Origin of the sequence: Acetobacter lambici (assembly GCF_011516885.1) — a bacterium.
In the GTDB taxonomy this organism is placed as follows: domain Bacteria; phylum Pseudomonadota; class Alphaproteobacteria; order Acetobacterales; family Acetobacteraceae; genus Acetobacter; species Acetobacter lambici.
Genome location: NZ_WOTD01000020.1, coordinates 1 through 45,849, shown reverse-complemented (window position 1 = coordinate 45,849; position 45,849 = coordinate 1). Strand labels below are relative to the sequence as shown.

Annotated in this window: 44 protein-coding genes, 1 tRNA gene, 1 pseudogene and 1 riboswitch; of the genes and pseudogenes, 23 read left to right on the top strand and 23 right to left on the bottom strand. The window is 57.1% G+C overall.

Annotated features, from left to right (window positions below; genetic code table 11):
* Positions 1–144 precede the first annotated feature (144 nt).
* Positions 145–234, top strand: a pseudogene (locus GOB86_RS10010) (IS5/IS1182 family transposase); the annotation flags it as partial.
* Positions 235–500: 266 nt separating this feature from the next.
* Here the strand turns inward: GOB86_RS10010 and GOB86_RS10005 are convergent.
* Positions 501–713, bottom strand: coding sequence for a Flp family type IVb pilin (locus GOB86_RS10005; protein WP_165992189.1), 213 nt, complete (start codon positions 711–713; stop codon positions 501–503).
* A gap of 355 nt (positions 714–1,068) precedes the next feature.
* Positions 1,069–2,067, bottom strand: coding sequence for an ATP-binding protein (locus GOB86_RS10000; protein WP_165992188.1), 999 nt, complete (start codon positions 2,065–2,067; stop codon positions 1,069–1,071).
* Positions 2,068–2,493: 426 nt separating this feature from the next.
* Here GOB86_RS10000 and GOB86_RS09995 point away from each other — a divergent pair, with 426 nt between their 5' ends.
* Together GOB86_RS09995 and GOB86_RS09990 are read left to right on the top strand one after the other, a co-directional pair.
* Positions 2,494–3,111, top strand: a complete 618-nt coding sequence (locus tag GOB86_RS09995) for a recombinase family protein (protein ID WP_165992187.1) — start codon at positions 2,494–2,496, stop codon at positions 3,109–3,111.
* Between the two features lie 27 nt (positions 3,112–3,138).
* Entirely contained in the window at positions 3,139–3,441 is a 303-nt protein-coding gene (locus tag GOB86_RS09990; protein ID WP_165992186.1) for a hypothetical protein, read from the top strand.
* Here GOB86_RS09990 and GOB86_RS09985 read toward each other — a convergent pair.
* From GOB86_RS09985 to GOB86_RS16520, 4 genes are all read right to left on the bottom strand, one after another.
* On the bottom strand, positions 3,438–3,776 hold the full coding sequence (locus GOB86_RS09985) for a hypothetical protein (protein ID WP_165992185.1): 339 nt from the start codon (positions 3,774–3,776) through the stop codon (positions 3,438–3,440). The two genes, GOB86_RS09990 and GOB86_RS09985, sit on opposite strands and share 4 nt — an antisense overlap.
* 78 nt (positions 3,777–3,854) lie before the next feature.
* Positions 3,855–5,393: a DUF6538 domain-containing protein gene (locus tag GOB86_RS09980; RefSeq protein WP_165992184.1), complete on the bottom strand. Its 1,539-nt coding sequence runs from the start codon at positions 5,391–5,393 to the stop codon at positions 3,855–3,857.
* Positions 5,394–5,483: 90 nt separating this feature from the next.
* Positions 5,484–5,559: transfer RNA gene (locus GOB86_RS09975), tRNA-Glu, on the bottom strand.
* Between the two features lie 52 nt (positions 5,560–5,611).
* Positions 5,612–6,517 (bottom strand): TonB family protein, encoded by a 906-nt coding sequence (locus tag GOB86_RS16520; RefSeq protein ID WP_165992183.1) that lies wholly within the window; start codon positions 6,515–6,517, stop codon positions 5,612–5,614.
* Positions 6,518–6,649: 132 nt separating this feature from the next.
* Between GOB86_RS16520 and GOB86_RS09965 the strand changes: the two genes are divergently transcribed.
* Positions 6,650–7,129, top strand: coding sequence for a DUF2946 domain-containing protein (locus tag GOB86_RS09965; RefSeq protein ID WP_165992182.1), 480 nt, complete (start codon positions 6,650–6,652; stop codon positions 7,127–7,129).
* Between the two features lie 98 nt (positions 7,130–7,227).
* Positions 7,228–9,393, top strand: coding sequence for a TonB-dependent receptor (locus tag GOB86_RS09960; protein ID WP_165992181.1), 2,166 nt, complete (start codon positions 7,228–7,230; stop codon positions 9,391–9,393).
* Between the two features lie 87 nt (positions 9,394–9,480).
* Here the strand turns inward: GOB86_RS09960 and GOB86_RS09955 are convergent, their stop codons facing one another.
* A complete protein-coding gene (locus GOB86_RS09955; protein ID WP_165992180.1) occupies positions 9,481–10,935 on the bottom strand; it encodes an NAD-dependent succinate-semialdehyde dehydrogenase in 1,455 nt (484 codons plus the stop codon).
* 373 nt (positions 10,936–11,308) lie between these two features.
* The gene (gene cobU / locus GOB86_RS09950; protein ID WP_165992179.1) at positions 11,309–11,875 is read right to left on the bottom strand and encodes a bifunctional adenosylcobinamide kinase/adenosylcobinamide-phosphate guanylyltransferase; all 567 of its coding nucleotides are present in this window, start codon (positions 11,873–11,875) and stop codon (positions 11,309–11,311) included.
* Positions 11,876–11,935: 60 nt separating this feature from the next.
* Between cobU and cobT the strand changes: the two genes are divergently transcribed.
* Both cobT and cobS read left to right on the top strand, forming a co-directional pair.
* On the top strand, positions 11,936–12,985 hold the full coding sequence (cobT, locus tag GOB86_RS09945; protein WP_165992178.1) for a nicotinate-nucleotide--dimethylbenzimidazole phosphoribosyltransferase: 1,050 nt from the start codon (positions 11,936–11,938) through the stop codon (positions 12,983–12,985).
* Positions 12,982–13,812, top strand: coding sequence for an adenosylcobinamide-GDP ribazoletransferase (gene cobS / locus GOB86_RS09940; protein WP_165992177.1), 831 nt, complete (start codon positions 12,982–12,984; stop codon positions 13,810–13,812). The genes cobT and cobS overlap by 4 nt, the downstream gene beginning before the upstream one ends.
* Positions 13,813–13,891: 79 nt before the next feature.
* Here cobS and GOB86_RS09935 read toward each other — a convergent pair whose 3' ends face one another.
* A complete protein-coding gene (locus GOB86_RS09935; protein ID WP_165992176.1) occupies positions 13,892–14,152 on the bottom strand; it encodes a hypothetical protein in 261 nt (86 codons plus the stop codon).
* Between the two features lie 153 nt (positions 14,153–14,305).
* Positions 14,306–15,424: a threonine-phosphate decarboxylase CobD gene (gene cobD / locus GOB86_RS09930; RefSeq protein WP_242012590.1), complete on the bottom strand. Its 1,119-nt coding sequence runs from the start codon at positions 15,422–15,424 to the stop codon at positions 14,306–14,308.
* Positions 15,425–15,435: 11 nt separating this feature from the next.
* Between cobD and cbiB the strand changes: the two genes are divergently transcribed.
* Together cbiB and bluB are read left to right on the top strand one after the other, a co-directional pair.
* On the top strand, positions 15,436–16,425 hold the full coding sequence (gene cbiB, locus GOB86_RS09925) for an adenosylcobinamide-phosphate synthase CbiB (protein ID WP_165992175.1): 990 nt from the start codon (positions 15,436–15,438) through the stop codon (positions 16,423–16,425).
* On the top strand, positions 16,422–17,060 hold the full coding sequence (gene bluB / locus GOB86_RS09920) for a 5,6-dimethylbenzimidazole synthase (protein ID WP_165992174.1): 639 nt from the start codon (positions 16,422–16,424) through the stop codon (positions 17,058–17,060). The genes cbiB and bluB overlap by 4 nt, the downstream gene beginning before the upstream one ends.
* A 35-nt stretch (positions 17,061–17,095) precedes the next feature.
* Here the strand turns inward: bluB and GOB86_RS09915 are convergent, their stop codons facing one another.
* The 7 genes from GOB86_RS09915 to GOB86_RS09885 form a co-directional block, all read right to left on the bottom strand.
* A complete protein-coding gene (locus tag GOB86_RS09915; RefSeq protein ID WP_165992194.1) occupies positions 17,096–18,616 on the bottom strand; it encodes a cobyric acid synthase in 1,521 nt (506 codons plus the stop codon).
* A 14-nt stretch (positions 18,617–18,630) separates the two neighbouring features.
* The gene (gene cobO, locus GOB86_RS09910) at positions 18,631–19,257 is read right to left on the bottom strand and encodes a cob(I)yrinic acid a,c-diamide adenosyltransferase (RefSeq protein WP_165992173.1); all 627 of its coding nucleotides are present in this window, start codon (positions 19,255–19,257) and stop codon (positions 18,631–18,633) included.
* Between the two features lie 42 nt (positions 19,258–19,299).
* Positions 19,300–19,884: a histidine phosphatase family protein gene (locus GOB86_RS09905; protein WP_165992172.1), complete on the bottom strand. Its 585-nt coding sequence runs from the start codon at positions 19,882–19,884 to the stop codon at positions 19,300–19,302.
* A gap of 148 nt (positions 19,885–20,032) precedes the next feature.
* A complete protein-coding gene (locus GOB86_RS09900) occupies positions 20,033–21,358 on the bottom strand; it encodes a cobyrinate a,c-diamide synthase (RefSeq protein ID WP_194301160.1) in 1,326 nt (441 codons plus the stop codon).
* A 3-nt stretch (positions 21,359–21,361) separates the two neighbouring features.
* Positions 21,362–24,805 (bottom strand): cobaltochelatase subunit CobN, encoded by a 3,444-nt coding sequence (gene cobN, locus GOB86_RS09895; protein WP_165992171.1) that lies wholly within the window; start codon positions 24,803–24,805, stop codon positions 21,362–21,364.
* A gap of 11 nt (positions 24,806–24,816) precedes the next feature.
* Complete coding sequence (gene cobW / locus GOB86_RS09890; protein ID WP_165992170.1) at positions 24,817–25,869, bottom strand: cobalamin biosynthesis protein CobW; 1,053 nt, start codon at positions 25,867–25,869, stop codon at positions 24,817–24,819.
* On the bottom strand, positions 25,866–26,306 hold the full coding sequence (locus GOB86_RS09885; protein WP_165992169.1) for a DUF1636 family protein: 441 nt from the start codon (positions 26,304–26,306) through the stop codon (positions 25,866–25,868). The genes cobW and GOB86_RS09885 overlap by 4 nt, the downstream gene beginning before the upstream one ends.
* 176 nt (positions 26,307–26,482) lie before the next feature.
* Positions 26,483–26,718: riboswitch (cobalamin riboswitch) on the bottom strand.
* Between the two features lie 180 nt (positions 26,719–26,898).
* On the opposite strand from GOB86_RS09885, the gene GOB86_RS09880 reads away from it, so the two are divergent.
* The 3 genes from GOB86_RS09880 to GOB86_RS09870 all read left to right on the top strand — a co-directional run bounded on the left by GOB86_RS09880 (position 26,899) and on the right by GOB86_RS09870 (position 30,399).
* Positions 26,899–27,372: a MarR family winged helix-turn-helix transcriptional regulator gene (locus GOB86_RS09880; protein WP_194301159.1), complete on the top strand. Its 474-nt coding sequence runs from the start codon at positions 26,899–26,901 to the stop codon at positions 27,370–27,372.
* The gene (locus GOB86_RS09875) at positions 27,356–29,608 is read left to right on the top strand and encodes an FUSC family protein (RefSeq protein WP_165992167.1); all 2,253 of its coding nucleotides are present in this window, start codon (positions 27,356–27,358) and stop codon (positions 29,606–29,608) included. The genes GOB86_RS09880 and GOB86_RS09875 overlap by 17 nt, the downstream gene beginning before the upstream one ends.
* A gap of 191 nt (positions 29,609–29,799) precedes the next feature.
* Positions 29,800–30,399 (top strand): acetate uptake transporter, encoded by a 600-nt coding sequence (locus tag GOB86_RS09870; RefSeq protein ID WP_165992166.1) that lies wholly within the window; start codon positions 29,800–29,802, stop codon positions 30,397–30,399.
* Positions 30,400–30,496: 97 nt separating this feature from the next.
* Here GOB86_RS09870 and GOB86_RS09865 read toward each other — a convergent pair whose 3' ends face one another.
* The gene (locus tag GOB86_RS09865) at positions 30,497–31,516 is read right to left on the bottom strand and encodes an enoyl-CoA hydratase/isomerase family protein (protein ID WP_165992165.1); all 1,020 of its coding nucleotides are present in this window, start codon (positions 31,514–31,516) and stop codon (positions 30,497–30,499) included.
* Positions 31,517–31,578: 62 nt separating this feature from the next.
* Between GOB86_RS09865 and GOB86_RS09860 the strand changes: the two genes are divergently transcribed.
* Both GOB86_RS09860 and GOB86_RS16385 read left to right on the top strand, forming a co-directional pair.
* Positions 31,579–32,073, top strand: coding sequence for a flavin reductase (locus GOB86_RS09860; protein ID WP_165992164.1), 495 nt, complete (start codon positions 31,579–31,581; stop codon positions 32,071–32,073).
* Between the two features lie 49 nt (positions 32,074–32,122).
* Positions 32,123–32,254, top strand: a complete 132-nt coding sequence (locus GOB86_RS16385) for a hypothetical protein (RefSeq protein ID WP_277875470.1) — start codon at positions 32,123–32,125, stop codon at positions 32,252–32,254.
* 23 nt (positions 32,255–32,277) lie between these two features.
* Here the strand turns inward: GOB86_RS16385 and GOB86_RS09855 are convergent, their stop codons facing one another.
* The 3 genes from GOB86_RS09855 to GOB86_RS09845 are packed head-to-tail and all read right to left on the bottom strand — an operon-like array spanning position 32,278 to position 34,786.
* Complete coding sequence (locus GOB86_RS09855) at positions 32,278–33,072, bottom strand: metal ABC transporter permease (protein ID WP_165992163.1); 795 nt, start codon at positions 33,070–33,072, stop codon at positions 32,278–32,280.
* Positions 33,072–33,878, bottom strand: a complete 807-nt coding sequence (locus GOB86_RS09850) for an ATP-binding cassette domain-containing protein (protein ID WP_165992162.1) — start codon at positions 33,876–33,878, stop codon at positions 33,072–33,074. Before GOB86_RS09850 ends, GOB86_RS09855 begins: the two co-directional genes overlap by 1 nt.
* Positions 33,875–34,786 (bottom strand): metal ABC transporter solute-binding protein, Zn/Mn family, encoded by a 912-nt coding sequence (locus GOB86_RS09845; RefSeq protein WP_165992161.1) that lies wholly within the window; start codon positions 34,784–34,786, stop codon positions 33,875–33,877. Before GOB86_RS09845 ends, GOB86_RS09850 begins: the two co-directional genes overlap by 4 nt.
* A 123-nt stretch (positions 34,787–34,909) precedes the next feature.
* On the opposite strand from GOB86_RS09845, the gene GOB86_RS09840 reads away from it, so the two are divergent.
* From GOB86_RS09840 to GOB86_RS09830, 3 genes are read left to right on the top strand one after another with little or no spacing between them, the layout of a single operon-like run.
* A complete protein-coding gene (locus GOB86_RS09840) occupies positions 34,910–35,491 on the top strand; it encodes a Fur family transcriptional regulator (protein ID WP_165992160.1) in 582 nt (193 codons plus the stop codon).
* Positions 35,431–36,024, top strand: a complete 594-nt coding sequence (locus tag GOB86_RS16080; RefSeq protein WP_242012589.1) for a hypothetical protein — start codon at positions 35,431–35,433, stop codon at positions 36,022–36,024. The genes GOB86_RS09840 and GOB86_RS16080 overlap by 61 nt, the downstream gene beginning before the upstream one ends.
* A gap of 18 nt (positions 36,025–36,042) precedes the next feature.
* A complete protein-coding gene (locus tag GOB86_RS09830) occupies positions 36,043–37,080 on the top strand; it encodes an asparaginase (protein ID WP_165992159.1) in 1,038 nt (345 codons plus the stop codon).
* Positions 37,081–37,248: 168 nt separating this feature from the next.
* Here the strand turns inward: GOB86_RS09830 and GOB86_RS09825 are convergent, their stop codons facing one another.
* Positions 37,249–37,941 carry a histone gene (locus GOB86_RS09825; RefSeq protein ID WP_165992158.1) on the bottom strand — a complete coding sequence of 231 codons (693 nt, stop codon included), beginning with the start codon at positions 37,939–37,941 and terminating at the stop codon, positions 37,249–37,251.
* A 325-nt stretch (positions 37,942–38,266) separates the two neighbouring features.
* On the opposite strand from GOB86_RS09825, the gene mtnA reads away from it, so the two are divergent.
* From mtnA to GOB86_RS09795, 6 genes are all read left to right on the top strand, one after another.
* Positions 38,267–39,364 (top strand): S-methyl-5-thioribose-1-phosphate isomerase, encoded by a 1,098-nt coding sequence (mtnA, locus tag GOB86_RS09820; RefSeq protein ID WP_165992191.1) that lies wholly within the window; start codon positions 38,267–38,269, stop codon positions 39,362–39,364.
* Positions 39,365–39,396: 32 nt separating this feature from the next.
* A complete protein-coding gene (locus tag GOB86_RS09815; protein WP_194301158.1) occupies positions 39,397–39,894 on the top strand; it encodes an aminoacyl-tRNA deacylase in 498 nt (165 codons plus the stop codon).
* A gap of 155 nt (positions 39,895–40,049) precedes the next feature.
* The gene (locus GOB86_RS09810) at positions 40,050–40,940 is read left to right on the top strand and encodes a DUF2272 domain-containing protein (protein ID WP_165992157.1); all 891 of its coding nucleotides are present in this window, start codon (positions 40,050–40,052) and stop codon (positions 40,938–40,940) included.
* 65 nt (positions 40,941–41,005) lie between these two features.
* Positions 41,006–42,046, top strand: a complete 1,041-nt coding sequence (locus GOB86_RS09805; protein WP_165992156.1) for a cysteine synthase A — start codon at positions 41,006–41,008, stop codon at positions 42,044–42,046.
* A gap of 134 nt (positions 42,047–42,180) precedes the next feature.
* Positions 42,181–42,384, top strand: a complete 204-nt coding sequence (locus GOB86_RS09800; RefSeq protein ID WP_165992155.1) for a hypothetical protein — start codon at positions 42,181–42,183, stop codon at positions 42,382–42,384.
* 68 nt (positions 42,385–42,452) lie between these two features.
* A complete protein-coding gene (locus tag GOB86_RS09795; protein ID WP_165992154.1) occupies positions 42,453–43,202 on the top strand; it encodes a class I SAM-dependent methyltransferase in 750 nt (249 codons plus the stop codon).
* Positions 43,203–43,757: 555 nt separating this feature from the next.
* Here GOB86_RS09795 and GOB86_RS09790 read toward each other — a convergent pair.
* Positions 43,758–45,698, bottom strand: a complete 1,941-nt coding sequence (locus GOB86_RS09790; RefSeq protein ID WP_165992153.1) for a TnsA endonuclease N-terminal domain-containing protein — start codon at positions 45,696–45,698, stop codon at positions 43,758–43,760.
* Between the last annotated feature and the right edge of the window lie 151 nt (positions 45,699–45,849).

The window sequence follows — 45,849 nt, the reverse complement described above, 5'->3', positions numbered from 1 at the left end:
CTGCCTTCTCAGGCCGTGACACCCTCACTGCGTTCAGAACCCGCCGCCAGAAGCAGAATATCGTCAATATTCCAGATCGGGCTCCTGTGGGATGACTGAATTCTACAAAATAACCTGAAATAACCCCAAGTGTGAGAAATCCGCGTCGAGGCAACAATCTCGTCATCCCACGCGTGGTTGATGATTGCCCATATCCGCAGAGTTCTGCGAAAAAACAATCAAACCCCTTTCTGATTCAGGCTCTAAAATCGTAATAACAGCAATCAGAGCAGAAAGTATGCCATATTCAACAGCAGTTGCTCCAACATCCTGCTGTATTTTCTTTTTATAATAAATCATATTTGAAATCCTCCTTTGTATATATACATATTTATTGTAATATATATTCATGAATAACTTCAATTATATCGAACTATTTGAGAAAATTCTTTCAGATTGTAGACATAAAAAAAGGAACCCCGAAAGGTTCCCCGTTAAAGTCTTGTGATTGATTCTGTGGATTAATGACCAGCAGGAGTAGAAGCAGGAGCAGGAGAAGTAGTAGAAGAGTTAGATACCAAAGAATTATTGACTTTATCAAATGTGTCCTTTACGTTTGTTCCAACATTCTGAACAGAACTGATAATTACGACTGAAATCAAGGCAGCAATCAGACCATATTCGATAGCGGTTGCTCCAACCTTGTTTTTAAATGTTTTAACTAAAGTTTTCATATGAAAATCCTCCAAATATTAATATTGAACACCATGTAATTATGATGCCTTAAATATATAATAATAAATGTATTTGCTAATATGCAAGAAAATCGAACTTTTTTAAATTATTTTCTTGACATTATCTTTTTGTTGTTTAATAATAATTTTATGTTGTAGCGACATGTGACCATCAGACCCCCTCCTAAAACGGTCTGGTGGTTTTTTATTGCCTACTTACGTTTTTTGGCAACCTCATAAGTCATCAAGACTAATCCGGACTATCTGCGGGTTTTGCTTTCTTTCTCGGATGAGAAGCTAGGGGTTTTCCATGCAGGAACGCCACCCGGATAAAGTGGCATTCCATCACCTGCTATCAGGCTACCTTCCAGTGAGTCATCTGGTCTTTCATAATGACTTCAACATACTGACGCATGGAACGCAGGTCTTTGGTGCAGTAGCGTTGCACCAGTTCCTCTTCTTCCTGGCTCAGGATGAACCATTGCGGGAGCAGGTCACGTTCCCTCGCAATTTCAGCCATAATCCTACGTGCCAGAAGGATGACATCCTGACCCTGTGGCTGTTCAACATGCACAATCCGACATCTGGAACGAAGAGGTTCTGACACCTGTGCAAGGTCATTGGCTGTCAGCACCCAACGCACATAACCCGCATTGACTGGCAGGTTCAGATACACGTCATTGAATGACCCGGCTTCCATCCCTTCAAGGAACTGAAGCATGACATCCTGCACATTCCCATGCTGTCCACCCCTTGGGGCTTTGTCGATTTCATCCAGGATGATGCAGGGATTAGCCAGTTCCGTGCCTGCCATCCATTCCGTGACCAGAGAAGGCTTGGCTTCCCCAAAACTCTGATGCACCCCCATCAGGGACAGGGCATCTGTCATGCCGGATACATTGATGGTTTTGACAGGGTAGCCAGCCATTTCATGGTAAAGCCTTGCCACTGTGGACTTGCCACACCCCGGAGGCCCAAACAGAAGCACGGGACGCATGGGAACTACCTTTCCCCATTCAGCCCATTCCTCATCGCTGGAAGCCAGCACCTCGACAGCCTGTGGAGCATGTGGGCACGCTTCCATGACCCTTGCCTTCAGGGTGGAAAATTTGCGTGGGGTATGGAGTTTGACAGGGTTTTCCAGCCTTCTGACGCTGGCAAAACGGTCAGTCCGTCTTGAGGGAGAATGTTCAGGAAAACTATGGTCTTCGGGAAGAACCTTCAGGCTGGTAAAGCCAGACCGCTCCTCACCAACAGGGTTTTCCTTATCCGGGACAATGCCCAGGAGTTCTTCAAGAAACGCTTCGGAAGAAAGAGAGTCTGTCTGTGTATCGGGAGTATTGCTTTGGGTCATCTGCCTGTTCCTGTTGTTTGAGAAGGGAAGAAATGCAGAGTGACGGTCGTATGGTCATAGTCTACCTCCAGAAATTGAACGCACCTGTCCTGTCAGAATGAAAAACAGAACAGTTAATAAGGAAGGATGAAGAACAGACAGACAAAGCTGTCAGGGAATAATCTGGAAGGATATTCGCCGGTTCATCATAGAAAGGATTATACCACAAAAACCATGCGCTGAGAGCCGGGACTGGAAAATTTTCTTTCAGAAGTCCATTTTAGGTAATGGCAAAAATACTTAAATATAGACTGTTTCAAAAACTTGCCTTTAGGAACACAAACCCCTTACACTGTAAACATAAGGGTTAAATTGTATTCAATACTATGTATTCATAATTAATTTTAAAAATTAATACCTAATCGATAATTTAAGGAGGATATTTTAATGGCAATTTATGGTTACGCACGTGTCAGCACCAGAGACCAGTCCACTGATATGCAGGTCAATCGATTGCTGGAAAGCGGGATTCCAAAAGAAAGAATTTTTACTGAAAATATATCTGGTGCAACAGAAGACAGGCCGGAGTTAAACAAATTATTAAATCTGTTGCACAAGGGGGATGTTGTGACTGTCTGGAAAGTGGACAGGCTTGGGAGAAGAACAGCCCATCTTGCACGATTGCTGGAAGAATTTAACGAAAAAGGGATTACAGTCAGGAGTCTGACAGAAGGGGTTGATACGTCAGACAGGTCAAGCCGTGTCAGTTATCTGCTGATGTCTGTCATTGCTCAAAATGAGCGTGAAACCATTAATGAGCGCATCAGGTGTGGTATAGACCATGCCCAGAAATATGGGACAAAATCAGGTCGCCCCATAGGCAGACCCAAAGTTAGTTCTGTTAAAGTCCAACATGCTCTGGACCTTTTAGCCTCTGGAAAAAGCTACAGACATGCGTGTTCCATTGCTGGTGTGTCTTTAGCCACATTGGTCAGACGTGTTCAGGCCATGCAACAGAATAACCAGTTCACACGCCAGACCAGTATTTTTGAGGCATTGAAGTAATTTTAATATTTAATAAGGAGAATTTTTATGACAATAAATAAACAAAAATTTAAATGCTACACGCTTGGAGAAATACCAGAAGATATTATCAATGCAAAACTTCCAGATGATATTGTTAATTATCATTGTTCTATGAAATGTGTTGAAGGGCGTTCAATATTTGGAGGATTTTGTGGTGCATGGCTTGCACAAAATAGAGTACAAGCCTTGCAGGAAGGACTAACATCCATCGAAGATATACGTAAATTAATTGCTAATTTCACTAGACCAGATAGAGCGAAAAAAATAGAAAAAGAAATGGAAAGACGCAAAAAAGGTATATATGGTTAAAACCCGTTTTTAAGTCCTGGATTAAGGTGATATCTTGCCTCTTCAAGAGTATGGAATGTTGTACTAAAGCCTGAGCTATCTATGGCAACATACTTTATGTTGCCATTTTTGTTGTTTCTATACCCATAAATAATTCCATTTCCTGTTTTTTCTATATAGATACATACCCATTCAGGTTCAGGGTAAAAAGCCATAAAAAAATTGAGAATTTCAATTCTATTTTCGATATTGTTTGCTTCTATAGTATTCAAAAGTTCATCATATCCTTGAAAATTATATTCCTCTCCATCCACAATCAGAACAAAACCATTTCCGTTGGCTCTAATTGTCCACATGATCAAACCTTCTTTGACAGATTGATGATAATCCAGCCTATCCTATCAAGTCTGATTATCAAACCATCAGGCAGGATGCTATTTAAGGAAGACCCCATTCCTGTCTGCCAGATGGTCAAGGAAAATGGGGTATTTCACCTTATCCAGAAAAGCCTGTGCTTCCCCTCCGGAGAGGTTGGAACCATATCCAGCCCCAACAGAATCCGTTTCATGTCCAAAAATTTTATTGATGATTTCCATGTTCAGGTCAGAGGTTCTTAAAGCCTGTCTGAAGGTATGACGGAAGGAATAAGCCACAAGGCTTTTGTCTGTCAGTCCAATATCTTCAAGATAACGGTTGATACGCTTTGACCATGATTCAGGCTTGATAACCTCCCCTCTGCGTGACTGCATTAATCCCAGACCAGCCTGGGCCTGTTTCTGGACATAGTGAAGAAAGCCAATTTTTCGCAGTTCTGGCAGGATTGGAATCAGACGGGGGCTGTTTCCTGTTTTTGTTCCTGTCTGGCGTAAATCAAGGCAGGAAATCCCTTCCAGGTCATAGAGTTTGGCAGGAACGTCAGAGATTTCCCCAATTCTGGCACCCGTCAGGGCAAGAACACAGATAAACCAGAAATCAGTCAGACGTTTTTTCTGGTAGCCCGGTCTGCTTTTAAAATGTTCGCTATGGTAGCCAGAAAACAGAGGGCTGTTGAAAATCTGTTTCAGTTCGTCATTGGTGAAAGCCCTGCGAACTTCTTCCTGTCTGGTCAGTTTTTCTTTCTGGGTCTTGGCTCTGGCTTTGACATCTGCAAAGCCTTTATCCTCAATCAGACCTGATTGGACGCACCATTTCAGAAAAAATTTTACTTCCCCAAGATGTCTGACAATCGTGCCATGACCCAATGTTCCCCCACGTAAGGAAGGCTTGTTTTTCAGCCAGTCCGCATAGGCTTTAATGTCCTGTTTGGTCAGGAGGTTCAGGGCTTTATTGCCAACAATTTCCTGAAACTGTGTGAAGGTAATGCGGTAGCTGACACGTGTTTTTTCTGTCTGTCCCGGATTATCGTCATGGAAACGTTCAATCAGGTTTGTCCATGGTTCAGAGCATTCTGTGCTTGCTGATGGAGTAGGGAGGATAGAGGGAGCAGGAGGAGCCTGTGTTGCCAGTCCACCAAGGGAAATGGCTTTTTCCATCCCTTCCAGCATTCCCTGTTGTTTGGCCTGTTTCCACATATCTGCAAGGGTTGCTGTCATGTCAGCACTTTCGCGGACATCCTGCGCTTCCTGTGTCTTGCGTTGCATGACAACGTTGAGCCAGTCGGAGAAGTGTTTTTTGACGTTATCCGGCATGGCTTCGATTTCTGAAGCGTGCTCAAGCACAAAGGCTTTCATCTCTTCAACAGGGATTTCCCTGTTGAAATAGGCTTGAAGCTTTTCTGCCAGTCTTTGTCTGAGTTCCATCCAGATACCATTGAACGCTGAAGCAAGTCCGAGAGCTTTTGCCCTTGCAACTGTTCTATCACTGGTTTTGAGGGAACGAACAATATGCTGACCAGCAAAGGGTGTCAGATCAGCAGGAACCCGAAGCCTGAGATACCAGGTATGGTGTCGTCGAACCATGTAGGGTGTAGGCAAAACTGGCGTCCCTTATGTAACACAGACAGGTTACACAGTGAGGGAAGACAGATTGGATTTTTGCTGAAAAATCAATGCCTTATAGGTAAATGGTGTCCCGTACGGGATTCGAACCCGTGTTGCCGCCGTGAAAGGGCAGTGTCCTAGGCCTCTAGACGAACGGGACAAGAGGCGATGGACAGTCTCCTACTGTAAAATGTTCCCCGACACAAGCGTAATTACTGGATATGAAAGCCAACGGGTATACGGCCCGTTACCACAGCGGACTCAGGGGGTGTGCAATGAAGGTTTTTTACAGTTTGCAGCGCCTGATCATCCAGATCGTCATACCCTGTACTTTTGACCAGCCTTGCCGCAATCACCTGCCCTTTGCCGTTAATGCTGACCTCGGCCACGGCCTCGCCTTCCTCATGCAGGTGACGGGCCGATACGGGGTAGTGTGATTCGGGTGCCGAGCAGGATAGCTGGAAACCCCCTTTTTGCCCAGCAGCAGCGGCACTGGCTGGTGCGGCGGCCTGAGCGCCCGTTGCCGACCTATCTGTTTTTGCATGGGGGTGGGCTGTTGCGCCCTCTCCCACCGTATGGGCAGCGTCGGTCTGGGGTTCCTCTTTCATATGCGCTCCCTTGTCATGCTGCATGGCGGGGGGAGCCTTAACCAGCTTTTTGGGCATGGCGGACACAGGAGGCAGATGGTCAACCTCTGGCCGCACAGAGGGTGGAAGAACCACACCTTCGTCCTGCGTCAGCGATTGCGCATCCATATCCGGCATATCCTTCATGGGGAGAACTGGCTGAATTGGAGGTTTGATCGGTGTCTGGTCTGCCTGGGCCTGTGCTGCCTCGGGCAATGGCGCTTTGGGGGCCTCAAACAGCATGGAGACCGCAGCGGGCTGCTGCGTGCCTGTCTGGGGGGCAACACTCATCATCAACCACACGGTCATGGCCACGTGTGCGGCAATAGCCAGTGCAAAGGCCAGCAACCAGACAAGCCGGTTCTGCCGGGACAACCCCAACGCAAGCCCATGCTGGCGAACAATGCCTGCCAAACGTTCCACAGGCACACACAGGGCCTGCGCATGTTGCGCTCCCGCTGGTTCGGGTCTGTCTGTATGCCATATGCTCACGGTGGGCCTCCGCCCTGAATTATGGCATAGCCCTGTTTGATTTGACAGGGGGTCCAAAAAAGCGCAAACATGGCACAACTTTGGCAAAGTGCCTGTTGATACCTGATTGTTGAAAAGTTTCTGATCCGCCCCATGTCCCGTCGCAACCCCATTATTCGCGCGCTGCTTGTATGGCCGCTGGTCATGGTAACGTTGGCGGGCCTTCTGGGGCTGATGGCGCTCCAGTCGCTCTCCCTCCCCGAAGAACTGCCACGTGCAACGCTTATCCGGCTAACGGGCATAGACATTGCGCCACGCATGGTGCAGCCACACGGCACGAACACCCACTGCGCCGCCATGCCCGGCGGCATGCACCACATGCACTGCATGGCCAGTGCACAAAAAAACCAGCCCCCCCACCCCACCCATCACCATGATGAGGCAAGCTGCCCGCTTTGCCCGCTGCTGGCGTTTTTTGCTGCACTACCCGCTGTTTTTCTGCTTCTACCAGCGCCAGTCCTACGCTGGATCCGTCGTGGCAGTGCGGCCTCCGCCCCACGGGCACCCCCTATTTGCGTTCTGGGCCTCCCCCCTTCACGCGGACCACCTTTGACCCTGCTTCAGGCTTTCTGAAACCTCGTTCTCTGGCCTTGTCGCGCCCGTGCGTTTGCGCATGCGCGCCTTTGGTCGGAGACCCTCTCAGTATGCTTTGAACAGGGTTTTTCTGTTTTATGTCCTACCCATTTTTTGACCGCAGCCAGCATAACTGGCTGTGGCTTGCGGCTGTATGCGCGCTACCCTGCGCCGCCAGCCCCGGCTTTGCCGCAACTGTTGTGACCCTCCCGCGCGTGGATATTTCCACAGCACAGGAAGATGCTTCCATAGCGGACAGTCTTTTAAGCGGCTCCGTGGTCGACAAAAGCTCGGCCCGCATGTCCCGCCTTTCCAGCCCCGATGCGTCATCGCTCTTTCGGAACCAGCCGGGCTTTAGCAGTTATGGTGGCGGACGGCTGGCCAACCTGCCTGTGCTTAACGGTATGGCGGATGACCGTGTGGCAACTGTGGTGGATGGCATGCGCATCAACCCCGCATGCCCCAACCACATGAACCCCGCCCTGTCCTATATCGACCCGGACAGTGTGGAGACCGCAACCGCTGTTGCAGGGCTGACATCAGTCAGCAACGGGGGGGACAGCTTGGGCGGCACCATTGATGTGGAACGCGCGGACCCGCGCTTTGCCCGCCACGGCAAAATCCTGTTTACCGGACGCGCCCGTGGCACCTACCGCAGCAATGGCGGCGGATACTCCGCCGCAGGCAGCATGACTGTAGCGAACGATACATTCAGCCTGCGCTACAATGCCTCCTATGACCAGTCGGAGGATTACAGCGGGGGGGGCGGCATAGGTAAGGTCGGCTCGACCGAATACCTGCGCTACACGCATGACGTAACCTTTGGCGTGCATAAAAAAAACCACCTTCTGGTGCTGACCTTCGGGCAGCAGGACGCCCCGCGTGAAGGGTTTGCCAACCAGCACATGGACATGACCAACAACCGCTCCACCTATGTAAACGGCAAATATGTGGGGGACTTTGACTGGGGCACGCTGGAAGCCCGCGGCCACTGGCAGCGCGTAACCCACGCCATGAACATGCTGGATGACAAAGGTGGACACACCGCCACCAAAGGCATGCCCATGAATGATGACCAGCGCTCAGCCGGGTATTCGATCAAAGCCACAATTCCGCTGGGTCGGCAGCATTTGCTGCGTCTGGGCAGTTCCTTTGACCACGAAGGGCTGAAGGACTGGTGGCCCCCCCTTACTGGTGCTGGGATGATGGGGCCAAACACCTACAACAACATCAATAACGGTCACCGCGACCGGCTTGGTCACTTTGCGGAATGGGAGGCCCAGTGGACGCCCCGCGTATCCACCCTGCTAGGCCTGCGCAATGATCTGGTCATGATGAACACGGGCGATGTTGCGCCCTACAACATGATGAACGCCGCCAACGTTAATGCCGCCAACACCTTTAACGCCACCAAGCACGGACGTTCGGACATAAACTTTGACGTAACCGCCCTGACCCGGTGGAAAACTACAGACAGCCTGACCATAGAGGCAGGATACGCCCGCAAGTCCCGCGCACCCAACCTGTATGAGCGCTATTCGTGGGGCCAGAGCCAGATGGCTTCGACCATGATCGGCTGGTTTGGTGATGGTAACGGCTATGTTGGCAACACAAATCTGAAGTCAGAAGTCGGCAACACCGCCAGCATAACATTTGACTGGCATGACCCGACGCAGGCGCAGCGATGGGGGCTTAAGGTGCAGCCCTATTATACCTATGTGCACAACTACATTAACGTACGCCGCCTGAGCAGCTTTACATCGCAGGTCTCCCTGCTCCAGTTCGTCAACCATAATGCCCAGATGTATGGCATCAACACGTCAGGGCATTATACGGTGTGGAACACCAGCCGTTATGGAAAGGGCGAACTGACCGGTGTGCTCAACTGGGTGCGCGGGCAGGACAAGGTCTCCCACACCGGTCTTTACCAGCAGATGCCCCTGAACGGCACTCTGGGCCTGAACGAAACCGTGGGACCATGGACCGGCCGGGTGGAAATGAACTTTGTCAAAGCCAAGGACACAGTGGACTGGATACGCAACGAACCGCGCACCCCCGGCTATGCCCTGCTCAACCTCAACGGCAGTTACAACTGGAAAATGATGACCCTGACAGCAGGGATCGATAACGTGCTGAATCAGCCCTACTACATGCCCCTTGGTGGCATTTTAACGCATGATCTGGGCAATGCGGGAACAGGCTCGCGTATGCCCATGCCGGGCATGGGGCGGTCCTTTAACGTCAGCCTTGCCGCCACCTTCTGAACCTGCTGGCGATAGTCAGATACAAAAATACCGTGCGCTGCAACAACGCACGGTATTTTTTAAAACCTTTAAAAAGCCAGACCTGTTTTAGTAAGTCGAAGCTCTGTGCAGGCAGGACACCAGCTTGATAATGGTATGGGCCCGCAAAGCAGCAGGACCACCCTCCGTGCCGTAACCGGAATCCTTGATCCCGCCAAACGGCACTTCAGGCACACCAATGCCGTGGTGGTTAATGGCAACCATGCCTGCTTCAAGCTTTTCACCAAGCAGGCGCTGGGTGCGTTCGCAACGCGTGTAAACATACGCCGCCAGCCCATAAGGCAGACGATTGGCCTCCCTGATGGCATCGGCCAGATCGGTGAACTCATCCATAATGGCGATCGGGCCAAACGGTTCTTCCTGCATAACCCGCATTTCCAGCGTTGGCTTAAGCACCAGCGTGGGGGGGAAGAAAAAGCCTTTGTTTGGGAGAGCCGTATCGGGCTGCCACAGTTCGGCACCCTTGGCGCGGGCATCATCCACCAGTTCGGTCAGGGCCTTTACGCGGCGCTCGTTAATGAGCGGCCCCATGGTTACACCCTCGTCCAGACCACGGCCAATTTTGAGCGCGCTCATCTGGGCCTTGAATTTTTCAATAAAGGCGGCGGCAATGTCCTTGTGCAGCAAAAAGCGCGTGGGGGCTATGCACACCTGCCCGGCATTGCGGAACTTGGCAGCAGCCACACGTTCGGCCGCCTGATCCAGATCCGCATCGCGGCACACAATAACCGGACCGTGGCCACCCAGTTCCATGGTCACCGGCTTCATCTGCCCACCAGCCAGTGCCGCCAGATGCTTGCCCACGGGGGTGGACCCGGTAAAGGAAATCTTGCTTACTACGGGATGCGCAATCAGATACTCCGAAATTTCCGCCGGGGTGCCATAGACAAGCGAGACCGCGCCAGCGGGAATACCCGCATCGCAAAAACAGCGGATCAACTCGGCGGGGGAGGCCGGGGTATCTTCCGGAGCTTTAACAATTACACCACACCCGGCCCCAAGAGCGGCCCCAAGTTTGCGGGCAATCTGATTGATGGGGAAATTCCACGGCGTAAAGGCGGCCACCACACCAATGGGGCGATGCAGCACGCGCTGTTCAACATTTGGCACGCGCGCGGGCACCAGTTCGTCGTTCAGACGGCGGCCTTCTTCGCCAAAATATTCAATCACTCCGGCTGCTGCGTTAATTTCAACCACAGCCTGCGCTAACGGTTTGCCCTGTTCGCGGCTCATGATCCGGCCAATAGTATCGGCCCGCTCCCGCAGCAGTTCGGCTGCCTTGCGCATGATCGTATAGCGGTCCCATGCGCTCAGGTTGCGCCATGCCTCATACCCTACGGCGGCACCGGCCACTGTTTTGTCCAGATCGGCAACAGAGGCATGGGCCACCTTGCCAATGGTCTCACCGCTGGCGGGGTCCAGAATGGGGAGTGTACGACCATCGGCCGCATCCTGCCATTGGCCCGCAATCAGAAGCTGAGTGTTGATTGGTGTTTCCGACATATGCATCTCTCATCCAAAATGAACGGGCTGCGGGCAACCCGGATCTGCCTACACAAGTATCAGCCACTCACCATCTTCCGCCACGGTGCGCAAGAGGTTTGTCGTATTTTGCGCACCACTGCGACCAAAGCTGCAAATGGTCCTGCCAGCATCATGGCAGACCACACGCAAGCGAACAAAGGCGACACCCCCTATTGGGTCTTCAATTCTTCTCCAACGGAACTTACGGAAAGAGAGGATTTATGACCCTCCGAAACAGTTTGAACACCATCGTTCAATCCGGCCTGATCATGATATGTACAGACCCATTCACGATAAATAAAAACCTGCGAATGATTGAAAAACCATTCCAAAAAACAGCCTTACACTGACCTTAACATTCCTGAGAAAATCCATCGTTCTTGAGCACCATCGGCAGACCCGCCGCCACAAAAACCACCTTACCCACATGGGCTGCCAAACGCTGGTGCAATCGCCCGGCCTCGTCCCTGAAGCGCCGCCCAAGCGGGCTTTGGGGCACAATACCCAGCCCGACCTCATTCCCCACCATGACAGTCGGGGCACTGCGCATATTCAGGCTGGCAAGCAGGCTCTGGGTCGGACCTTCCACGTCCTGCCCGTCGAGCAAAAGGTTGGTTAGCCATAGGGTCAGGCAGTCCAGTAGAACCGGGATATTGGAGTGTTGCTGGAGCACCTCCGCCACATTCAGGGGTTCTTCCACCGTCTGCCAGCCCACCTTGCCGCGCTCGCGCTTATGCTGGGCAATGCGTGCGCGCATTTCATCATCAAACGCGCGGCCTGTGGCCAGATAGATCCATGGGCCGGACAGGGCTGTTATGGCATTTTCCGCAAAACGGCTTTTGCCCGATCTTGCGCCCCCCAGCACAAGCAGGCTACCAGCCACACCACCATGCCCGAGGTTGAGACGTATGCTGCTCATGCGCTCATCCACCCCTGTTTCCATTTGCGTGAACCCCCATAACAGCACACAATTGCCACCATGCCCTCTTCTTCCTTCCCCGCCGTGCCCTGCATGCCCTCATCCCTACCCGCGCTCAGTGCCTTGTGCATGGACCTTCCTCCTGCCAACACGCAGGTACAGCACACCATTGCGCAAAGGGAGGCCGAGCTGACCAAACCGCCGGGTAGCCTTGGCCAACTGGAGGAGATGACACGCTGGCTAGGTGGATGGCAACACCGCACAGCCCCCCGGCTGGAGCATGTGCAGGTGCTCATTTTTGCGGGCAATCATGGCGTTATGGCGCACCGTGTCTCGCCATGGCCTGTGGACGTCACGGCCCAGATGGTACGGAATTTTGAGCATGGTGGTGCCGCCATTAACCAGATTGCCCGCATGGCACAGGCGGAACTGGCTGTTGTTCCAGTGCACAACCTGACCCCCACGGCGGATTTTACCACCGCCCCGGCTATGAGCGAGCAGGACTTTCTGGCAGCCGTGCAGGTCGGTTTTAACGCCGTGCCCCAGACATGCGACCTACTTTGTCTGGGCGAGATGGGCATAGGCAATACAACAACCGCATCCGCCCTGTGTGCCGCCCTGACCGGTCAGAGCGGCACAGACTGGGCAGGACAGGGCACAGGGCTGGATACGGCGGGCACGGCGCACAAAGCTAGGGTCATAGATACAGCACTGGCTTACCACGCGGCCCATCTGGATAATCCGCTGGAAGTGGCGCGTCGGCTAGGCGGTTACGAACTGGCGGCAACACTGGGGGCTACCCTTGCCGCCCGGCTGATGCATATTCCCGTCATACTGGACGGCTTTGTCTGCACCGCAGCCGTAGCCCCTCTGGCGCACCTGCACCCCAACGCGCTGGACCATACAGCGCTCTCCCACTGCCCGACAGAAACCGGCCACACGGCCCGGCTGGCACAGCACCTACGTATGCGGCCAATCCTGAGCGGACTGGGCCTGCGCCTTGGCGAAGGTTCGGGGGCTGCCCTTGCCATTCCCATCCTGCGCGCAGCAGTTGCCTGCCACACGGGCATGGCAACATTTGCCCAAGCCGCTGTTTCTGAAAAAGCATGACACGGACGCCACCCGATTGTCTGTTCAACCGGTGCAGGCTGGACCTTGCCTGCGGTCTTAGCCTGCTGACACGCCTCCCCGCAAACTGGCTGACCCCAGCCGCCTGTGCGAGCAGCACGCAACCATGGCCAATGGCCAGATCAATCTGGTGCTGGCCGCTAATCGCAGCTCTGATAGGAGCCTTTACCGGCGCCATACTGGTAGCCCTACGCTCAGCACATGTGCCAGCCCTTGTTGCCGCCGGGCTGGCTCTTGCCTGCCAGACCATACTCACCGGTGGGCTGCATGAGGACGGGCTGGCCGACATGGCCGATGGCTGTGGCGGTGCAACACCAGAGCGCAGGCTGGCCATTATGCGCGACAGCCGCGTAGGCAGTTACGGGGTTATGGCACTGGGCCTGAGCCTGCTTATCCGCGTGGCGGCTCTGGCGGCACTCCCGATCTGGGCGGGCATTGGAGCCTGCGCCATAACCGCCTGCCTAGCCAGAATGGCCATGCTGCTGGTGCCCGTTCTTACGCCACCCGCCCGAACAGAGGGGCTTGCCAGCATGCTGTGCCCCCTCCCCCAATATTCCCTGATAGGTGCGCTGGTTGTAACGGCGGGTGTTCTGGCTGGCCTACCTATAATAGAGCACATTGGCGCGGATTTGCCCGCATGGATGTACCTTGCGCTCATTTTTGCACCTGCTGGCATAAGCTGTGCCACAGCACTACTGGTCGCAACCTGCGCCAGACGCCTGCTTGGTGGTTTTACGGGGGATGTACTGGGCTGCTGCGCCGTTGTGGCAGAGTGCCTGCTCCTGAGCTTTTACGCAGCTCTAGCCTAGACCCCGCCAACAAAGAGGTCTGTTAAAACAAACCCGCTGCGTGCCACTCTGGTAAAAGAGCGGCACGCAGTATGTCTATTCAGGCTTTGGGGGCTTCTTCTTCGTCTTCTTCGTCCCAGTCTTCATCGTCTGCTTCAAAGACCAGTTCTACGGTAATGGTTGCATCATCACCTGCCTGCAGGGCTTTGGCGTCTGCTTCGGCTTCTTCCACCTTTTCGTAGAGCTTGCCTTCGTTGGGGTCTTCCTGCCACTCGTTACGCGGCTCCCAGAACGACAGTTCACCCTCTGCGTCTTCACGCTGGATGAGATAACCTACGATAACTTCGTCTTGGTCTTGCATGGCGTTATCCTTTTCTGCCTGTTTCCTTCTATGAACCATGCCGCAAAAAAGGGAAGAGGAAAGCGTGACAAACAGTTTGATGAAAATATGACAAGGCAGGAATATCCGAACAAAGGGCCCAAAAATCCGCCGCCATTGTGACCACCAGCCCAGTTATGCGCTATGGTGGAGCGTCTGCCATGCCTTGAGCGCGCATTCCAACCGGTTCCACGCAGCTTCATTGGCAGGCAGGCCAATACGCAGGCAGTGGGGGCGGTCTGCAAACCGGCGGGTCACAATGCCATAGCCGCATAAATGCGCCCACAAACCATAAGCATGGGCCAGATCAACCAGCGTAAACAAGGTGGAATGCCCCCGGCATGCAAGTCCTGCTTTGCGCAGCATGCCAGTCAGCCGGTCATGGGCCATCTGGGCTTTTTGCGCTGCCTGACGCAACCACTGTGTATCTGCCAATGCCTGTCCGCCTACGGCAAGAGCCAGCGCCCCAACCGGCCATGCCCCCAGCATGGCCCGCGCCTTTTGCGCAAGTTCGGAAACAGCAAGCAAAAACCCCAGACGTACGCCGGGCAGACCATAGGTTTTGCCAAACGACCGCAGCACAACAAGCCCCGGATGCGGTAATAAGGACGCCACGCTCTGGGTGGAAAAATCCCCGAATGCTTCATCCACCACAAGCCAGCTCCCGGCCTGAGCACAGCGCTCAGCCAGAGCGGCAAGGGTCTGCACGTCAAGCAGCCGACCATCGGGGTTATTGGGGTTGCAGATCACACACACTGTTCCGGCCTGTTGCGCGGCGTGGTTTATCTGCTGCACATGTTCAACGTCCGCACAGGGTACGCCATTATGCTCCCAGGCCAGCCTGTGCCCGGAATAGGTTGGCCCCAGCACACAGGCCTGCCTTACTGGCAACAACCTTGGCAGCAGAGCAATAAGGCTCTGGCTCCCCGCCCCGATCACCACCATATCGGGCGTGGGCACGCCGTAGGCATGAGCGGCAACCTGTTGCAGTGCCTGTTCCTCACCCTCCTCGGGCAGGTGGTGCAGCACATTCGGGTCTGGCCAGACCAACGGATATGCAAACGGGCTGACCCCGGTGGACAGGTCAATAAAAGGCTCCGGCGCACCCGCAAAATACCGCATAATAGCCTGAACCTGCCCGCCATGGCTGGGTAACGGCACGTGTGGAACACCGGTTAGGGAGGACAAAGCGTTAGGTGGCATGCCGTCGTGCATGGTAGCGTCCGTGATCTTTTGTGTCAGCCTAGTGTTCATATCCGCCTCCCATGCTGTTCTTCTCTCTCTCCACCACCCTGCCCGTTGCAGCCCTTGCCGCTGGCATGGAAGCCCTGTGGGGCTACCCGCCCCCCCTGCTGAACCTGATCGGCCACCCCGTTATGTGGATTGGCGCGCTAATAGACAGGCTAGAACACGCCCTGAACAGGATGGACACACCAGAACGCACACGGCGGTTGCTGGGCTTCGTGGCGCTGGCGCTGATCATTGGCATACCCGTTACCGTAACATCCGGTCTGCTTGGGGTGGGTTATACTCTTTTGCCCGCCCCTGTCATGCTGCTTGTGCAGGCGGCGCTGGCCAGCACGCTTGTAGCGCAACGCTCGCTATGGGTGCATGTGCGCGCGGTGGGCACGGCCCTGCGCCACAACGGCCTGCCCGGTGGGCGCAAAGCCGTCAGCATGATTGTGGGACGGGATACCTCCGCTCTGGATGAAGCTGGCATTGTGCGCGCGGCACTGGAAAGTCTGGCCGAAAACTTTTCCGATGGCATTGTGGCTCCATTGTTCTGGACAGCCCTGTTTGGCCTGCCCGGCGCTGTTTTTTACAAATGCGTCAACACGGCAGACAGCATGATCGGGCACCTTAACCCCCGTTACAAAGCCTTTGGCATGGCCTCCGCCAGACTGGATGACCTGATCAACCTGCCCGCCTCCCGCCTTGCGGCCCTGTGCCTGATGCTGGCCGCCCCACGGCAGCAATGGCCCCATATCTGGCACACCATCAAGCGCGATGCCCCACGCCACCGCTCCCCCAACGCAGGCTGGCCCGAGGCCGCCATGGCCGCCGCCCTGAACACCCTGCTTGCAGGACCACGCTCCTACGGTGGCAAACTGACCAAGGACCCGTGGATTGGCAGCGGCACATCTGGCGCAACCGTGGCAGATCTGGACCGGGGGCTACGCCTATACCGGCGCGCCTGTGGCCTGCTTATTGCCTGCTTGCTGTGCGCAGCACTTGGCGGCATGATAGGGGCATGAACGCACCCTCCTTCTCCCCCGCTTTTCTGGCAGAACTTGAGCAGCTTTTTACGTGGCGGAGGGATGTGCGCCATTTTCGGACAGACCCACTGCCCGAACATACCTTGCAGCATCTGCTCGAAACCGCATGTCTGGCCCCTTCGGTTGGTCTGAGCGAGCCGTGGCGCTTTGTAAAGGTGGACAGTCCGGCCCGCCGCCATGCGATCCGCGAGAACTTTGCCCACAGCAATGCGCGCGAACTGGCCGGTCGCGGCGGGGATGACGCGCAGCGTTACGCATCGCTCAAACTGGCCGGACTGGACGACGCCCCCCACCACATCGCGGTTTTTTGCGAAACCAATCCCACGCAGGGCCGGGGTCTGGGCCGTGGCACCATGCCCCAGACCACAACATGGTCGGCCGTTATGGCCATTCACACATTCTGGTTGGCTGCAACCGCGCGGGGCATTGGTGTTGGCTGGGTTTCCATTCTGGACCCAAAAGAGGCCAACCGGGTGCTCGGTATTAATCCTGAATGGCAGTTTCTGGCTTATCTGTGCGTCGGGTATCCGCTCGAGCCAGCCAGTTCACCTGAACTGGAGCGCCGTGGCTGGGAGCAACGCAACCCTGCACGCCGCAAATGGATTACCCGCTGACACACCCCGTTTGGGGGGCATGCCCCCCGTTGCCATTACGTGGCGTAAACCGGCAGGCTGGCCAGCGCCAAAAGAGCATCCACATCCATGTGGTGTTCCAGATGCTTGGCCAGATGGTCCAACGCCGCCTCCACCGTGCCATCATGGGTGGCGGGCAGATCTCCCCCCGCCTGTGCCCACAGACCTGTGGGGGCGAACGCAGCCCCACCCACACGCTCAAGCAACGCAAGCCGCGCCGCACGATGCGTAAAAACACCATGCAGGTAAGTACCCCAGACCAGACCGTTATCCGACACACATCCTTCCGCCTGCCCATTCAACCACAGTAATGGCGCAAGCCCATCGGGGTTGTCCGTCTGGCCCAGATGCATTTCATACCCTGCAACAGACTGACCACCATCGGCCAGAAAACCCGTGCCATATTCAAGTCTTTTATCATGACCTAAAATGGTATGAATGGGCAGAAGCCCTAGCCCCGGCTCAGTACAGGGCGCACCCTCCGTGCCATGCGGATCGGCAACGCTATGGCCCAGCATCTGGTAGCCACCGCAAATACCCATGACCGCACCGCCTTTTTGCGCATGCTCCAGAATCTGCCCGGCCCACCCACGTGTACGCAAACAGGCCAGATCAGCCAATGTGGCCTTGGAACCGGGGAGCAGAATAACATCGGCCTCGGGCAGAGGTTCCCCTTCCAGAACGGGAATAACCTCCACCCCCGGCTCCGCACAAAGCGGGTCCAGATCATCAAAATTGGCAATCATGGGCAGCACGGGCACAACCACGCGCAAACGGGGCGTGGCACCACCAGCACTACTCCGCAGCCCTCTTGCACGCAGGGTGTCCATCAGATCGGCCGCGTCCTCGGCTGGCAGGTCATGCACCTCTGGCAGATGTGGCACCAGCCCTAGCGCCTGCCAGCCGGTTTTTTGGGCTACAAAGTGCATACCATCAGCAAACAGAGTTGGGTCTCCGCGCATGCGGTTGACCACAAACCCCTTGATCCGCTCTGCATCTTCGGGCTGCAAAACAACCTGTGTGCCCACAAGGCTGGCAATAACGCCGCCCCGATCAATATCCCCCACCAGCACAACAGGGGCACACACGGCACGGGCAAAACCCATATTGGCAATATCGTGCCGCCGTAAGTTTACTTCCGATGCAGAGCCCGCGCCTTCGACCAGAACAATATCCGCCCGGGCCGCCAGATTTTTAAAACTTTGCAGAACCTGCGGCATAAGCTGCTCTTTGCGGGTCTGGTAGTGCCGGGCCTCCACCGTGTCCACACGTTGGCCGCATACCACAAGCTGAGCCCCTGTTTCGCCCTGCGGTTTGAGCAGCACCGGGTTCATGTCCGCCATGGGGGGCACACCACAGGCCCGCGCCTGAAGGGCCTGTGCGCGCCCGATCTCTCCACCATCCAGTGTTACGGCCGCATTGTTGGACATGTTCTGTGGCTTGAACGGCAACACCCGCAGGCCCCGCCGCGTCAACGCGCGCGCAAGCCCTGCCACCAGTGTGGACTTGCCAACACTGGAGCCTGTGCCCTGCACCATAAGAACACGGGCACTCAAAACTCCACACCCTCCTGCGCCTTGATCCCGGCCTTGAAGTGGTGTTTGACCAACGTCATTTCCGTTACCATATCTGCTGCGTCCAGCATGGGCTGTCTGGCGTTGCGGCCTGTGACCACAACGTGCTGCCCCTCTGGCCGGGCATCTATATCGGCCAGAACCTGCGTGATATCCAGATACTCATACCGCAGGGCCACATTCAGTTCATCCAGCACCACAAGCGCCACATCCGGCCGCGCAAGGGCCTGCCTTACCACGGCCCATGCGCGCTCGCACGCTGCCACGTCCCGCGCGCGGTCCTGTGTTTCCCACGTGAAGCCTTCCCCCATGCTGTGCCATTCCACCAGATCGCCAAAGCGTTCCAGTGCACGGCGCTCGCCTGTATGCCATGCCCCTTTAATAAACTGCACCACCACCACACGCCGGTCATAGCCCAACATGCGCAGCGCCAGCCCAAAGGCTGCCGTGGACTTACCCTTGCCCGGACCTGTGTTAACCAGCAGCAGACCTTTTTCCACCGTTTTGCCTGCGACTTCCTGATCCTGCACAGCCTTGCGTTTGCGCATTTTCTCTTTGTGGCGTTCGGCGTCATGTTCTGCCGTATTATGCTGCTCTGCGCTCATGGTACCCGGTATTCTTTGCCTGATAATATTGATACGGTCTGTTCAGCCCACGCCCATAGGGACCATGGCGGGGCGGACAACCTTCTGCTCGACCATAAACAGCCGCGCAAAACCCTGTGGCATGGAGGGGGCTAGCAGTTCTGGCCGCTCCCCCGCAGCCAGAGCGCTGAGAATACGCAGCGGCCCCCCGTGCGAGAGCACACAGGTGGCCTCTCCCTTATGGTGCATATCCTGCCAGAAATCGGTTGCGCGCTGGCACAGAGCCAAACCACTTTCTCCCCCCGGCGGGGCAAAGCCTGATGGGTCACGCGCCCATTCATCCAGTTGCCTGCGTTCAATATCCTGCCAGCGCAGACCTTCCCACCGTCCAAAATCCAGTTCGGCAAGGCGTGGGTCCACGCGCAGTTCCATACCACTGGCCTGTGCCAGACGTTGCGCCATCTCCCGGCACCGTTGGGCTGGGGAACTATACAGCACGCGGCAGACAGCCCCTTTGGCCAGAACGGAAAGCCCGGACACAATTTTCTCCCACCCCGGACGTAACGCCACATCCTGCCTGCCGTAGCAGACCCCCTCGGGCAGCAGCACGGGAGCATGTCTTACCAGCAACACCGGAAAAGACTGCATGGCCTGTCTCCTCTTTTCATCTCTGTCCGTTGTTCAACCCTGCCAGACAGGCAAAACAAACCAGATCTTACTTGCCCCAACCACCTTGCCTGCAAGCCAGACGCTCCACCACCCCCTTAATGCGCGAGCAAGGCATGGTGATCACGCGCTACCCCGGCATGCTCGCCAGCACATGGAAAAAGGAGCCGGAAACAAATCCGCGCTGGCCACCACAAACGCCCAGTTCCTCCCCTATGCCAGAGCACAGGCTGGCCAGCGGCGCATCCTGCCCCCCGTCCAGCACTGTTGCGTAATGGAACTCATGCCCACGCAGGCGCGCCCCGCGCGGCCCCAGCACACCGTTCCTTAAAAGGGTGGCCTCCCGGTAGCCCAGATTCAACTTGCGCCGCGCAAAAGACGTGGTGTGGCCAAGCAAACCTGCCATGCCATGCATCACGCCCTGTGCATCTTCCAGCCCCTGCCCCAGCACCATAAAGCCCCCACATTCACCATGCACCGGCCGCGTCTGGGCAAATTGCACCAACCCTGCGCGAAAACTGGCGGCTCCCGCCAATGTTCCCGCATGCAGTTCGGGGTAGCCACCGGGTAACCAGCAGGCCGTGCAGGAGGGGGCTGGCGCTTCATCCGCCAAGGGGGAAAACGGCACCAGTTCAGCCCCTGCCTGCCGCCAGAACAACGCCAGATGCCCATACAGGAAGGAAAAAGCCGCATCGTCCGCCACGGCAATCCGCTGCCCCGGTGGAGGCACCAGCCCCGCTGGCAGTGGAGGTTCCTGCCCGGTGCCAACAGGCCGGGCAGATGCCAAAATACCGTCCAGATCTAGTTCCCGTTCGGCTTTGTCCGCCAGATCGGCCAGCCAGCCCGCAAGGTTGCCATGCTCACGCGCCTGCACAAGCCCCAGATGCCGCTCGGGCAGGGTTTGCCCTGTCTGCCGCAGGAGCGCACCATATACGGGTAGCTGCGCTGCCTGCACAGCCTCTCGCCCCAGCCGTTCATGCCGGGGGGAAGCCACGCGGTTCAGCACAACACCACTGACCTGCACATGGGGCGACCATTGCGCAAACCCCTTGGCAACCGGCCCCACGGACTGCCCCTGCCCTGACATATCGAGCACAAGCAGCACCGGAATATCAAAAAACGCGGCAATATCGGAGGGAGCACCCCTGTGCCCATCGGGCAGGGAGAGACCATCAAACAGCCCCATGGCCGATTCCACGACCAGAATATCCACATCCTTGCACGCAGCATGCATGATGCTGTGCAACAGGGCATCGGGCATGCACCAGCTATCCAGATTAAGGCCGGGGCGGCCGGTAATGGCGGCATGAAAAGCCGGGTCTATGTAATCCGGCCCGGTTTTGACCGCGCCAACACGCAACCCCCGCCTGCCAAAGGCTGCCAGCAGGGCCAGTGTCAGTGTTGTTTTGCCCCCACCCGAACGGGGAGCGGCAACCATAAGAACCCGTGTTGTCATGCTTTATTCATCCCCATCGAGCACACAGGCAACGCTGTTGCCACGCGGGTGCCACAGGCCACGCCGCATGGCCTCGGCAAAGCGCTGGCGCATGGCCTCCCTTGCGGCAGGGTTGGCGTGGCGCAAAAACGCATCACACGCCGCATTGCCCAGTGTTGCGGCAAACACCAGATCAAACTGCAGGTCAAAGCGCTGGGGCATGGTGGCGGCAAAGCCGTGCAGTGCATCCAGCCCACGCGCCAGTTCGGCCGCACCAGCGTAGCCATGCTGTTGCATGCCCTCTATCCATTGCGGGTTGGCCAGACGCCCGCGCACAATACGCGCCACCTCATCCGCTGTCGCGCGCAGACGGGGAGCCTGTGGGCGCGACGTATCACCATGCAGAACGGATGGCGCACCACCAGCCATATGCGAGGCGGCGGCCAGCCCGCCTTCATGCGCGGCAATGTCGGGGCTTTCCAGCAGATCGGTCTCGGCATTGTCCTGCACATGCAAAACGGTTTCGGCCCGGCCCAGCAGGGTGGACAAAGCGGCCTTATCCTGTGTGCCGTCCCGCCCGCCGCCATACATCCATGCCGAGCCTTCCAGCCATGCAGCGGCCAGATCTTCCTGCCTGTCCCATGTGCCGTGGAGCAGATGCTCCTCAACCCCTGTGCCGTAAGCTCCGGTTGCAGCCCCAAAAATACGCGCGGTTGCGCGTTTGAGCGCCTCGCCTTCCAGCCCTCTGGCCTGTGCGGCAAGGGGATTCCACTCCTCTGGCTCACGCCGGGCCGCCACGGCGCTGACCGCCTGATCGAACAGGGCAATCTGGTCGGCAAAGGCATCCCGGAACAGGCCGGAAATACGGAGCGTGACATCCACCCTAGGGCGGTCGAGCACTGGCAGAGGAATGACCTCAAACCCACAAACATGGCCCGTACCCGCGGCCCGTTGCACTTCCACCCCCATCAGGCGCAGGGCCAACGCCAGATCCTCCCCCCCCGTGCGCAGGCTGGCCGAACCCCACATATCCATAACAAGGCGGATCAGCGGTTCGCCATGTTCTTGCAAGTGGCGGGTGAGCAGCAACTGCTCCATCCGGGTCGCCAGCACCACGGCGGAGGGTGTGGGCAGGGCGCGCGGGTCCACTGTAAAAAGATTACGCCCGGTTGGCAGCACATCAATACGCCCGCGTGTGGGCGCACCCGCAGGCCCCGCGGCTACCGGCCGCCCGGCAAGGGCGGCCAGCAGGGCATGCATTTCCGCCGTGCCACACAGGTTTATGCGCTGGGTCACATCGGCCACAAAGGCGGGGTCCTCCTGCCTGCCGCACGCCTGCGCAATGGTCTGGACCAAGGGAGCGGCATGTGGTGCGGTTTTGCCAAAAACATGCAGGCCATCACGAATTTGCAGGTCTTTGACATCACACAAATACGCATCCAGCCGTGCCAGTGCCTCGGTCTCGTCCAACTCCCCCGGTCGCACACCACTTTCGGCCAGCACACCCGTACGGGTAGCACGGTCCAGAATATCCGCCCGCAACAGGGCGCCGCGGCGGGGGTCCAGCCCATCGGCTTCCGCGTACTCATCAATCAGACGTTCGAGTTCGTGCATATCGCCCGACAGGGTGGTCTGCATGACAGGGGGCGTCATATGCCCGATTGTTACAGCACCCAGACGCCTGCGGGCAGCAGCCGCCTCCCCCGGATTGTTCACAATAAAGGGGTAAATAACCGGCATGTTCCCCGTAAGCACAGCAGGCGCACAGCTTGGGGAAAGAGCCGTTGCCTTGCCCGGAAGCCATTCCAGCGTGCCATGCGTGCCCAGATGAACCAGTGCGTCCAGTTTTTTAACGCAGCGCAACCACAGGTAAAACGCCACATAGGCGTGGCATGGGGGAATATCCGGGTCATGGTAGGTGGCTTTGCGCTCAGCCACTTTTCCCCGGTCAGGCTGCACGGCAAGGATTATGTGACCCAAAACGGCAAAACGCAGGTGGAATGCTCCATCCTTTACCGCGCCATCCTGCTCGGGCTGGCCCCATGCCTTTGTAACGGACGCCATAAAATCCGTATCCAGCCCGGCACACAGCGCTTTATAGTCAGCCACAGACAAAACCACCTGCGCAGGCTGGTGGGCCATAAGGCGGGTCAGTTCCTGCACCGTTGGCACCGGTGACCCACCTACCCAATACCCCTGTTTTTGCATGTGCTGCACGATGTTGTGCAGGCTGGCAAACCCGTCCAGACCAACTGCGTGAGCCACATGAGCACCCGCCTGCTCCAGACCCGCGCCGGGGTAATCCGAGAGCACAATCCCAACCTGCTTTTGCTCCACGGTTTTTTTGCGCAACCGTGCCCATGCCATGGCCCGTGCCGCCACCATGGTAATACCCCCCTCATACGCCACACGCTGCGCTGGTAACCCCGGTGCCTCCTCCTGACGGAAGGAAATGGGAAATGTAGCGATTGTGCCATCCAGTTCGGGCAACACCACCTGCATGGCAAGGTCCGAACGCCCCAGCCCACGCGCGCTACTGGCCCACAAAGCCTGCGTGCTGCCCGGCTGCAACACCTGCAACACAGGCGCATCCGCCCCATCCAGCGCAGAGAACCCCTGCGCCCCCCGCGCGGAAAAGCAGGTGGCGTTCAACACCACATCGGGCTTTGCACGGCGCAGATACCCGGCCACGCCCTCCGCTACGTTCTTGTCCTTAAGAGACGTCACAAACAGCAACGTCACGCGGCTGCCCTGCCAGGCCAGAACCTCGGCCAGCCGTTCCAGCCCAGCCATGTCCGATGCCTGCAGATGCGCGCGGTAAAATACCAAAACTGCCGAACAGCCATCACTCCCCTGCGGCGCGGGGTAAGAGCGATAGACACCCCATGCGGGCAGAGGCTCTGGCTGTACGCCATCATCCTCCCCACGTCCGGCAAGGACTGCCATGAGACGCAGGGCGGCGGCCATGTTGTTTGGCCCGCCATAAGCAAAAAAACCGTTCAGGCGCTGGCGCTGTACTGCCTGCACACCGTACGACAAGTCCGCCAGACGGGTGTCATCCACCTCCGCCCCTACGGACTGCCCTACGCTTCCACTCCCTGTATGACCGGGCAAAAACACTACGGGCACATTCTGCTCACGCGCCCAGACGGCCAGTTCCTCCGCCCCGTAGCGCCAGTAGTCCACCCCACCCAGCAGGCGCACCACCACACATCTGGCCCCCTGCAATGTACTTTCCACATACAGGTCGATCGACATGGGGTGCCGCAGGCGGGCAAGGTTTGTCACCTGCGCGGAAGGTAGGGAGGCATGCCCTTCTTTGGCACGTATCTGCCGCTCTGCGTGGCGCAGCCCCAGCAGATCGCTCTCTGTAAAGGACAGGACAACAATATCCGCACCGGGTAGCCCCAGATCCTCGGCGGTGTCCTGTTCATCCAGCGTCCGGTTTTCGCGGACCAGAAGGTGCATGCCCGGCCCCCTTACGTAGCCAAATGGCCAGCAAGAGCAGTGGCAATAGCCGTTGCATCAAGCCCTTTCTGGCCGATGACCACAATGCGGCCCGTGCGCTCTTCCGTTGCTGCCAGAGGCCGGTCAAATTCGTGCCTGAAGCGGCTCCCCACCCCCTGCACCGCCAGCCGCATGGGTTTGCCTGCTACGGCCGCAAACCCCTTCATGCGCAGTACATCAAAGCTGCGCGCGGTATTTTGCAAGGTGGTCAGGAACTCATCAACGCTCCGCTGCTCTGGCACGGCAACCACAAAGCTTTCAAAATCATCATGTTCGTGCTCACCGTCCTCTGCATCATGGTGGGAGGGACGGGTCGCAAGATCGCTCTCGGCTGCGGCACCAATACCCAGTAGCACGGCGGGGTCCACCTTGCCTTCCATTGCCCGCACAATCTGTATGGGCCGGGGAGCATGGTCGCGAATATCCTGCTCAACGGCTGCAAGCTGTGCTGCATCCAGCAAGTCCGTCTTGTTCAGAACAACCAGATCGGCGGCATTAATCTGATCTTCGAACACTTCGGCCAACGGGTTGTCATGGTCCAAGGAGGGGTCCTCGGCCCGCTGTGCTTCCACTGCCTGCGGGTCATCCGCAAAGCGCCCGGCAGCTACGGCGGGTGCGTCCACCACGGCAACAACACCATCCACGGTCATGCGGTTGCGCACCGTGGGCCAGCCAAAGGCTTTGAGCAGGGGCTTGGGCAGGGCCAGACCTGATGTTTCGATCACCACATGTTCGGGTGGATCGGCCCGGTCCAGTAAGGCTTCCATGGTGGGCAAAAAGTCATCCGCCACGGTGCAGCACAGGCAGCCATTGGTCAGTTCGACAATATCTTCCTCGCGGCAGCCCTCCACTCCGCAGCCCCGCAGGATTTCGCCATCAATGCCGAGGGATCCGAACTCGTTGACCACCACGGCAATGCGGTGCCCCTGCGCGCGGCTGAGCAGATGCCGGAGCAGGGTGGTTTTACCAGCCCCCAAAAACCCGGTGATAATGGTTACGGGCACACGTGTTCTGGCAGCGGTCATGGTTTTTCCTGTTCATTATAAAGTATTGCGGGCACACGCCCCTGCACCATATTGGCCAACGATTCCGGGCGGCGCGACGGCATGACGGTCCCTTTGGCGGAAGCCGCATACAGGCGGGCATAGGCCAGAATATCTTCCGCCTTTTCCTCCCCTAGGTGGCCAAGCAGCCATGTCCAGCGCCCTGGCATGGCTATGGCCGCCGTACAGCCCCGGTCACACGCGGCTAGGCAGGCCACTGGCCGCACAGAGGCCGATGGTGCCAGCCCCGCCAGATGTTCCGCATCCAGCAGGCCTTGCAGGCGTTCAAGCAGTTGCGCGCCCGGCGGGCAGTCCATGGCAGGCCCGCCCCGCCTGCACGTAACGCACACATGCAGCACAGGTGGCCCGGCATATGCCGAATTATCGGGAGGAGAAGGCGAGGCGTGTTCCGCAGTCATGCGTCTTTCCAACAGGCCATTGTTCCACAAGGCGGGACAATGGCAGGCATGGGGGCAGTAACAACCAGCCCTCTGCCACGCATATGGCAAAGAAAACGCACCATCCGGTGCATTCGTGCCCGCCGGGCACCCCGCCAGCAAACAACGCCAGAACGCAGCCATTCCCCAAGGAACAGCCCTATAGACTTGTGATGGCAGGTCTCCTGGCTTGTACCCTGCCTGCCCCGGCCTTTGGCTGGTGCAGAGCGCCGTTCCGTGCCTTCCCGATTCCATGGCAGAACCAGTGGCTGCTCCTCAGGCAAAACCTGAGCGAAACGTGATGGGTACTTACAGTTGCGGGGGCAGCGACGGTTTTGCACCGATCTTCCCTTTTCACCCCCCATCAGGGGGCACCATCAAGTGTGTGCATGATGCGCACAAAAACCGCGCCGGTTCAAGCTATGCACCAATGTGGCAGGCCATACCTGCGGCGCATAAGCCAAGCTGGTTAGCACTATGGGGTGCGGAACATGATTGACCCATACGGAGGGTTGTCCTATTTTGCGCATATAGTTTTTATATCAACTATAATGACACTAATTTAATGGACCGCATGACTGACCGGCGCAACGCAGCAACACTGGATGAGACGTATTTTCCCGGTATGGCGCTCACCTTCCGGGTTATGCGACTGGCAACGCTATGGCGCACACGTCTGGACCGGGCCTTGCGCCCGCATGGCATGACTCTGGCCGTCATGCGCCCCATGGCCTACCTGCGGATGCTGCCCGAAGGCGCCACCCAGCGCAATCTGGCCCAGACCATGAACATAGACTGCTCGGCATTGGTGCGTGTTCTGGACCTGCTGGAAAAACAGAACCTCATCACCCGCCAGCCCGATACGCAGGACCGCCGCGCCAAACGCCTGTTCCTGACAGATGCCGGACAGGAGCAGTGCAGGCTGTTCCACAACATTGCAGCCGAACTGGAGCAAGACATTCGGCGTGCCCTACCGCCCGTTCAGGCCGATACGCTCGCCCATCCCCTTTCCACCCTGCTCGAAGCGCACCATGCCCACACGCTCTGACCTGTCCGCCCTGCCCGGTCCGTTCCTGCAATGGGTGAACAACCGTGTTGCGCCAGCACTTTTTGCGGATGACGCCCGCTGGAATGGCTTTGTGGCCACGGCGGGCTACACCATGCGGGTTTTCCTTTCCATTGGGATTGCGCTTTTTCTGGCCTTTGTTTTTCAGCTCCAGTCCCCGCTCAGTGCGGCAACAACAGTGCTTATTGTCTCCAACCCCACGGTTGGGGCCATGGTTTCCAAAAGTGTGTGGCGTATTGTTGGCACCCTGATCGGGGCTGCGATCAGTGTTGGGGTTATGGCTGTTTTTGTGCAGTCACCCGTCCTGTATTTTGCGGTGTTATCCGTTTTTGTGGGGCTGGCCTGTATGGTGGCCACGTTTTTGCGGTTTTTCCGCGCCTATGCGGCCGTGCTGACCGGGTACACCATTGTTATTATTGCAGCACCCGCCTTTGCCAACCCCGACGGTATTTTTCTATCCGCCATGAGCCGCCTGTCCGTGGTGGCAACGGGCATTGTGGTCACGGCCTGTGTGTTTATGGTCACCTCTCCGCGCAGGCCCAGCACGGTCCTGCACAAACTCGGGCAGGCGTTCAGGGACACGGTTCTGCACGCCAGAACTTTTCATAAAGCCGAAAGCGAACGCGCCACTCCCGAGGCGCTGGATGCCACAGTTACCAGCACACTGGAAAAACAGGAGCAGAAAGCCCAAAGCGCGAACGCGGCTTTTCGTGGTTTTGGCTCACCGATCTATGATAGCCGCAGCAAGTTGCTGGCCAACATGAGCGGCCTGACCCCCGCCATAGAATTTGCCGCAGCAGACGACCCGGACATGCAAAACCGCGTGCGCAATCTGCGCCTGTGTCTGAGCCGCCTGACAGGGCTGATTGTAAGCTACCACCCCTACTGGCTGACCTTCTCCTCCGGGGTGGAGGAAACGCGTGCCGTACACCTGCTGGTTGCCCAAACTCTGGGCCAGATACTGGAACTGACCGAACACCCCGACTGGCTGACAAACGCCACCCCGCTTTCCACCTGCCTGCATGACGCACTTAAAACGCTCGAACAGCTTGCCCGCCAGACCACCAGCACCACCACACTGGCCGCACTGGACAACACGCGTGATGCACTGGTGCAGATGGATCTGGCCCTGCATGACCTGACCAGCCTGCGCCCGGACCGCACGCAGGCCAACATCCAGCCTTATCTGGAATGGCCAACCGCCCTGCGTAACGGCGTGCGTGGGGGCTTTATTGCCCTGCTGGCAGGCATGTTATGGTATGTTCTGCACTGGAGCGCAGGCCCGCTGCTGATCATTTATACCGTTGCCGCATCCAGCCTTTTATCCACCACCCCTTCTGCCGCCAAGGCCAGCCCCATGATGGCGACTGGCACCGTACTGGCCATTCCCATGGGTTTTTTGTGCCATGCGCTGGCCCTGCCACGCATAGATGGTTACCCCCTGCTCTGGCTGAGCCTCTGCCTGTTCCTGCTACCGGGGGTATGGTTGCAGTTCCACCCGCGCTACAGCATTGGTGCGTTTGGTTATGCCGTGTTTTTTACCATGATGCTCTCGGTCGATAACCCGATTGTTTATGATGACCTGACCCTGACCAACAACTGGATGAGCATGCTGGCTGCCTGCGCCCTGCTGGCCATTGTTTTTCGGGTTATTCTCCCTGCCGATCACAGGTTGGATGCAGCACGGCTGGTCACATCGCTCACCCGCAGTCTTCAAAAACTGGCGCGCACACCCTATGGCCGTACCGAACCATGGGTGGCGTGGGAGGGCATGCAACTGCAAAAAATCTCCCGCCTGATGATGCGCCTGTCCTTTATTACAACCAGCGTGGACCGGCAGGGTTATACGGATGCGGCCTTTGCCTCGCTCTCTCTTGGCAGGCTGATTGTGCGGCTTAAATGGAACGCGGCCCACGCAACGCTGGACCCGCAGGCCCATGCCGCACTGGCAAACGCCTTTAACGCCTTTGCTCAACTGCGCCACAACCCGGCGGCAACAGCCCTTGCACTCCGCCATGCCGCGCAGGCCATACGCACCATTCCAACGCAGGAGGCCGGGTTATCCCTTACCCGCGACCGCACCCTGTCCTGCCTTGAGCAGGCGGCCAACATTATTCTCTCGGTCCCCGGCTTTTTCCATGATCACGGCCCCATTCAACTCCCCGAAGATCTGGCACGGCCTATGGTCCCGGTTTCCGTCCATCCGGCCACGCAGTAGCACTTTTACTGACCTCCGCCTGATTGAATGAGACACAATACTGTAAAAAACAAATTTAAGAGAGCGGTGAACTTTATAGAGTCATTTAATAAATTAGTTTTTACGCCGTTAATTTATTTTTTATGGGAACCGAAGGTAACAACACCTCTTATAACCGAGCCATTACATTAATCTCCATAAGAAGAAACACCATGGCTCAAACCGATTTTGCGCTCCCCCCTCCCCTGCGGGCTAACCCGGCCCCCCTCGGTCTTATGGGGTTTGGCATGACCACCATTCTGCTCAACCTGCATAATGCGGGGCTTGTGCCCATGGGGTCCGCCATTCTGGCCATGGGCCTGCTCTTTGGTGGCATTGCCCAGATTATTGCAGGTATTCTGGAATACGGTGTGGGCAACACCTTTGGCATGACAGCCTTTATCTCCTACGGTGCATTCTGGCTGACGCTGGTTGCCCTGATCGCCATGCCCCATACGGGTATTGTGCCCGCCAGTTCCCCCGCACTGGTTGGCAGCTACCTGCTGCTCTGGGGGCTGTTCACCTTTATCATGTTCTTAGGCACACTCCGGGCCACACGCGCGCATCAGGTTATTTTTGGCACACTGGTCATTCTGTTTGTGCTGCTTGGTCTGGGCGACCTGCTGGGTGAGCCTGGACTAACCATAATTGCTGGCTACGAAGGTCTGCTCTGTGGCCTGTCCGCAGTGTATCTGGCTGCTGCCGAAATTCTGGAAGCCCAGTTCAAATGCCACGTTCTGCCGGTAGGCCCGTACACACCCACTGCGGTCTGAGGTCACGCACTCCGCACAATCAAGAACACACATTTAAGCCCTTACCCTGCGTAAACCCGGGGTAAGGGCTGCTGTAACTTGTGCCCCCCCGGCTCCCTCAAGCAGCCAATATGGCCTCCAGTGCCGCAACATCCACCGCAGCCAGAATGGCGGGCTGCCAGAGAGGCGCATTGTCCCGGTCAATCAGGCGGGCCCTTACACCTTCGGCAAAGTCGGAGCGTTGGAGCATGTAGCGCACCAGGCGCCCCTCTATGGCAAAAGCCTCTTCCAGCGAGCCGGCACGGCGCGCGAGCTGCCAGCCATACCAAGCCGCAAAAATGGATGTGGGGCAGGCGCGGGAAATATCCAGAAAATCCGCTTTGGCCACAGTCTGGTCCGAACTTTCCAGCCCCCGCACAATCTGCTCCAGACTGGCCGATGGGTCGTATTCCTCCAGCGCACAGGCATGCTCTGGCAAGGACAATGGGGCGATCAGCCCAAACACGTCCTCCACCGGACGCAGGGCCAGCAACCCACGCAGGTCATCCAGACTGTCTGAAGGGACCAGATGGTCCGCAAAGCCCATGGCCACGGCCTCTACTCCGCTCATGCGCCCGCCGGTAAGCGCAAGCCGCAGCCCGGCACCACCGGGAGCACGCGCCAAGAGCCATGACCCGCCTGCATCAGGCACCAGACCAATGGATGTTTCGGGCATGGCCACAATGGACCGCTCGGTTACAACCCGGTAGCGGGCATGCCCCCCCAAGCCCACGCCGCCCCCCATGGCTATGCCATCCATGAACGACACAACCGGTTTGGCATACTGCGCAATATGCAGCATGGTCTGGTAGACGCGATTCATCAGGTCAAACGCCACATCCGGGCCATTGGCCTGCAAAACATCCCGTATGGCCTTGAGGTCCCCTCCGGCACAGAACGCACGCGGCGCGCTGCTTTCAATCAGCACAGCCTGCACGGATGGATCATCCCGCCATGCCGTAAGTGCGCGCTCGATGCCGGTTGCCATTTCCAGATCAACAGCATTCAGGCGTTTGGGTTTATCCAGTATGATGCACCCCAGATGCCCCCGACGGGCCGTTCGCACGCAAGCCGTGCCGGAAAGGACATCCTCGATCATTGCTTTCCTCTTTGTTTCATGCACAAACACGTAGCCATCAACCGTTATGATGAGGACAGCAGATGTTGGCTCCGGAGACCAGTGCCTATCGTGAAGCCATGGCCAGACTGGGGGCGGCCGTGAATATTGTAACTACAGGAACACTGGATAACCCGGTCGGGTTTACCGCATCCGCTGTTTGCTCCGTGACCGATACCCCACCCACATTGCTGGTCTGCCTGAACCGCAACAGTCGCGCACGCACCGCCTTTTATGAGGGCGGGGCCTTGTGCGTCAATGTTCTCACGTCCAGCCAGCAGGACCTGTCCAACCATTTTGCAAGCCCGAACAGCATGGCTGAACGCTTTACCGCAGGCCACTGGCAGACACTGGCAACCGGTGCCCCCGTCCTGCACGAAGCCGCCGCAACCTTTGACTGCCAGATCAGCCAGATTGTGGAAGTGGGCACCCATAGTGTGATGTTTGGCGTTGTGCAGGGTATTTTATGCCATAGTGGCGCGGAAGGGCTTGTTTATTTTAACCGCAGATACCACTCTCTACCTTATCATCAGGGCTAAAGGCGGCCTGCAAGGCACTGCCGCCCTGTTTATATAAGGAGCATAGCTGATGGTCCGTAAACATTCCCAAAGCCGCGCGGTGGCCATGCCCGCCACCCGTAACCAGATGGTACTGGCCCTGTATGCGGCCCTGACCGCCTCTGTTGTACTTGGCACAGGCCTGAACTGGCTGCTCACTTAAGTGCCGCTCCTGCCTGCCGGGCTCTAACGCCCGCGCAGGTGGGCCACACCGTTGGCCGTGGCAAAAACCACGCTGCCCAGCAACGCAATCCAGAAGGATGCGGGGCAGTCACTTAACCACGACAGGCACAGCCCGCCCCATGCCTCGAACAGAGCAAGGGCTGAAGCCACCACCATGCCCTGCATGGGGCCAAAGCCCAGACGCAGGCTGGCGGCCGCCGGGGCAACCATAAGCGTAAACACAAGCAATACGCCGGTAATCTGTGAACACATGGCCGAGGCAATGCCGACCAGCGCCAGAAACAGCACATCCAGCAACCGCAGGTTAACCCCTTTTGCCTCCGCCACCTCGGGCTGGAGCGAGGCAAATAGCAAGGGTCTGCTCATAACCGCAAGGCCCGCAACACAGCCAATTGCGAGCACCCCCAGCCAGTAGAGGCTGGACGGGGAAATACCAAGAATATCACCAAACAGCAGAGCCGTGGCAGCCCCCGCCGAGCGGGTGAGAAAATGCAGGCACAAAGCCCCCGTGCCCATGGCAAGCGAGAGCACAAGCCCGATCATGACATCCCGCCCGATCACGCGGTCACTTGCCATGCCCATGCCCATACCGCTGAGCACAGCACTCAACCCAAAACCCAAAAATGCGGGCTGGCCCCATAACAGTGCCGCCGCAGCCCCCGCAAACCCGACATGCGAGAGAGCATGGCTGGCAAAGCTCTGCCCCCGCAACACCAAAAACCAGCCTACAGGACCACAGACAAAGGCCGCCAGAAAAGCGGCCACAAACGCCGTGCGCATAAACTCGTAGGCAAACATCAGCGCGTGTGCTCCGCACAGTCACAACAATGCAGGGTATCCGCCCCGCCATCGGCCACCACAAACAGGCGGCCATCTGCACGGACCACCTCAACCGGCGCACCATACAGCGCACTCAGGGCCGGGGTTGTCATAACGTCATCCACACTCCCCAACAACACCTTGCCATGCGCCAGATAAAGAACGTGGTCCATAAATCCCATGAGCGGGTTAATATCATGCGTGGAAAACAGAACAGTCAGCCTCCGCTCGCGCGCAAGATCATAAATCCTGCGCGTTGTCTCACGCATGCGGGCGGGGTCCAGACTGGCTAGCGGTTCATCCAGCAGCAGAATACGCGGCTGGTCCAGCAACGCCTGCGCCAGCAGGAGCCGCTGCCGTTCCCCCCCGGACAGAGACATAACCGGCCGCATGGCCAGATCCCGCGCATCCACCGCATCCAGCGCAGCATCAACCTCCGCCCGTGCGCGGGCAGAGCACCAGGGCAACCCCCATGTCCGCCCCTGCAATGCGGCGGCCACCATGTGCCAGCCACTTAACTGCCCGGCAACCATGCGCCGCATCTGGGGCATATACCCCACTGGCATGCGGCCCTTGCCAAAGTTCTGCCCTTCTACCCGCACATAGCCCTGTTCTGGAATAGTCAGCCCCAGAATGGCGCGGAACAGCGATGTTTTGCCAGCACCATTCCCCCCCAGAACAGCCACAAAGCTACCCGGCTCAATGGCAAAGCTGACCTGATCAAGCACACGCCGCCCACCATACGAAACACTGAGCTGCTCGGCCTCAATAGCCGGAATGCTCACTGTTGCACCCCGAGCAACTGGCCAACCTGCGTTAGAATATCATGCACCCAGACCTGCCAGTGCTTGCGTGGGGGCAGCATTTCCGACAGAGGCAGGGTCGGCACATTGGACTGCTGGGCCAGTTCCAGCAGATGACGGACCGACGGCTCCTCCACCTGCTGGTTATAGACCAGCATCTTCAGGCGGTGTTCTTTCAGATCACTTTCAAACGTCGCCACGGTGGATGGGGCAGGCTCCACATCGTTCATGACCGCAAGCTGGTAGGCCTGTTCATCCATCTGCAAACCCAGAAGATCGGCCAGTGGCGTAAACAGCGGTTCGGTTGCGGCCACATGCATGCCCGCAACATGAGCCTTCAACAAGCCCGCATGGGCCTGAATGGACTGGATGGCCAGTTGCATTTTTTCCGCCCGACCTGCGTATCCATCCGCGTGTTCGGGGTCTATGTGGGCGCAGGCTTCGGCAAAATGTTTAACAAACGCGCTGACCGCATCCACATTAAACCACAGGTGCGGATTCCCGCCCTCCTGCCAGGGCGACCACGAATCGGCCTTAACATACCGTGCAGGCAGCAGACCGGATGCCGCGACCAGCTTATCGGCCCATGTATCGTACCCCGCACCGTTGGCCACAACCAGTTCCGCCGCCGCAATCATGCGCGCATCGGTCGGGGTGGCCTGATATTCGTGCGGGTCCACCGTGGGGGAGGACAGAATGGCCACAACCCGCATGTCTGGCGCGGCAATCTGCGCGGCAATATCACCCCATGTATTTTCCGCCGCCACGACCAGAGGCATTTTAGCAGCTTGCGCAGCCCCCCCACCAAAGCCGAGTGTTCCGGCCACACCCAACGCGCAAATAGCTGATTTTAACCAGAAATTCTGTTTTTTCTTAACCGGAAACGCCATGATGCCAATGCCCCAATCAATGATATGTAATAATATTACATTACTTCTCACCATCCGTCACCTCATCACGCATGTCTGGCCTTCCCCTTCTGGCTCGTTTACGCTAGAAATAAGAGAGAACGGATGATGAACATGCAGACCAGAACACCACCCTCCTCCGCCCCGGATGACGGCTACGGTTTTTCAGACCGTATCCAGCACCAGCTTGACCATGCCGCACGCCAATGTGCTGAGCAGGGTGGCCGCATGACCCCGCAGCGGCGTGATGTTCTGGGCCTTATCCTGAATGCGCCAACACCTGTTGGAGCCTATGACCTGCTGGAACAGCTTAAAACATCGGGCCGCAAACCAGCCCCCCCCACCATTTACCGCGCTCTCGATTTTTTGCTCGAACATGGACTTATCCACCGGATAGAGCGCCTGTCCGCCTTTGTGCCCTGCACCCACCTCCAGCATGACCACCCACACGACCACACGCAGGCCATGGCGGAGACCTGCCTGCACAGCGCGCAGTTCCTGATCTGCCGCAAGTGTGGCGGCGTGACCGAAATTGCAGATGCGCCACGTGTTCTGGACGTGCTGAAAAACATCTGTGGCAAAAAAAACTTTACCATGCAAAGCGCATCGGTCGAAGTGGAAGGCCTGTGCGAGGACTGTACGCAGGCCGCCCCCGGCCAGAAGGGGCATTCCCCAGCCCCCAACTGATGGAACGCACCCCCAAACCCGGCCCTGTTCAGCCAGACCTGCTGCCTGCCCAGCTTGCTGGCAATGCCTGCAAGCCCATCCGGGGGAGCAGAAAAGCGACCAGAGCCAAAACAGTTTCCACAACATTACCCCCGCAGCAGGCTGACCTGTTTGCAATGCCGCTCCCCCCGCTCCCGCGCTCTCACTTCATGCCCGATGAAATTCGCCTGAGCTTTGTGCCTTCACCGGAAAAAATACAGCCTTGCGGGGAAGATGCTTTTCTTTACATGGTTGTTACGCAAAACCATGCCCAACACCTTATGGCCACGGGGCTTCCATTAGACCGGCGCGCACCTCTCATGCTCACGGAGCGGGCCGGAATTTGCCCATGGCTGGCCAAAACAGCCGATACTGCGGGCAGTGATTCACATAGCATGCCCGTAGTGCTCAAACTCAAACGCTCCCTTGTCGCGCAAGCACTGGAACTGGAGCCGGATCATACGGCGGAATTTTCCACAGCATGCTACCTGCTCAGTGGCGAGCAAACACACTAGGTAATCAGGCCAGATTTTATGACAGATGACGTTCTTCTAGCCCAGACAACCCGGAATGGCATTGTGGAATCCAGCCATTACGGGGCAGCCATTATTATGGATGCCCACGGCAAAACCGTTTTTTCTGCTGGAGACTGCGCAACACCCATTTTTCCGCGCTCCACGGTCAAGGCATTGCAAGCACTCCCCCTGCTGAGCGAAGGTGCGGCAGACCGCTTTGCCCTGCCCGATACCGCACTGGCGCTGGCCTGTGCCTCGCACCAGGGGGAGCCTGAGCATATTGCGGTTGCCTCCGACATGCTGGCCCGCACCGGGTATGACTATGGCGTGCTCGAATGCGGCACACACTGGCCACTGGATAATACCAGCGCGCGCGCACTGGCGGCAGTAGGGCAAACACCCTGTGCGCTGCATAACTGCTGTTCGGGCAAACATGCGGGCTTTATCTGCCTTGCATGCTCAACCGGGCAGGAGGTGGCGCACTACACCCGCCCCGAACACCCCGTTATGCAAACCATTGCCCGCACACTGCAAGATGTAACCGGAGCCGCCCACACCGCAGCAAACATGGCCGTGGATGGATGCGCCATTCCCACATGGGCCATACCGCTCTCAGCTCTGGCGCTGGGCTATGCCCGTTTTGCATCAGGCATCGGGCTTTCCCCCGACCGGGCGGAGGCCGCTGGCCGCCTGCGCCACGCCATCGCACATAACCCGACCATGATCGCAGGCACCGGTCAGTTTGACACTCTGGTCATGCAGGAGCTTGCTCCCAGAGTGCTCACCAAAATGGGTGCGGAAGGTGTTATGATTGTTGCCCTGCCAGAACAGGGGTTTGGTATTGCCATAAAATGTCGGGATGGCAGCGTAAGAGCGGCAGAAACTGCGGCAGCGGCCCTGATCGCCCGCTTTGCCCGGATCGAAAATTCACCGATCTTGGCGCATTATATGCGCCGCCCTCTTAAAAACTGGAACGGTCAGCGTGTTGGAGAGTTACGTGCCTCCCCTATGCTGGCAGAGGATTTTCTGCCTTCCGCCATATCAGATCAGACCTGACAACAAAAAAACCGGATAACTCAAACGGTTATACGGTTTTATAAACTTTTCATGTCGGCTTGGTCCATCATGAACCACCGCGCAAATCAGTCAAACCCGACAGACAAAAGCAGGAATGACCAACCATTTTTCGGTCAGCCATGCCTGCTTTTTTAACCTGCCAGTCCCTTATGCTTTTGCTGCACGGGGCTTACGGGGGGTTGCGGCCTTGCGCTTACGTGCGGGTGCGGCTTTTTCTGCTTCTGCCGCAGCTTCGGCAGCCAGACGTTCGTAGCGCTTACGGCGGCGGCGTTCCTGCACAATGCGCAGTTTTTCAACCGCGGACATGTTCTTTGTGCTTTCTGCTGCTTCAGCCTTGTCGGCCCGCTTGCGTGTTGCCTTGACAGCAGGCTTGGCGGGGGCCGGAGCTTCCACAACCACTTTGCGCGTGGTCTTGCGTGCACGCGTGGGGGCGGCCTGCACAACCTCTGGTGCTGCTGCCTTGGCGCGGGCCGTGCGGGGAGCGGCTTTTGCCGTCTTTGCTGCTGTGCGGGTTGCCTTGACCGGCGCTTCCGCCACAACTGCGGCAGCTTTTGCACGACGGGCAGGCTTGGCGGCGGCTTCAACCGGTGCGGCTACGGGCTTGCTGGTTTTTCTCGTGGTTGCGGGCTTGGCCACTTTTTCCACTTTAGTGGTTTTGCGTGCCGCTGCCGTCTGGCGTGTTTTGCGCGCGGTGAGGGCCGGAGCCTCCACTTCAAAAATTTCTTCTACAACTTCCACTTTTGCACGCGGCGCGCGCTTTTTGGGGGTAGCAACAGTAGCGGCGCGGGCCGGAATACGTTTACTGGCAACAGCCTTGCGGCCTTTTTTGGTCTCACTCATTCCTGCATCCTTTTTTCATCTTCTTTTAAAAATTCAAGAAGAGAAAACATCTTTTCAAAAAACTAAAAAACAAATCCGTTCCCGGCACGGTCTGCACCATCAGCAAAGCATGCCTATTTCTCCCTCTACATAACAAAAATGAACGCAAATGCAAAAAAATACTCTCATCTTTTCAAGAATAGACTGAGCGGATTCAGTCATTACACAACATATGTTCTACTCATGTTCGCAAAACTGTCATGCCATCAGGATATTGCCCCCGCACTCAAAGAAACCCTATGATCAGTGATTGATTTTTTATCTTCCGCCACCGGGAACCATGACCATGAAAATTAACGGCACACCTTACCGCAGCGTTTGGGTTGATGAAAAAGACGGCTGGTCCGTGCATATTTTTGACCAGACCCGCCTACCTTTTGCTCTGGACATTCTCCAGTTGACCACACCCGAGCAGGTTGCCCACGCTATTAAAACCATGCAGGTCCGCGGCGCACCTCTTATTGGCGCGGTCGCCGCCTACGGGCTGGCCCTTGCCCTGCGCACGGACAGTTCCGATGCGGCTTTGGAGCAGCAGGCCGCCATGCTGGCCGCCACGCGCCCCACGGCTATCAATCTGGCCTGGGCTATCGAGAGAATGCTCAATCATCTGCGCCCCATTGCTCCGGCACAGCGCGCCGCCGCCGCCTACGCAGAGGCCGGGCGGATCTGCGATGAAGATGCCGCACAGAATGAGGCCATTGGCCTGCACGGGCTGGAACTGCTGCGCACACTAGCCGCACAGCGCGGCAAGAATGACAGAATCAACATCCTGACCCATTGCAACGCGGGCTGGATTGCCACAGTGGACTGGGGCACCGCACTCGCCCCCATTTACATGGCGCATGATGAAGGCCTGAACGTGCATGTATGGGTTGATGAGACACGCCCCCGCAACCAGGGTGCGGCCCTGACGGCATGGGAGCTTGGCAGCCATGGCGTGCCCCACACCGTTATTGCCGACAACGCAGGTGGTCACCTGATGCAGCATGGGCTGGTAGACCTTGTTATTGTTGGGACCGATCGCGTAACGCGCAATGCCGATGTCGCCAACAAGATTGGCACCTACCTGAAGGCTCTGGCCGCACGGGATAATAACGTGCCGTTCTGGGTTGCCCTGCCATCCACCACCATTGACTGGCGCGTAGCCGACGGGGTGCGTGAAATTCCCATTGAAGAACGCTCGGGAACCGAAATTACCCATATCCATGGTCGGGATGATCATGGGCAGATCAGCCGGGTCCAGATTACCCCCGACGGCAGCAAGGCCGCCAACCCGGCGTTTGACGTCACCCCCGCACGGCTTGTTAGCGGCCTGATAACGGAAAAAGGCTGCTGCCCGGCCACACCCGAAGGCCTGCTCTCCCTTTTTCCCGAACAGGGCTAAGCCCCCAGATCATATTGGAAAAACGACCCGTTATGTCAGACACCGATCAAACACCAACCACATGTTTTCTGGATGCATACGCCGTACCTTTTACCATGCATGATTATGATTACGTATCCGATCCAGGCAAGATTGGCCTGCATGCAGCTGCTGGCATAGGCATTGATCAGGCAAAGGTTTTTAAGACCCTGATGGTGGAAATCGACAAAAAACAGGTTGTCTGCACCGCCATTCCTGTCCACCTGAAAATGGATCTGAAAAAAGTGGCCGCCCTTTTTGGCGGCCGTAATGCCCGCATGCTCGGGGCCGAAAAAGCCGAAGCCCTTACGGGTTTTCAGGTTGGCGGTATCAGCCCCTTTGGTGCACGCACAACCGTGCCGGTTGTGTTTGATGAGAGCATTCTCAAACTGGACAAGCTCTACATCAATGGTGGTGGCCGGGGTCTTGTTGTGGAGCTTGCACCGGCTGATGCCATACGCTGCGTGCAGGCCCAGACCGCCAGCATTACCGTGGATACCCCCCAGAGCTGAACGAACAAAAAAGGGAAAGACTGGACAAAAGACACATAAAACCTCTTCCACCCTCCATTAAGGACGCCTATTCCTTACCACAGGACTTTAGCCTTGGTGGCGGTCGAACCAGTTGTCCGGCCCCGCTTAAAGTCCTGTTCTGGTATGGAGACAAGATGCCACGCAAGCTGACTGTGGCCCTTCTGGCACCTTTGTGTCTGGCGGCCTGCACCTCCCAGCCCTCCTCGGGGGGCGGTTCATCTGCCCATGGAGGCGGCGCATCTGGCACCTATGGTCCAAACAGCCATGTGCCGGACTTTGCCACGCGCAACTTTGAACCATTCAACCAGCAGGATGTGGTGGCCATTGCCATGCGGGAGTGGCGCCTGTTTGGCAGCCCGGTCAATGATGATGACCCCGAACAGCGCCCCGAACCACAGGTCGCCGCGATCAAACCCGAACGCGCACCCGGCCTGTGGCAGCGTGTGGGCGAATACTGGTGGATCGGCATGGACCCCAGCATGACCGAGGCGTCCTGGAGTGGCAAACACAACGCCAATGGCCAGTTGACCGACTTTGTGCATGACGGATTTTTTGCCTGGTCGGCCGCGTTCATCTCCTACGTCATGCGGATTGCCGGAGCGAATGACCGCTTTCCTTACTCCCCCAACCATTCCACCTATATCAATGCCGCAGCCTCGGGGCTGTCCCCCATCCTGCGCGCGCGCGACCCCGCAGCCTACACCCCAAAGGCCGGAGACCTGATCTGCGTTGCCCGTGGGCGTGGCAGGCAGACCATCCGTTTTGCAAGTCTGCCCACATCCTACGGCTTTCCCGCGCATTGCGGCTATGTGGTGGCCACAGGCCAGAATGGCCCGCCCTTTGGCCACCAGATCAGCATTATTGGCGGCAATATTGACGATGCCGTCGCCCTGACCCACGTTCCCACGGATGAGCAGGGCCGTCTGGCCAGCCCCGCCGGGCAGAGCTACGACCCACGCTATCCTTGGTGTGCGGTTTTGGAAGTGCTATATGATGCACCAGAAGAACCGGACGCGGGCAGGTAGGGGGCAACCCCGAACACAGACCAGCCCCAATCGCCCAACCTGATCATAGCAAGCAGGGTATACAGATGACCGAAAGCGCAGCGCCCTCCACCCATTCCGGCTGGACATCACTCTCGCCCGATATGCCCGGTGCGGTAGGTGGAACCCCTCTTATTCTTCTGCGCAAGGCTTCTGAAGCAACGGGTTGTCAGATTTACGGTAAGGCGGAGTTCATGAACCCCGGCGGCTCTGTAAAAGACCGCGCAGCCCTTGCCATTATTGATGATGCGGAGCGCCGTGGCGTGCTCAAACCCGGCGGCACCCTTGTGGAAGGCACTGCGGGCAATACCGGCATTGGCCTTACACTGGTGGCCAATGCCCGTGGCTATAAGTGCGTTATTGTTATGCCCGAGACGCAAAGCCGTGAAAAAATCGGCTTTTTACGCATGATTGGCGCCGACCTGCGTCTGGTGCCCGCCAAACCTTACCGAGACCCCGGCAACTATGTCCATGTCTCCCGCCGTCTGGCGGAGGAAAACGGCTGGGTCTGGGCCAACCAGTTTGACAATACCGCCAACCGCGAAGGCCACCGCGCCACAACGGCGCAGGAAATCTGGCAACAGATGGATGGAAAAGTGGATGCCTTTACCTGCGCATGCGGCACAGGCGGCACACTGGCGGGCATAGCCCTTGGCCTGCATGACGCCGCCCGGCGCGATGGCGTAAAAGCCCCCCAGATTGTACTGGCCGACCCCGAAGGCTCCGGCCTGTACGGCTGGGTCAAAAGCAATGACCTGTCCGTGGCTGGATCCTCCATTACCGAAGGCATTGGCCAGTCCCGCGTGACCGGCAACCTTGAGGGAGCTCCGATTGACGATGCGGAGCGCATTCCCGACCCTGAAGCGCTGGATATTATTTACAGCCTGCTGGGGGAGGAAGGTCTTTCCGTTGGGGGGTCTTCGGGCATTAATGTGGCGGCTGCCATCCGCACCGCACGCAGGCTTGGACCGGGCCATAGGATTGTGACCATTCTGGCAGATGGAGGGGCGCGGTATGAATCCAAACTGTTCAACCCGACCTTCCTGCGTGAGAAAAATCTGCCGGTCGCTCCATGGCTTGATCAGTAAAGATGCGCCCCCTGCCCCATAACGTGCCGCTAAGGTGCTTTTGGGGCAGGGAGCATCAGATGTTCAGTTCAGGTCATGTCTGTTTTATGGATCACATCAGGGAGCATGCCCCGGTTTTCTGGCATGAAGTATAAATGACAAAAAGCGGTCTTCCCAAAAGCTGGCCTGTTGCGGTGTTCTGCTGCCTTGTCAACCTGAGCATTTCCATTGCCGCATTTTGCATTGGCATTGTTGTTATTCAGGACTTTAACATTCTTCCCGGCTTTCTCTGGCTGGTTGTTTCCGCGCTTACGCTGTGGTTATCCGATGTCTGCATAGACTGGCACAACCGACCGTAATCCAAAAACTGCTAGAGTTTCTGGCGTGTCATACATCTTAAATCCATAGTGTTCCGAAAGAGATTTTTATGACATCGCCCGCCTCCCGCACTCAGCAGACAGGCCACGATTTTACCTGTTACGAAAAAAACCAGACCTTCAACCCCCTAGTTTCCTACCTGCATACCACCCGGTATAAGCATTTAATCAAACTGTTTACCGAACTCTCAGCCAAAGACCTTTCCCGTACTTTACGGGTCGTCGATATTGGCTGTGCCCATGCCAAAGCTTTTCATATTCTGAACAGCCGTTTCAATATCGACTATACCGGCATAGATATTGATGAGACATTACTGAGCATTGCAACAGAACGATATGCGGGGCACAAAAACTTTAGAATAATCAATGATTCCATTAACAATCATTATGCCGAATTCCAGAATGCCGATGTAATTATTGCCCTTGAAGCTCTGGAACACATTCCCGAAAACATTGTTGTCCGGGTTATTGAACAAATAGCCGCCGCCAAGCCCGAAGCTTTTATGTGCTCCGTGCCTAACGAAGTTGGTCCTATTATCTGGCTTAAAAATATTGGCTCACTACTAACGGGCTATATGCGGCACAAAGAATATAAATGGATGGAAACCCTGCATGCAGGCCTGTTCAATCTGGACAGGGTGGAAACGCACGGCATTGGCCACAAAGGGTTTGACTGGCGCTGGCTGGCACAGACCATCCGCCACAATATGCGTATTACAAAAATATGCACAAACCCATTTGACTGGCTCCCCAAAACCTTTTCATTTTCCATAATCTTTATTTGCTTGCGTGAACCCTGAACCTTCTGCCCGCACACAAATATCGCCGGGCATGCCACCAGATGGACCATAAGGACTGAGCCATAAAAAACAGGGTGCATCTTTGCTGATGTACCCTGTTTTTTAATCTCTAGCGTGGCAGCTAGAAAACAGCCGCCTTATTGAAGTGGGGCTTTAACTCTTATTCCCACTCGATTGTTTATATCTGCATAAAGATGATATTTATCAATAATTTATAAAATTCTAAATCAACAATGCCATGATTGATACCATGCTCGAACTAACGACCCAGAGGCGCTCCCTTTTGCCGTTCAACAACGACTCGCCACAACTACAGGCGGACGTTCGAAATATGGCCGATCTTGGGACTTTCGAGACTGTCTGCTTCGGAGCGCAAAAACAGAAAATCAGACATTCGGATCGCATCTACCTGATGGTCACATCCGCCGCCATTGCTGCCGTTCGAGCCCTCAGATAGCGTCCTTGAAAGCTGCCTACAGTTCATCTCCAGCGCTCTTGGGTAACCGAGGACGGCGTGAGATCGGTGCCATAGAACCGATCTCACGCCGCGCCGCGTTAGTTCAGAAGCCGCGCGTAGCTATGGGCTTCAGCGTCCGTCCCCTTGATGAGCTCGTAGGTCATGCCAGAAGCGACGGCCATCTGTTCGGCAAACTCGCGCTTGGCCTGCACGACCGGCGTGTCCACCTGGTGGTCGCCCTTGACCTCGACGATAACCATCTTTCCGTCTTCACGCTCGAAGAGGAAGTCGGGGTAGTAGGTCCGAACGGCTTTCGAATCTGGGTCGACGTACTGGATGAAGAAGTCGCTCTGCCCATGGGTGAGCATGCCGGTAAAATAGAGCTTGCGCACCTTACCCTCGCGGATGAGGTCCCAGAACAGCGTCTGCTCGGGCTTTGAGTCGAAGCAGTAGGTGTCGAGGTGGAAACTCTTGTGAGCGACCGGAACAGCAGGCGCGTCGGTCTCCCGCACGATCTTGTCCTTTTCGGCCGTAACCCGGTAGAAGCCCTCGGCAGGAACCTTCACGAGGTCCACTTCGTATTCCTCCGGCGTCACGGTCGAGCTAACCGTGAACAGGTGGCCGAAGAGCTGCGGGATGATCAGATCGTGCAGCAACTCGTTATATGCGTTCACGGCCTCTACCGTGGCGTCCATCCCTTGGACAGAAGATGCAAGGAGGCCCTCCACCTCAATGGGACTGCGGTTCAAGTACCGCGCGACCTCGGACACGATCATGAGGGGTGAATAGGTCAGCTTCGACCTCTGTGCTGTAAGGTCGGTTATTCGGTCGCTGATCTTCCCAGGCCCCAGTTCGGTCCTGTGCGTTACCATCAACCGATAGCGGTCGGTCAGATCGGCCCACGCCGCCTTGTCGGCCATGTTGAACTTGAGGTCCGCCCCTTCCGTGAGGACCTTCTCTTCCAAATGAAATTCGCGACGGACGCGCTTTATCTTGATCCTGACAGGCTCGTTGACGCGGACTTCGACGGTTTCCTTGTCCTTGGCCGCGTCCTTCAGATCTTCCACGGTCATGCGGAAGTTCTGTTCGAGCTCGTTATTGAGAATCGCCAGGTTGCCTTCCGACAAGTAGATGTGGCCGGTGTGCTGCATATCGCCGATGGCGCGCAGACAGCGCATCGACGCCTGAAGGACGAACACCTTCGATGTCGGCTGACGGTAAAGGGCTACGCCGAAGAGCGACCGGCAATTCCAGCCCTCGCGGCCCTTGTTGACCAGGATGATGAACTGCTTCTCGCTCTCGGGGTAATCGAGGCGTCGGAAGGCCCGTTCATCGTCATTGCTGGTATGCTTCGCGTCACCGACATTGACGAGGATGCGGCTCGTGGGGATACCCCGGTCGATAAGCGCCTGCTCGACGGCCGGTTTCAGCTCGTTCACGGCCTCGTCGATGCTGGCTGCGAAGAAGGCCATCTTCGGCGTCAGTCCTTCGGGCAAAAGCCCATCGGTCTGATCGCAGAAGTCATCTACGGCGATTTTCACAAACTCGGAAGTGCGGGAGTTCGTGTAGCCCTTCAAATCGACGGTCTTGAGGTACTGGTTGTTGATTGCGTCCTTCAGGCCGTAAGCGTAGACCACTTCAGGAAGGACGGTTTCCCCGACATAGGGGGTGCCGGTGTAGTTGAAGCAGGCCACGACCTGCGTTCCGGCCGACTTCAGCTTGGCCGCAAGCTTGTCGATGGTCGTGCGCAGGCTGGTATCGGTGGCCTTCGCCCCGATGCCCATGTCCTTCGCCAGGTCCTTGCCGAAGGCATGGTGCGCCTCATCGACATAGATGCCGAGCTGTTCGAGCCGGGTCAGCTTCTCAAAGCGCTGGTTGGTGGTCAGCTCCGCCTCGTCCTCGGGCTCGTCGAACCCGTACAAATCGGCTGCATCGGCGTAGACGGAGCCCGCCTCCTTGAACACCTCCGGGGTGGCCCGGAAGAGGGTGTCGATGGCGCTGTCCTGCTTGTGCTTCTTCTTGAGGATGATCTTCTGCACATTCGAGACGATCACATTGAAGCGCGACTGGTCGAGCGTATCGACGCGGAAATCTCACAGAAGGGTTGTACATCGGGTTAGATTATGAAAAAGTCTGTTTTGCACAAAAGAAATTTTCGTAAGCTATAAGAAAACCCGATGCAGACAGAGT

Bases quoted from the DNA above. Each gene is read 5' to 3' on its own strand.
- GOB86_RS09855 (WP_165992163.1), bottom strand. From the start codon at position 33,072: ATGTTTGCCTACGAGTTTATGCGCACGGCGTTTGTGGCCGCTTTTCTG.
- cobN (WP_165992171.1), bottom strand. From the start codon at position 24,805: ATGCACCTTCTGGTCCGCGAAAACCGGACGCTGGATGAACAGGACACC.
- GOB86_RS09960 (WP_165992181.1), top strand. From the start codon at position 7,228: ATGTCCTACCCATTTTTTGACCGCAGCCAGCATAACTGGCTGTGGCTT.
- GOB86_RS09810 (WP_165992157.1), top strand. From the start codon at position 40,050: ATGCCACGCAAGCTGACTGTGGCCCTTCTGGCACCTTTGTGTCTGGCG.
- GOB86_RS09885 (WP_165992169.1), bottom strand. From the start codon at position 26,306: ATGACTGCGGAACACGCCTCGCCTTCTCCTCCCGATAATTCGGCATAT.
- GOB86_RS09905 (WP_165992172.1), bottom strand. From the start codon at position 19,884: ATGCAGTCTTTTCCGGTGTTGCTGGTAAGACATGCTCCCGTGCTGCTG.
- GOB86_RS09915 (WP_165992194.1), bottom strand. From the start codon at position 18,616: ATGGTGCAGGGCACAGGCTCCAGTGTTGGCAAGTCCACACTGGTGGCA.
- cobU (WP_165992179.1), bottom strand. From the start codon at position 11,875: ATGAGCAGCATACGTCTCAACCTCGGGCATGGTGGTGTGGCTGGTAGC.
- cobS (WP_165992177.1), top strand. From the start codon at position 12,982: ATGACACGGACGCCACCCGATTGTCTGTTCAACCGGTGCAGGCTGGAC.
- GOB86_RS09900 (WP_194301160.1), bottom strand. From the start codon at position 21,358: ATGACAACACGGGTTCTTATGGTTGCCGCTCCCCGTTCGGGTGGGGGC.
- GOB86_RS09800 (WP_165992155.1), top strand. From the start codon at position 42,181: ATGACAAAAAGCGGTCTTCCCAAAAGCTGGCCTGTTGCGGTGTTCTGC.
- GOB86_RS09985 (WP_165992185.1), bottom strand. From the start codon at position 3,776: ATGTGGACAATTAGAGCCAACGGAAATGGTTTTGTTCTGATTGTGGAT.
- cbiB (WP_165992175.1), top strand. From the start codon at position 15,436: ATGCTGTTCTTCTCTCTCTCCACCACCCTGCCCGTTGCAGCCCTTGCC.
- GOB86_RS09830 (WP_165992159.1), top strand. From the start codon at position 36,043: ATGACAGATGACGTTCTTCTAGCCCAGACAACCCGGAATGGCATTGTG.
- GOB86_RS09990 (WP_165992186.1), top strand. From the start codon at position 3,139: ATGACAATAAATAAACAAAAATTTAAATGCTACACGCTTGGAGAAATA.
- GOB86_RS10005 (WP_165992189.1), bottom strand. From the start codon at position 713: ATGAAAACTTTAGTTAAAACATTTAAAAACAAGGTTGGAGCAACCGCT.
- cobO (WP_165992173.1), bottom strand. From the start codon at position 19,257: ATGAGCGCAGAGCAGCATAATACGGCAGAACATGACGCCGAACGCCAC.
- cobD (WP_242012590.1), bottom strand. From the start codon at position 15,424: ATGAACACTAGGCTGACACAAAAGATCACGGACGCTACCATGCACGAC.
- GOB86_RS09965 (WP_165992182.1), top strand. From the start codon at position 6,650: ATGTCCCGTCGCAACCCCATTATTCGCGCGCTGCTTGTATGGCCGCTG.
- cobW (WP_165992170.1), bottom strand. From the start codon at position 25,869: ATGACCGCTGCCAGAACACGTGTGCCCGTAACCATTATCACCGGGTTT.
- GOB86_RS09995 (WP_165992187.1), top strand. From the start codon at position 2,494: ATGGCAATTTATGGTTACGCACGTGTCAGCACCAGAGACCAGTCCACT.
- GOB86_RS09955 (WP_165992180.1), bottom strand. From the start codon at position 10,935: ATGTCGGAAACACCAATCAACACTCAGCTTCTGATTGCGGGCCAATGG.
- cobT (WP_165992178.1), top strand. From the start codon at position 11,936: ATGCCCTCTTCTTCCTTCCCCGCCGTGCCCTGCATGCCCTCATCCCTA.
- bluB (WP_165992174.1), top strand. From the start codon at position 16,422: ATGAACGCACCCTCCTTCTCCCCCGCTTTTCTGGCAGAACTTGAGCAG.
- GOB86_RS09845 (WP_165992161.1), bottom strand. From the start codon at position 34,786: ATGGCGTTTCCGGTTAAGAAAAAACAGAATTTCTGGTTAAAATCAGCT.
- GOB86_RS09805 (WP_165992156.1), top strand. From the start codon at position 41,006: ATGACCGAAAGCGCAGCGCCCTCCACCCATTCCGGCTGGACATCACTC.
- GOB86_RS09870 (WP_165992166.1), top strand. From the start codon at position 29,800: ATGGCTCAAACCGATTTTGCGCTCCCCCCTCCCCTGCGGGCTAACCCG.
- GOB86_RS09825 (WP_165992158.1), bottom strand. From the start codon at position 37,941: ATGAGTGAGACCAAAAAAGGCCGCAAGGCTGTTGCCAGTAAACGTATT.
- GOB86_RS09795 (WP_165992154.1), top strand. From the start codon at position 42,453: ATGACATCGCCCGCCTCCCGCACTCAGCAGACAGGCCACGATTTTACC.
- GOB86_RS09815 (WP_194301158.1), top strand. From the start codon at position 39,397: ATGTCAGACACCGATCAAACACCAACCACATGTTTTCTGGATGCATAC.
- GOB86_RS09860 (WP_165992164.1), top strand. From the start codon at position 31,579: ATGTTGGCTCCGGAGACCAGTGCCTATCGTGAAGCCATGGCCAGACTG.
- GOB86_RS09935 (WP_165992176.1), bottom strand. From the start codon at position 14,152: ATGCAAGACCAAGACGAAGTTATCGTAGGTTATCTCATCCAGCGTGAA.
- GOB86_RS09865 (WP_165992165.1), bottom strand. From the start codon at position 31,516: ATGATCGAGGATGTCCTTTCCGGCACGGCTTGCGTGCGAACGGCCCGT.
- GOB86_RS10000 (WP_165992188.1), bottom strand. From the start codon at position 2,067: ATGACCCAAAGCAATACTCCCGATACACAGACAGACTCTCTTTCTTCC.
- GOB86_RS09840 (WP_165992160.1), top strand. From the start codon at position 34,910: ATGATGAACATGCAGACCAGAACACCACCCTCCTCCGCCCCGGATGAC.
- GOB86_RS16385 (WP_277875470.1), top strand. From the start codon at position 32,123: ATGGTCCGTAAACATTCCCAAAGCCGCGCGGTGGCCATGCCCGCCACC.
- GOB86_RS09875 (WP_165992167.1), top strand. From the start codon at position 27,356: ATGCCCACACGCTCTGACCTGTCCGCCCTGCCCGGTCCGTTCCTGCAA.
- mtnA (WP_165992191.1), top strand. From the start codon at position 38,267: ATGAAAATTAACGGCACACCTTACCGCAGCGTTTGGGTTGATGAAAAA.
- GOB86_RS09880 (WP_194301159.1), top strand. From the start codon at position 26,899: ATGACTGACCGGCGCAACGCAGCAACACTGGATGAGACGTATTTTCCC.